Origin of the sequence: Bradyrhizobium sp. HKCCYLRH3097, assembly GCF_051167875.1 — a bacterium.
In the GTDB taxonomy this organism is placed as follows: Bacteria; Pseudomonadota; Alphaproteobacteria; order Rhizobiales; family Xanthobacteraceae; genus Bradyrhizobium.
The window spans coordinates 112,492-168,379 of sequence record NZ_JBNPTX010000011.1 but is presented as its reverse complement, the minus strand read 5'-3'; the positions used below and the strand labels follow the sequence as shown (position 1 = coordinate 168,379).

The window sequence follows — 55,888 nt, the reverse complement described above, 5'->3', positions numbered from 1 at the left end:
GTCTTCGCCGCCGGCTTCTTCCTTGTCGCTGTTTTCGCCATCGTGTTCCCCCCCAGTGTATCTCTCAAACGACCGACATGGTCAGCGGCGGCTCGACCTCGGCGGGCAGCGGGCTGACATAGGGCGTGCGCAGCGTCCGCTTCTTCAGGTCGGCCTTGGCGGCTGCGATCAGCGCCGGCTCATTGAGCGCCTTGATGCCGAGACCGGCCATCGCCTTGGCGGCCTGCACCATCGCCTTGTGCGCGGCCGGCGTCTTGCCTTGCGCAACGACCTGCCAGGTGTGGAACGGCGTGCCGATCGCCACCGTCGGCGCGTGCACCTGCACCGTTGGCACCACCCAGCTGACGTCGCCGACATCGGTCGAGCCGATCTGCGGATTGCGCTTGGCGTTCAGCGGCACCAGGAAGTCGGCCAGCGGCTTGTCGGTCGGGTCCATGCCGATGCTGTAGTAGACGGATTCGATGTCCTTGTCGGTCAGGGTCGCCTGGATCTGACCGGCGAAATCCTTGTCGCTCGCGTCGAAATGCGGCGGCCCGAGCTCCTCCATGATCCCGTGCAGCGCCTCTTCGAGCGGCGTGTTGGGCAGGATGTTGGAGACCGCCGAGATGATCTTCATCTCGACCCTGGTCTCGGTCATCATCGCGGCACCTTGCGCGATCTTGTGCACGCGCCCGACCAGCTCGTTCATGCCGGGCAGGTCGCGCGCGCGGATCGAGTAGCGGACGCGCGCATGCGCCTGCACGACGTTGGGCGCAATGCCGCCGGTGTCGAGCAGCGCGTAATGCACGCGGGCGTCGCTCGGCATGTGCTCGCGCATGTAGTTGACGCCGACATTCATCAGCTCCACCGCGTCGAGCGCGCTGCGGCCGAGATGCGGCGAGGCGGCCGCATGCGAGGTGCGTCCGGTGAAGATGAAGTCCGCGCGCGTGTTGGCGAGAGAGGGCGTCATCACCACTTCCCAGAAGCTCGACGGATGCCAGGTGATCGCGATGTCGGCATCCTCGAACGCGCCTGAGCGCACCATGAAGGCCTTTGCGGCGCCGCCTTCCTCGGCAGGGCAGCCGTAGTAGCGCACGCGTCCCGGAACCTTGTTGGCGGCGAGCCAGTCCTTCACGGCGGTTGCCGCGAGCAGCGCCGCCGAGCCCAGGAGATTGTGGCCGCAGCCATGGCCATGGCCGCCGGTCTCGATCGGACGATGTTCGGCGACGCCGGCCTCCTGGCTGAGGCCGGGCAGGGCGTCGTATTCGCCCATGAACGCGATGACCGGACCACCTTCGCCCCATTCGCCCATCAGCGCGGTCGGGATGCCCGCGACCTTTTCGATGATCCGAAAACCCTGGTGCTTCAACTCGGCGAGGTGTTCGGCGGACGAGCGGGCCTCGGTGTAGCAGACCTCGGGCATGCTCCACACCCGGTCGCTGAGCTCGATGAAACGGGTCTTGATCGCGTCGACGCCGCGCCAGATCTCGCTGCGGTTGTCCATCTCCGGTCCTTGTCCTCTGCTGCCGATAGGGAGCCGGTATGGTTATCAGCTAAGTTCCCTGACGCCTAGCGATCCGCCGCGAGAGCAGCCATGCGGCGCGCGGCAAGGCGCGGTGGAGCGCGCGTCATCCTTTGAGCAGATGATGCTGCGATTGGATGCAGCGCGATGCTTTCGGCGGCGCAGCGAGAAGGGTGGGGACGCCGTCCTCAAATTTCGGAACTGCCGCCGTGCGCCGTTACCGCACCCGTCCAGGAACGATCGTGGTCGCGTCCTGTTCTCGTGTCAGGAGTGCGACCGCCATGCGTGCAGGACCCATCACTATCATCGTCGCATTGCTGCTGATTCTCGCGGCCGCCGTCGTCTTCGCCTATCAGGGCATGACCTTGCCCGGCGATCCGATGCCGACCGAGGGCTGGATCGCGCTCACGCTCGGCGTGGTGTTTTCGCTCATCGTGGGGATCGGGCTGATGGTGCTGTTGTTCTACAGCAGCCGCAAGGGCTACGACGAGCCATCACAGTTCGGGGCTGATGATCATCGCGACTGAGACCGCTCAAGCCGGATGCGGCGGATGCTGTGTCCGCGGATGCCGGTCGTGAAGCAGCTTGGCGAGTTCGTGCCTCAGATCGTCGTGACCGCGCATCGCCGTCTCGAACAGCGCTTCCTGGATGTCGCGCGGCATGTCGCCCCAGACGCCGATGGCGGCGTTGCCGAGCAGCTCTGCGAACCGGTTGTCGTCCATGCGGCACCTCCGGACGATCTGACGCCCGAGGACGGCAAAGGTTCCAGGCCAGGTTATTGCGTGGTGAACAGGACAACCGCAATCGCAACGGAGAGCGCGATCGCGGACACGGTCCCCGTGGTCGACAGCACGCCCATGCGCCGCAGCGCCGCTGCAAACACGATGATGATCGGGGTAGCGGTGACGAGGCCGAGCTGCGCTTCGGTCATGGACATGCTCCTGATGTCGATCCGGTAGCGCATCCAGGCGCCGTGCTGTTTGTGCGCCGACAAAGAGCATGTCTGCCGCCCCGATTAGCTTTGCCGACATCTGATCGGAGGTGGCGGTGTCGGCACTCACATACGAACCGGAACCAACGGAGCGCTGGGGCGTGCTCGACGGGTTGCCGGGCGACCCCATGATGTGGGTCCTGATCCTCAGCGAGCTTGTCGCTTTCGGCCTGCTGCTCGGCGCCTTCGTCGTGGCGCGCGCAGTCAATCCAGTCGTGTTCGCAGCCGGGCAGGCCATGCTGGACGGACCTCTCGCCGCATTGAACACGATCGTGCTTGTGACGAGCGGGTGGGCTGCGGCGCGCGGGGCGGCGGCGGCGAGAGGCGGATCGCCGGCCACAGCACGGCGTTGGATCATGCTGGCGATCCTGCTCGGCACGGCCTTCATTGCCGTCAAGCTGACCGAGTATGGCAGGGAGATTGCCGCCGGCGCAGGCCTGGAGACGTCGCCGTTCTTCACGCTCTATTTTCTGCTCACGGGCTTCCATCTGCTTCACGTCGTACTCGGGATGGTCATCCTCGGAATCGTCGGTCGTCATGCCGCGCCCACCAGCGTCGAGACCGGGACGGCGTTCTGGCACATGGTCGATCTGGTCTGGATCGTGATGTTCCCGATCCTCTATCTGGTGGGATGAGTCATGGTCCGCGATCGCCTCACGCTCGCCTGGCTTCAATTGCTGAGCTTCGCCGTTGCCACGCTCGCGGCCTCGCTGCTGCTGCCGAATCGCTGGCTCGCCGATGCCCTCGTGCTCGCGCTCGCATTGGCAAAGGGCAGGGTGATCGTGCTGGATTTTCTCGGCCTGCGCCATGCGCCCGCGCTGTGGCGCGGCCTGCTCGCATCGTGGCTCCTAGGCCTGGTTGCGCTCGCCGGGCTGGCGGTGGCGCTCCGCGCGCTGGTCTGACGGGCCATCGCCGTGCTGCTTGCGCCGCGACAAAGAGACTCCCGGCAGTGCCGGTAGATTGCCTTCACCATCGACCTTCACCAAAACGGAAAGGACGTGTCATGGCGGAACGCCTGACCAAGTCGGCCGCACGGAACGTCTTCTACGGCGGTTCGGCCTTCTTCTTTGCGATCTTCCTCGGGCTCACAGCGCACAGCCACTACTACATGGTCACGACCTCGACCAATGCGTCGACGCTGTCCGACGGAGTCGCTCGCGGCAAGCACGTCTGGGAGAGAAACTCCTGCATCAACTGCCATACCCTGCTCGGCGAGGGCGCCTATTTCGCGCCAGAGGTCGGCAATGTCTGGGACCGCTGGGGCGGCAGGCAGGACCCGGCCGCCGCGCGCGAGATGCTGAAATCCTGGATGCAGTCGCAACCCTCCGGTGCGCCCGGCCGCAGGCAGATGCCGCAGTTCAATCTGTCCGACCAGGAGCTCAACGACCTCGCCGACTTCCTGCAATGGACCGACACGATCAAGCGCCAGGACTGGCCGCCGAACAAGGCCGGCTGAGCCGGCATCCCGTCCCCGTCATGAGAGAGATCCGCGATGAGATATGAGACCCAGAAGGTCGCGATGCTGTATTTCTACGGCGCGCTGACGCTCTTCCTCGCCCAGGTCATCTTCGGCCTGCTCGCCGGCACCATCTACGTGCTGCCGAACACGCTGTCGGTCCTGCTTCCCTTCAACATCGTCCGCATGATCCACACCAACGCGCTGATCGTGTGGTCGCTGATCGGCTTCATGGGCGCCACCTACTTCCTGCTGCCCGAGGAGACCGAGACCGAGCTCTACAGCCCGCTGCTCGCTAAGATCCAGTTCTGGATGTTCTTCGGCGCGGCCGGCACGGCCGTCGTCGGCTATCTCTTCCACTACCATGAGGGCCGTGAGTTCCTCGAGCAGCCCTTCATCATCAAGGTCGGCATCGTCGTCGTCTGCCTGATGTTCCTGTTCAACGTCACGATGACCGCCCTGAAGGGTCGCAAGACGACGGTGACCAACATCCTGCTGTTCGGTCTGTGGGGCGTCGCGATCTTCTTTTTGTTCGCCTTCTACAACCCAGCCAATCTCGCCGTCGACAAGATGTACTGGTGGTACATCGTCCATCTCTGGGTGGAGGGCGTCTGGGAGCTGATCATGGCCTCGATCCTGGCCTTCCTGATGATCAAGCTCAACGGCATCGACCGCGAGGTGGTGGAGAAGTGGCTCTACGTCATCATTGGCCTGGCGCTGTTCTCCGGCATCCTCGGCACCGGCCATCATTTCTACTGGATCGGCGCGCCCGGCTATTGGCAGTGGATCGGCTCGCTGTTCTCAACGCTCGAGGTCGCGCCGTTCTTCACCATGGTGATCTTCACGGTGCAGATGACGCTCAAGGCGGGACGCAAGCATCCGAATCGCGCCGCGCTGCTGTGGTCGGTCGGCTGCTCCGTCATGGCGTTCCTCGGCGCCGGCGTGTGGGGCTTCCTGCACACGCTGTCCAGCGTGAACTACTACACCCACGGCACCCAGGTGACCGCCGCGCACGGCCATCTCGCCTTCTTCGGCGCCTATGTGATGCTCAACCTCGCGGTCATGGCCTATGCGGTGCCGCAGCTGCGCCAGCGTGCGCCGTATAATCAGTGGCTCTCGATGGCGAGCTTCTGGATCATGTGCACGGCGATGATGACGATGACCTTTGCGCTGACCTTCGCCGGCATCATCCAGGTGCATCTGCAGCGCGTGCTCGGCCAGAGCTACATGGACGTGCAGGACCAGCTCGCGATGTTCTACTGGGTTCGGCTCGGCTCCGGTGTGTTCGTGGCGATCGCGGCGCTGATGTTCGTCTGGGCCGTGCTGGTGCCCGGCCGCGCCAAGCAGGCGATCATCCCCGGCGCCCTGCAGCCGGCGGAGTAAAACCCCGCAGGCGGCGGCTCCGATGCCGCCGCCTGCATCCCCCGATTCGGAGAGTGATCATGAAGCTCGTGCTGCACGCGATCGATACCGTCCTGTCGTTCCCCTCGTACACGCCGACCGGCAATGAATGCGCGCTGTTCGAGCATGCGTTCCGACATCGCTTACCGGTGCTGCTGAAGGGGCCGACCGGCTGCGGCAAGACCCGCTTCGTCGCGCACATGGCGGCGCGACTGGGCCTGCCGCTGCACACGGTCGCCTGTCACGACGACCTCACCGCCGCCGACCTCACCGGGCGATATCTGCTCAAGGGCGGTGACACCGTGTGGACCGACGGCCCGCTGACCCGCGCGGTGCGCGAGGGCGGCATCTGCTATCTCGACGAGGTCGTCGAGGCGCGGAAGGATGTGACCGTCGTGCTGCATCCTCTCACCGACGACCGCCGCATTCTTCCGCTGGAGCGCACCGGCGAGGAGCTGCTCGCGCCCGACGGCTTCATGCTGGTGGTGTCCTACAATCCGGGTTATCAGTCGCTGCACAAGGCGCTGAAGCCATCGACACGGCAGCGCTTCATCGCCATCGAATTCGGCTTCCTGCCCGCCGAGCAGGAGATCGCGGTGGTTGCCGCCGAGAGCGGGCTGGCGCCGGAGCGCGTTCGGCCGCTGGTGGCGCTCGCGCATCGGCTGCGAGCGCTGCAAGGCCATGACTTGGAGGAGGGCGTCTCGACGCGGCTCCTGGTCTATTGCGCGACGCTCGTCGCTGCCGGAGCATCCATCGCGGACGCCGTGCTCGCCGCGATGATCGAGCCGCTCACCGACGACGCCGACGTCAAGGCCGCGTTGCGCGAGGTCGCGCATGCCGTGATCGGGTGAGCCATGCTCGACTTCCTCGAACTGGAGGAGACCGTCGGCCGCGCCTGGCATCGCCTGGTCGGCACGACCTCGAGCTATCCGGTCCATCCGGATCAGGCCGTCGCCCTGAACGAGATCAGCGGCCGCATCGCCGTGATGTTCCGCGCGCTGGGCGGCGAGAGCGGCGTGCAGGTCGCCGGAGCCAAGGCGCGCAAATCGGGCCATCGGCTCGGCTGGCGCCAGCGCATTGGCCTCGGCGACGAATGCCTCGATCAGGCCGGGCGCGATGGCGCCACCGTGTTCCTGCCGGAGACCATCGCGCTGCTGCCGGGTCGCGCGCTCAATACGCAGCTCTATCACTGGCTCGCGGCGTGGTTCGCGACCATGGCGGTCGAGCCGATCGCGGAGCGCGATCCGCTGCGGCATGATCTGCTGGCGCTGCGCCGGGCCTGTGAGACGACCTCGCTGGTGCTGGCGCGCTTCCCTGGACTGGCGCGTCCGCATGCGCAACTCGCCGAAGCGCTGGCTGTGGCGCGTCCGCGGCGGCCGCTGCCTCGGCTCGAGCAGCAGGTCGAGCACATCGTCATGGCCCTGCTCGGCGCCGGCGCGCCGCCCAAGGGCGCGCTGTGGAATGCGGTCATCGCTGGCGGCGCGTTGCCGGAGGCCGCCCCGCCCGGCTATCGGCCGATGCTGCCGTGTCCGCTGTGGGGCGATTGCTGGAGCCGCGATGCCGTTGCCGCGGCGCGCGAGGACGACGAGACGCAGACGCCCGCAGAGCAGGAGGGTGCACCCGACACCCGCAAACGCTTCGCGCGGCGCGAGCGCGACGACACGGCCAAGCGCGATCCATTCATTCTCAACCGCTTCGAGAAGATCCTGGCGATGGCGGAGATGGTCAATGTCGATCGCCCTTCCGACGATACCGACGATGACGACGCCCGCAAGGCTGCCGACGATCTCGATGAGCTCGCGATCGCCAGGCGCAAGGGGCGTCCGGCGAGCAAGCTGAAGTTCGATCTCGACCTGCCGCCCGAGGCGGTGGACACGGCCCGGCTCGACAGCGGTCGGCTGTATCCCGAGTGGAATTATCGCAGCGGGGCCTATCTGCCGGACCATTGCCGCGTCGTGACCGGCGATGCCGCCGAGGCGGGCGAGGCGTGGTCTCCGGACGATGCGATGCGCCGGCGCATCCGCAGCGTGCGGCGCAGGTTCGAGACCTTGCGGCCGCGTCATGAGGTGATGCGCGCGCAGGCCGACGGCCACGACCTCGACATCGACGCGCTGGTGCGCGCGCGCAGCGATCTCAATGCCGGCCATGGCGGACTTGATCGCGTGCATCTGGCGATGCGCCCGCTCGCGCATGATCTCGCGGTGACTCTCCTGGTCGACGTGTCCCTATCGACCGATGCGTGGATCGACGGCGTGCGCGTTCTCGACGTCGAGAAGGAGGCGCTGCTGGTGCTGGCGCATGGGCTGTCGGCCTGCGGCGACAGCCACAGCATTCTCACCTTCACCTCGCGGCGCAACTCATGGGTCCGCCTGGAGACCGTGAAGGCATTCGACGAGCCGATGAGCGGGCGGGTCGAGCGCCGCATCGGCGCGCTCAGGCCCGGCTACTATACGCGTATCGGCACGGCGGTGCGTCATGCCGCCAGCCAGCTCGCCGAGCGATCCGAGCGCAAGCGCCTGCTGCTGGTGCTGACCGACGGCAAGCCGAACGACGTCGATCACTATGAGGGACGGTTCGCGATCGAGGACACGCGCAAGGCGGTGCAGGAAGCGCGGCGCGGCGGCGTCGCGGTGTTCGGCGTGACCATCGATGCGTCGGCGCAGTCGTATTTTCCCACCCTGTTCGGCCGCGGCGGCTACGCCATCGTCGGCAACATCAGGCGACTGCCCGCCGCGCTGCCGGCGCTGTACCGGCAGCTCGCGCATTGAAGGCGAGAGGCGCACTGCCGCCGTACCGACGACCGATACCGGCCAGCTGATCGAAGGGGTCCGGCCCTCAGGTCGCCGGCTCGCGCAGATTGCGCAGCGGCACCGGCAGGTGGCCCATCAGCTTGTCGAACTCGCCGGGATCGAGCTTCTCCCAGAGAATTTCGAAGATGCCGCGCGCAGCCGTGAGCGGATCGACCGGGAATTGCGGCGGCAGTTGGCGGAAGATGTCATCGACGAAATATTCGAGATGGCGGTCCTTGGTCGGGGTTGCCGCGTGGTGCCAGCCCTCGTAGTAGATCCCGCGAATGAGCATCGGCAACTGGGCGCCGAAATTCACGGCGACGGCCATCGGCATACGGTCGCGCAGCACATGCAGCACGGCACGCAGTGCGTTGTAGGCCTGCTGCCGGCTCGCCAGCGCGAGGCGTTGCTCGATGGCCTTCAGCCAGATGTTGGTTTCCTGGACGGTGTGATCCAGGGCGGTCACGCCGGTCTCGCTCATGTGGTTCTCCATGATGACAAGTGCACAGGACCGTTCGAGGGACGCCGAACGAGGTAACGGCAAGGCCTGATTCGCTTGAACGCCTTGTCAGTAGGTGGTGCGTTCGGGTCGGTCATGTTGACCTGCATCAAATCACGATGTCGTGGTTGGACCGTGAGGTAAATGGCGGGTCAACGTCCGGCGCAGTCGTTTACGATCCCTTGCTACCGCAGCGGCACCGGCGGTCGGCAAGCCCATCCGTCATCTTACGGGGATCGTCGTGGTCCCGTGCACGGCACGTGACAATGGTCAGCAGTTCACTCTGACAAACAGCCATCGACAAACAGCCATCGACAAACAGAACGTCTACAAATCAGCACGTCGCGATCTCGCGGCGCCTATCGCGCCCGAGTCTTGCTTGACGGAGCCCTCTTCAAGTGAGAGGGCGCAGGGAAGGCCGGGAGCTCGCCGCCCCCGTGGCCCCCGTGCGGAAAGAATGCACGGGGCAGGAACCACAGGTTCGGCTGAGACATCCCGGCCTTCCCTGCGCGATAGTGTTACGGCTTATACGCATTCTCCCCGGTGAACGGGCTGTCTTGCCACCGTCACCCGCGCGAGGCTGAAACCTCGTCACGAGCTTGACGCCAGCGTCGCGGCGCCAGGACCATGCGACTTCGCCGTCCGCGCCGTGCCGTTCGTCCGCAGGCATGACACCCGCTGCGACACGTCGCGTCCATCGCATCCCGCACTCCACGTCTCGTGACGTTCGCGACACGCCCCTCTTCATGAGGCGGGATGCGCGGAAATGTCGTCCTGATTTGCCCGACGAGGCTGGGCAAGAACTCAGTGTTCACGGTAAGATTTGGAGGCATGACGAATCGGCCGTTCAAGAGCGGCGAGAGCCGCGATCAAGAGAGCCTGCTTCCGCCTCGGATTGAGGATTATGTCGGGCCGGACAATCCGGTTCGTGCGATTGACAGCTACGTCAACGCCCTCGATCTTGCCAAGCTTGGCTTCCGCCACGCCAAGCGGAGGGGATTGGGTGTCGGGCAGCCGCCGTACGATCCGGCGGACCTGCTGAAGCTTTATCTCTATGGTTATCTGAACCAGATCAGATCGTCGCGCCGGCTCGAGCGTGAAGCCGGCCGCAATCTGGAGCTGATCTGGCTGTTGAGGAACCTGAAGCCCGGCTATCGGACGATTGCGAACTTCCGCAAGGAGAACTGGGCTGCCTTGAAGGCGGCGAACCGTAGCTTCGTCCTGTTGCTGCAGGAGATCGGGCTGATCGGCGGGACCCTGGTCGCGGTCGATGGCGCGCTGTTCCACGGCAATGCCAGCAAGGACAGCATCTTCACGCGCGGGAAGCTCGCCAAACAGATCGCCAAGCTCGATGAGGAGATCGAGGCGTACGGCAAGTCTCTCGACACCAACGACGCGACGGAAGCCCAGCGGCCCGGCGACGGCAAGGATGACAACAAGGATGGAGGCGATGTCGGGGACAAGATCAAGGAGCTGATGGCCAAGCGTGAACGCGCACAGTCCGATCTGGAGAACCTGGACAAAGGCGACAAGGGACAGGTGTCGAAGACCGATCCCGATGCGCGGCTGCTGAGCAAGGGCGACCAGACGATCGCAGGCTACAATGTCCAGAGCGTCGTCGACGACAAGCATAAGCTGATCATCGCCAGCGAGGTCGTCAATCGCAGCGATACAGGACACCTTCATATGATGGCGAAGGCGGCCAAGGAGGGCCTCCAGGTCGAGGCGCTGCAGATACTGGCGGATGTCGGCTATTACAACAGCGGGGATCTCAAGGCTTGCGAGGATGACGGCATCACCGCCTATGTCCCGCTGCATCACGGCAATGGCAAGAAGCACGGTCGCTTCACGCGAGGTGACTTCACCTACAATTCCGCAACCGACACCTATCAGTGTCCCGCAGGCCAAGCGCTGCATCCAACGAAGAAGCTCTGGAAGAATACGAGCGGCAGGATGGAACGCCGCTACCTGGCCTCCGTAGCGACTTGCGGCATCTGCCTCCTCAAGGCGTCTTGTCTCTCTGCGAAGGCAAAAAGCCGCAGCGTCTCTCGATGCGAGCACGAAGAGGTGCTGGATCGTCACCGCCAGAGGATGGCGAGCGAACAGGCCGGCCGATTGATGCGCCGCCGCTCAGCCATCGTCGAGCACCCGTTCGGCACGCTCAAGTGCCGCGCCGGCTATCAGCACTTCCTTGTCCGCGGCTTCGACAAGGTTCGCGGGGAATGGAGCCTCATGGCGCTCTCCTACAACCTCACCCGCGTCCTCAACATTCTCGGTTTCGACGACTTCCTCGCCCGCATCGCCGAATGGGCTCTTGCAGCTCTACATGCCACTTCTGGCAAGGCAAGGGGCGCATGGGAGGCGATTTCGTTTGCCCTCATCCGGTTCTGGACCATGATGCAGTCATGGCTCGAAATTGCACCGCGCCGAGCCCTCTCAGCCCCCTAATTCGGATTCTTGCCCAGCCTCGACGGTGCAAGCTGTTTATCTGCGGCAGACTGGCACGACGGGCAATTCGCGCATGGCGGTCATGCTGATTCGTTCGTCCGATGGCCCCGAGATTTTGCGTCTACCCGTGCTCAGTCGCAGAGCGCATCTCGAGTTGGAATCGGGCTGCTGCCTTGGGGGCGGCGCGAGGTGGGCGCTGAGAGACGCGCGACCACGGCGCTCCTCGTTCGCGGTGGCGAGCAGGATGCCGAGCGACCGGAACGTTCGCGTCGCAAGTCCGGAACTTGCGCGACTCGTTCGCGCTGAACATCCCGAGATCATCGCGGGCCGGCGCTGCGCCGTCAGGTTGAACCCGTAATCGCCCTGCTTGTGAAGAACACGTCTTCGCTTGCTCGTCGCGACAGACTCACCTTACATCGGAGTCGTCCGAGGCGGAGAGATCGCGCGCTCGACACCCCTTTCAACTCACGAATCGACGTCGGCTCGCAATGCTCAAGTCTGCCCAAGAGAAGTCTGTTCACAACAAGCCTGCTCAAGACAAATCCGGCAACGACCTTCCGCTGACCGGCTATGCCGTCGTGGTCGATGGTCAGATCAAGACCGAATTCAAGACCAAGGATGGCGCACACAATGGCGCGCATGACCTCAAGCGCCGGTTTCCGATGTTGCAGATCAGGGTGTACGACGCGGAGACGAAGCAGACCCACGACATCGAACTGACGCGGGCGTGAGACCGGCCTGCCGCGCGGGCCGTGGTGTTGTGAGGACGCAAGGCCGTTGCACCTTGTCGAGCCCGCAATCGCTGTCGATGTTTGAGTGCATGGAGAGCATGCTCCTGATGTAGCCGAGGGTGCGGTGTCGGTCGCCGCGTCCTCACCCCTGTGGGAGAGGGCGCACTATCGCGCAGGGGCGTGCGGTCTGAGGTGCAAGCAGGCGACTGTCGGCCTGCGCGCCCGATACGCCGGGATGGGCTGTTGCGGTGGCTGCGTGATATGAGCCGATCTGCCTCATCTCCGACCATGCGAGCAGCCATCATGACCGAAACCGCCTGGAACAGACTTTCCGCCGCAGCGCTTCGCGCGCTCGCGGCCCGAGACGCGATCGTGCTGTTGCCGGTGGCCTCGACCGAGCAGCACGGCCCGCATCTGCCGACGGGAGTTGACGACTTCCTGTGCAGCGAGGTCTGCCGTCGCACCGCGCTGGAGCTGACTCCAGACCATCCCATCGTGGTCGCGCCGACCGTTTGGTGCGGGCTCGCCGACCATCACGTTCCGTTCGGTGGCACCTTCACCCTCAGTCTCTCCACCTACCACGCCGTGCTCAGAGACCTGTGCCGCTCGATTCTGAATGCCGGCTTCCGCCGCATCGTGATCGTCAACGGTCATGGCGGCAACATCCAGGCGCTGGCCACCCTCACCGGCGAACTGACGCGCGAGCTCAATGCGCCGATCGCGACGACGACCTATTTCATGGAAGGGCGGGAGACCATGGCCAAGGTCCTCGAGGATCAGGAGGGCGTGATGCATGCCTGCGAAGCCGAGACCTCGATGATGATGGCGGCTCATCCCGGCCTCGTCGACGCGGCGAGGCTCGACGCTGCCTTTGGGCCGAGCTTCGACATCATGGGCTCGCTGGTCCCGTCGCTGAAAATGTTCAGATCGTTCGCCGACATCACCACCTCCGGCGTCGCAGGCGATGCGCGCAAGGCATCTGCTGCAAAGGGCGAGAAGCTGCTCGCCGGCTGCGCGACGGCCCTGGCGGCGCGATTGCGGGCGGGCGAGCCATGGTCGACTGCACCAATTCCGCCGCCAGCCGCAAGACGACAGTGACGCGGAGCACCATCCCGAGAAGCCCGTCGCAGGCGGGCGTTTCGGATGATGGGCCGCAAACGATACGTCCACGGGTTTGATGGACGCATGCCGATCGGCAAGCTCAGCCGCGCTGCGCGGAAGCGGCGAGGCTCGGAGCCCCGATCGCGTCGAGGCCGTCCGCAAGACTGCGGCTCGCGTTTCGCACCTCGCTGCGAAACGTCTTCGCCAGGTTCGACAGCGGCCGCGCCTCCGACCACAGCACATAGGCCGAGACTTTGGTGCTCGGCGTGAACGGCCGTACCACGAGATCATGCGCGCCCTGGCGCGGCGAGAATGGATCGACCACGGCGACGCCGACGCCGGTCGAAGCCAGCACGCAGGCCGTGTTGCAGTAACGCACTTCGACGGTCGGCTGGAAGTCGGCATCGGCTTGCCGGAAGCTCTCGCGCACGGCTTCGCCGAGGCGCGTGCCGCGTTCGAGGCCGATCAGCGGGAAGCCGGCGAGATCCCGCGCTGAAATCACGTCGCATTCGGCAAGCGGATGCCGGGCCGGCATCACGCACACCATCTCCCCGGTATGCACGACCTCATGGGCGATCCCGGGATGATCGGACAGTCCGAGCGCGAAGCCGAGCTCGGCGACGTTGCCGAGCACGCCCTCGATGATGCCTTCGTAGCGGCGCACGTCGAAGAACATCCGCGTCTGCGGCCGGCGCCGCAGGAAGCCTGACAAGGTCGGCGGGATGATGCTGTAGGCGAGCGGCGGCGTGGCGACGATCGACAGATGACCCGTCTTCTGCTCGCGCAGGTCACGCACGCGGTTTTCCAGCCGGGCGTGCAGGGTGAAGATCGCCTCGCTCTCCTCATAGAGCGTCATCGCCTCGGGTGTCGGGAACAGCCGGTTGTTGACGCGCTCGAACAGGGTGAAGCCGGCCTGCGCCTCCATCGCCTTCAGCGCATTGCTGATCGCAGGCTGCGACAGCGCGAGCTCCTCGGCGGCAGCGACCGTGGTGTGGTGGCGGATGACCGCCCGCAGGATCTCCAACTGGCGCAGGTTCATGGCATGGTCGCCCTATTAGCCCGGGTGATGGTCTCGGCCAAAATATCATAGACCGAGGTCGTCCCGACTGGTTGCAATTCCTGCGCCGGTTTCGCTTCATTGATGCTTCTCTTGCGCGTCGCAGAGGGCGGTGCTGCCGCCTGCTGGAAAGGCATGACGCACAGATCGGAGGCAGAGTTTTGAGCCGTATCTTCCGCGCCGCCGCCGCCCAGATGGGGCCGACCCAGCGCGCCGACAGCCGCGGGCACACGCTGTCGCGCATGATCGGGCTCCTGGAACAGGCGGCCGCCCAGGGCGCGAAGCTGGTGGTGTTTCCGGAACTCGCATTCACGACCTTCTTCCCGCGTTGGATCCTCGAAGGCGATGAGCTCGACAGCTATTTCGAGCGCGCGATGCCGAACCCGTCTGTTGCCGCGCTGTTCGACCGGGCGCGGGCGCTTCGCGTCGGCTTCTATGTCGGCTATGCCGAGCTGACACCGGACGGACGCCGCTTCAACAGCTCCATCCTGGTCGATCCCGACGGCGAGATCATCAGCAAATATCGCAAGGTGCATCTGCCCGGCTCCGTCGAGCCGCGCCCGAGTGCCAAGTATCAGCAGCTGGAGAAGCGCTATTTCAGCTATGGCGATCTCGGCTTTCCGGCCGTGCGCGCCGGCCGCGAGTGGGGCGGCGCCATCATGGGCATGATGATCTGCAACGACCGGCGCTGGCCGGAATCGTGGCGGGTGCTCGGGCTGCAGGGCGTCGAGCTGGTCTGCGTCGGCTACAATTCCGCAGCCTACGATCCGAATGGCGGCAACACCGAGGATGCCTCGCTGCGTACCTTCCATTCGACCCTGGTGGCGCAGGCCAACGCCTACATGAATGCGACGTGGGCGATCGCGGTCGCAAAGGCGGGCGACGAGGACGGCAGCGGGCTGATCGGCGGCTCCTGCATCGTCGATCCCAATGGCTGCATCGTGGCGCGGGCGAAGACGCTCGCCGACGAGGTCGTCGTAGCCGACATCGACCCCGATCTGTGCCGCCAGGGCAAGGACAAGATGTTCAACTTCGCGGCGCATCGCCGGCCGGATCAGTACAGGCTCATCACCGAGCGCGCCGGCGCCGTCGAGCCGGTCGTGGTCGATTAGCCGTTCACGTGGGGAGTTGCAGGATGCGCCGTTCGTTGTTCGCAGGTTTCGTCATCCTCGCCTCGCTTGCTCCGGCGGGGGCCGCGGAGCTGCCCGCTGAGATCAAGCAGGCTGGCGTGCTCAAGCTCACGGTCAACTCGACCTACGCGCCGATGGAATATCACGACCCCGCCACCAACGAGCTGAAGGGGCTCGACATCGATCTCGCCAACGAACTGGCGAAGCGGTTCGGCGTCAAGATCGTGTGGAGCGAGACGCCGTTCGCCGAACTCATTCCCTCGCTGCAGACCCGGCGCGCCGACTTCATCATCTCGGGCATCTCCGACCGTGCCTCGCGGCGCGAGACCGCCGACTTCGTCGACTATCTCGTCACCGGCCCGCAGTTCTTCGTGCTGGCGGAGAGCGATGCCAAGGTCGCGACCGATCTGTGCGGCCGGAAGATCGGCACCACGCGCTCGACGAGCTTCCCGCAGGAGATCGAGAAATGGAGCAAGACCAATTGCGAGGCCGCAGGCAAGCCTGCCGCGCAATATGTGCCGGGGGAGAACTCGATCGATGTCCGCAATCAGCTCAAGCAGAGCCGCATCGATGCCGCCGTGCAGGGCAGCGAGACCTTGCCCTATGCGCAGTCGCAGGAGGCCGGCAAGTATCGCATCGTCGGTGAGCCCATCGTCTTCGGCTACCAGGGCATCATGTTCCGCAAGGACGATGCAGGCTTTCGCGAGGTCGTGACCGAACAGCTCAAGGCGATGGTCGCCGACGGCAGCTACAAGGCCATTCTCGACAAATGGGGTCTCGGCGCCAATGCGGTGCGCGAGCCGATGCTCAACGCGGCGCCGCAATGAGCCGCGCCGACGTACTGGCCGATGGCTTTCCCGACCTGTCGGCGCACAGGATCGCGCGCAAGGCGCATTGGGGCCGCTGGCTTACGGCTGCCGTCATTGTCGTGATCCTGCTGGCGATCGGCCGCGCCTTCGCCAGAGGCCAGATCGAATGGTCTTACGTCGAACGCTTCGTGACCGCGCCGGTGATCCTGCGCGGCATCGTCAACACCATGGTCATGGCTGTCGCGGCGATGGCGCTGGGCATCGCGCTCGGCGTGGTCGTCGCGATCATGCGGCTGTCGCCCAATCCGGTGCTGCGGTCGGTCGCCGCCGGCTACACCTGGCTGTTTCGCGGTACGCCGCTGATCCTCCAGTTGTTGTTGTGGTTCAACCTCGCGCTGGTGTTTCCGACCATCGGCATTCCCGGCCTGTGGAGCGCGCGCGCCGTCGACGTGATGACGCCGTTCCTGGCCGCGCTGCTCGGGCTCGGCATCAACCAGGGCGCCTACACCTCGGAGGTGATGCGAGCCGGGCTGCTGTCGGTCGACATCGGGCAATACGAGGCGGCGCAGGCGATCGGCATGGGACGGCTGCAGGCGCTGCGCCGGATCATCCTGCCGCAGGCGATGCGCGTGGTGATCCCGCCGCTCGGCAACGAGTTCATTGGTCTGGTCAAGGCGACCTCGCTCGCCAGCGTGATCCAGTATCCGGAGGTGTTGCACTCGGCCGAGAACATCTACTACGCCAATTCGCGCGTCATCGAGCTCCTGATCGTCGCCGGCCTCTGGTATCTGCTCGTGGTCTCGGTCCTGACGCCGCTGCAGATGCTGCTCGAACATCGTTTTGCCCGTGGCATCGCGCGGGGGCGCTGATGACGCCGCTCGTCGCCATCCGTCAGGTCAGCAAGCGCTTCGGGGAATTCCAGGCGCTCAAGCAGGTCTCGCTCGATGTCTTCGAGGGCGAGGTGGTGTGCCTGATCGGGCAATCCGGCTCCGGCAAGACCACCTTGCTCCGTTGCGTCAACCAGCTGGCCACGGCGGACAGCGGCGGCATCTGGCTCGACGGCACGCTGCTCGGCTTCCACGAGACGGCCGGCCGGCTGCATCGGCTGTCGGAGCGCGAGATCGCGCGGCAACGCCTCGCCTGCGGCATGGTGTTCCAGCGCTTCAACCTGTTCCCGCACATGACGGCGCTGGAGAACGTGATCGAGGGGCCGGTGCAGGTGCAGAGGCGCAGGCTTGCCGAGGCGAAGGACGAGGCCTTGTCGCTGCTGCGCCGGGTCGGCCTTGCCGACAAGGCGCAGTCCTATCCGGCGCAACTGTCCGGCGGTCAGCAGCAGCGCGTGGCGATCGCACGCGCGCTCGCAATGAAGCCGCGGCTGGTGCTGTTCGACGAGCCGACCTCGGCGCTCGACCCGGAGCTGGTCGGCGAGGTGCTCGGTGTGATGAAGGAGCTGGCGAGGTCCGGCATGACCATGCTGGTCGTCACGCATGAGCTCGGCTTCGCGCGCGAGGTCGCCGACCGGGTCGTCTATATGGACCAGGGCGTGATCGTGGAGAGTGGTCCGGCCGGCGAGGTGCTGCGTGCGCCGCGCGAGGCGAGGACCAAGGCATTTCTGGCAGCTGAAGTGGGGTGAGGTGATGGAATTGAAGTCGATCGTGTTGGCTGGGCTCATGAGCGCGGCCGTGGCGGGCGCGGCTCTCGCCGCCGAGCTGCCGGCCGAGATCAAGCAGAACGGCCTGCGCATCGCGGTGGTGCCGAACTATCCGCCGATGGAGTTCAAGGATCCGGCCACCGCGACCCTGACCGGCTTCGACGTCGAGCTCGGCGAGGCGCTGGCCAAGAAGCTCGGCGTCAACGCGGTGTGGCAGGAGACCAGCTTCGACCAGCTGATGCCGGGCCTCGCCACGCAGCGTTTCGACATCATCCTGACCGGCATGACCGACTACAAGAGCCGGCAGGATACCGCGACCTTCATCGACTACCTGCGCAGCGGTCCGCGATTCTTCGTGCAGGCTTCGCGCGCCAGCGAGTTCAAGGAGCCGACGGCGCTGTGCGGCAAGAGGGTCGGCGCCTCCAGGCGCACGATGTTCCCGAAGGACATCGCCGCCTGGAGCGAGAAGAACTGCGGCGCGAGCGGAATCGAGTTCGTCGGCACCGAGGGCTCGGCCGACGCCCGCACGCAGCTCAAGCAGGGCCGCATCGACGCCGCCGTGCAGGGCAACGAGACCTTGCCCTACATCATGGATCTCGAGCCGAACACTTACGTGCCGGTCGGCACGCCCATCGCGTACCAATATACGGGGCTGGCGACGCCGGTGAAGGCGGACGAACTGCGCGAGGCGCTGCGCGCCGCGCTGGAGGGCCTGATTGCCGACGGCAGCTACAAGGCGCTGCTGGCGAAGTGGAAGCTGAGCGACAATGGAATCGAGAAGGTGCTGATCAATGCTGGACAGTAAGGCGCTCGCGGGAATCCCGGTCGTTCCCGCCAACACCGCGCCGCCGGCGCCGGACTATCCATGGCCTGCGCCGCACAGAGCGGCGATGTTCCTTTCGTTCGACATCGACGCCGAGAGCGCCTGGACCTCGAAGGATCCCGCGCATGCGGCGCGTCTGGTCACGATGAGCTTCGGCGGCTTCGAGGCGCGCGTCGGCACGCCGAAGCTTCTCGAGCTGCTCGCCGAGCTCGATCTCAAGGCGACGTTCTTCATCACGGGATGGGCGGTCGATGCGCATCCGGCGATGGCGGAAGCGGTGCTGAAGGCGGGCCACGAGATCGGCCATCACGGCTATCACCATCTGCTGCCGGATCCCGGCGATCCCTTCATCGTCGAGGAGATCGAGCGCGGCTTCGAGGCGATCCAGCGCCGGCTCGGAATCCGGCCGATCGGCTACCGCGCGCCGTTCGGCGAGTTCTGCGAGGAGCTGCTGACAGCGCTGGTGCGCCAGGGCATCGTCTACACCTCCTCGTTCCGCGATGACGTCAGGCCCTATCGCCATCGCTTGGCCTCCGGCTCGCCGGGCACGATCGAAATCCCGGTGACCGCGAGCTATGACGACTGGATGCACGGCCTGTCGGCGCGGTTCTCGCCGCGCTCGATCTTTCCGAAAGAGCACGTGCTGTCGATGTGGAAGGATGAGCTGGACGAAGTCCGCGATTGGGGCGCGATGGTGACGACCGTGCTGCATCCGCAGGTCTCGGGCCGGCCGATGCGCTTCCGGCTGCTGCGCGAGTTCCTGACCTACGCCAAATCGTGCCGGGACGTGTGGATCACGACCGGAGCCGAGATCGCGGCGAACTACCAGCGCCATGAGGCGGCGGAAGCGAAGGACGCATGAGTACGACGGCGATCTTCGGCAGCTACGTGCTGACGCGCAAGGACGGCGCGCAGGACGTCCTGCGCGATCACTGGGTGCTGGTCGAGGGCAGGCGCATCGCGGCCGTGACGCGTGATCGGCCGGCGGCGGACGAGATGTTCGATCGTCCGGGTCGCTTCGTGCTGCCGGGCCTGTTGAACCTGCACAACCACATCTTCAGCGAGGCGATCGCACGCACGCTCACCGAGGACGGCAACGGCCGGCGCAACAACAAGAGCATCGTCTACACCGTGCTGCTGCCGCTGTCCAAGCGCGGGGCCGAGATCCTTTCGGTGGAGGAGCGGCTGGCGATCGGCCGCATGGGGGTGTTGCAGCTCCTGAAGGGCGGCGCCACCACGGTGATGGAGCCGTTCCGCAACACGATCCTGGAGCTGTTCGATGCGGCTCTCGAGATGGGCCTGCGCTTCTATGGCGCGCCCTATCTGTTCTCGACCGGCGATGCCAAGGCGGATGCCTCCGGCGTCGTGACTTACGCCGGCGATGACGGCGAGGCCGACATGGCGGTCTGGAATGCGCTCCATCAGCGCTGGCACGGCCAGGGCGACGGCCGCATTCGTCTTGCGATGAGCCCGCACGCGACCGATACCTGCGGACCGGATCTGTTGCGCGCGGCTGCCAGCCGGGCGCGCGAGCTCGGCGTTCCCATCACCACGCACATGGCGCAGAGCGCGGGCGAGGTCGCGACGATCGCGCAGCGCCATGGCGGCCGCACCCCGGCCGAATATCTCGACTGGCTCGGCCTGCTCGGACCCGATCTGCTGGCGGCGCATTGCCACGCGTCGACCGATGCGGACCTTGCGCTGATGGCGGCGCGTGGTGCCGGCGTGCTGAACTGCCCGCGGGTGTTCGCGCGCGCCGGAGTCACCGCCGCCTTCGGCCGCTTCGCCGCGCATGGCGTCCGCACCGCGGTCGGCACCGACGGCTACAACATGGATCTGCTCGGCGAGCTCAACGCGGCGTCGATGATCTCGAAGATCGCGCTGGGAAGCGCCGAGACGGCGAGCGCGCCGGAACTGATCGACGCCGTCACCACGACGGCCGCCGCCATGATCAAGCGCGACGATCTCGGCGTCATCGCGCCCGGCGCGACCGCCGACCTCACCGTCGTCGACATGACGCATCCACATCTTCAGCCGCTACACGACCCGCGCCGCGGCCTGATCGCGCTCGCGAACCGCGCCAACATCGACCAGGTGATGATCGACGGCCGGCTGCTGATCCACGACGGCCGCTATCTCCACGGTGACGAGGCTGCCATCACCGCCGCAGGGACTGCCGCGATCGAGAGGATCTGGGCGCTGCCGGAGGCGGAGGCCGCATTCGCCGGCTGAATGCTGCTACCGCGTGCCGTAGGCGCGGTCGCCGGCGTCGCCGAGGCCGGGGACGATGAAGGCGTCGTCGTCGAGGCCGTCGTCGATCGCGGCGGTCCACAGTGCGACATCGGGATGCAGGCCGCGGACGCGCTCGACGCCCTCGGGCGCCGCGATCATGCAGACCATGCGGATATCCTTGGCGCCGCGCTCCTTGAGCCGGTCGACCGCGGCGACTGCGCTGTTGCCGGTCGCGAGCACCGGCGTGACCACGACGGCGAGGCGCTCGTGCAGGTCGGACGGCGCCTTGAAGAAATACTCGACGGCGGTGAAGGTCTGCGGCTCGCGATACAGGCCGATATGGGCGACGCGGGCGGTCGGCACCAGATCGAGCATGCCGTCGACGAAGGTGACGCCGGCGCGCAGCACCGGCACGAACACCAGCTTCTTGCCGGCGATCTTGGCCGACTGCATTCGCGCCAGCGGCGTCTCGATCTCGACCTCCGTGAGCGGCAGGTCGCGCGTGACCTCGTAGCACAGGAGCATGCCGATCTCCTTCAAGAGCTCGCGGAACGACTTGGTCGAGATCGACTTGTCGCGGATCAAGGTCAGCTTGTGCTGCACCAGCGGATGATCGACGACCGTGACGCCTTCCATGGCTTTCATCTCCGAAGCGTAGGGTGGGCAAAGGCGCGAAGCGCCGTGCCCACCTGATACTAGCTCAGCTTGGAATGGTGGGCACGCTGCGCTTTGCCCACCCTACGCGCAACTTATGAATTGCGTCATTGCGAGGAGCGAAGCGACGAAGCAATCCAGACTTTCTTCCGGGCTCTGGATTGCTTCCGCCGTCGCCCTTCGGGCTATGGCGGACAAGTCGCTTCGCTCGCAATGACGTCGGCTGTTATGAAGCAAGGCTGCCAAACACCTCTTAAAACACCGTGCCGTCGCTGAGGATGGTCAGCGGCGGCGAGCCGTCCGGGCGGCGGGCGAAGGCGAGCTTGCGGCCGGCGGCCCAGCTGCCGCCTTCGAGGATGCGCGCCAAGGGCAGCTGTTCCGCCGTCTGGCCGGTGCGCTGGCGGATCAGCGCGGCCAGGCGATCGAGCAGGGCGACGGTCAGCGCGCGCCATTCCACCACCAGCAGGGAATCAACGGCATGCGCCCGCGCGGCATCGGCGGGATCGCGCAGCACCAGCACGCCGCCGTCGACGAACAGGCCGCCATTGCGGTATTCGGCGAGTCCCGTAAGGCCGTCGATGTTCTCGACCACGAGGCCGGCGCGCTTCAGCGGTTCGATCAGCGAATAGCTCAGCCATTGCGACAGCTTGTGCAATGGGACGAGACCGCTGGTCGCGTCATCGGTGACCAGGGAAGCATGGCGCCAGCAGTCGCCGAGCGCGATGCCTTGCAGCGTCAGCCGCGACGGCCAGATCGGGCCGAGCTGCAGCAGCACCTGCTGCAGAATGTCGGCGGCCTGGAGGTGGCCGCCGGTCGCACCGGCGGCGAGCTGATCGAACAGACCGCCGGGACGTGGGGTATCCTTCCGACCGAAGATATCCGGCTTTGCAGCCGTGACCTCGCCTAGCCGGCGCAGCAGCGCAACGCGGCCTTCGAGTCCGACCAGCGGATTGTCGGCGCTCACCTGGAAGCCGCGTTCGAGATCGGCGACGATGGTGTGCTGCAGCTTCGCGGCGTCGGCCCGCAGCGGATGGCTTGCATCGGCCGAGAACGCACCGCGTGCGAACATGTCGAGGCTCGCCAGTGCCAACCCTTCGGAGCGGCCGATGCGCGCGCCGGTCACGGCATCCCGATAGCGCCACGCCGCGCCGGCGCCGGCGTCGAGCAGCACGCTGGTGATGGCGAGATCGAACTCGGCGCGCGCCCGTGAAGCCGCATCCGGCCAATTCACATTGTCGGCGATCGCGGCCCAGCGATCGACACCGCCGACCACGAAATGCCGCCAGCGCGAGTGGAACGGCACCTCGCCACCGGGATAGGCCCTGCGGGTCACGTCGAGCACGAGGTCGGCAATCGCATCGAGCTTTGCGAGGTCGATGCGGAAGTGCGGCAGCTTGTCGGCGAGACCGAGCGCAAGCAGCTGATGCGCCCGCTCGCGCACTGCGCGGGCGGACAGGAGATATGAAACGTCGGTCATGATCAGCCGCTGCGCTAGTACTTTTCGAGCGGTCGGCCGACGGTGTCGCCGAGCGCCTCGGGCTTCTGCGGCTCCAGCGAGAAATAGCCGGCGGCCTTCTTGGCCGCGATCTCGACATGGGCATCCGCCGGGATCAGCTCGTCGGGGATCGGCACGCGCTCGACGATGTCGACACCCTGGCCCACCAGCGCGTCATGCTTCATGTCGCTCATCGAGATGAAGCGGTCGATGCGTTTGACGCCGAGCCAGTGGATGACGTCGGGCATCAACTGCTGGAAGCGCGCATCCTGCACGCCGGCGACGCATTCGGTGCGCTCGAAATAGGCCGCCGCGGCGTCGCCGTCCTCCTGGCGCTTGCGCGCATTGTAGACCAGGAACTTCGTCACTTCGCCGAGCGCGCGGCCTTCCTTGCGGTTGTAGACGATGATGCCGAGGCCGCCGTTCTGCCCGGCCGCGACGCATTCTTCGATACCGTGGATCAGATACGGGCGACAGGTGCAGATGTCGGAGCCGAACACGTCGGAGCCGTTGCACTCGTCATGCACGCGACATGTGATCTTCGTCCGGCTGTCATTGAGCTTGTCGACGTCGCCGAACAGATAGACCGTGGTGCCGCCGATCGGCGGCAGGAATACCTGCAGGTCGGGCCGGGTCACCAGCTCCGGATACATGCCGCCGGTCTGCTCGAACAGGCCGCGGCGTAGACTGGTCTCGCTGGTGCCGAAGCGCGCGGCCACGCCGGGCAGGTACCACACCGGGTCGATCGCGATCTTCACCACGGAGACGCTGCCATTGGCATGCACGACGTCGCCGTCATGAACGAGGCGCTTGGCCGCGAGCGCCGCATGCAACTCAGGAAGCTCGATCCGCGCCTTGGTCACGGCGATCGTCGGCCGGATATCGATTCCTTCCGCGATCTCGCCGCCGAAATTCTCGGCCACCAGATGACCCCAGGGATCGAGCGCGACGATCTTCGCCGGATCTCGCCACTGCGCGAACGGGCCGATCGTGGCGGCGGGATGGGTGTTGGTGAGATCGGGGCGGCGGATCGGATCGAGCGCACCGGATGATACCGCGAGCGCGCGGTAGACCGTGTAGGAACCGCCATGGCTGCCGATCACGTTGCGGTCCTGCGGACGTGATACCGTGCCGATCACGGGTCCGCGCTCGCGTGCGCTTTCGGCGCCCCAGTGGAGCGGGAAATTATGCTTGGCGCCTGGCACCGGGTGCGAGGTCAGGCGGATGTGATCCGTACGGTTGGAGCGAGTCATCGGACAGCCACCCCCAAAACGGCAACGGCCCGCCTTGACGACGGGCCTGAGCAGAACGCGTTCACGTTTTCCATGCACCAATATAGCAGTTTTTCCCCGCCAAACAAGTGGTCCCGGGTGGCCGGTTATTTGTAAACGAATGGTTTCGGATCCCGGTCGGCGGTCCCGCGGCGTCAGGCCCTGGCATGGCGCTTGCCTTTTGCAGGCGACGCCGCCAGCTTGGCGCGCATCTGGAATTCTCGACGGCAACGGCGGCATGGACCTGATCATTCGCAATGCGGTGCTGGCGCAGCACAGTGAGCTGCGCCGGGCCGATATCGGGATTTCCGACGGCACCATCGTGGCGATCGCGCCGTCATTGCAGGCCGACGGCGAACAGCGCGATGCCGAGAACTGCCTCGTCGTGCCCGGCTTCATCGAGACGCACATCCATCTCGACAAGACCTGCATCCTCGACCGCTGCACGATCAGGGAAGGGACTGTGGCAGAGGCGGTGCGCGAGACTGCGGCCGCCAAGCGCAACTTCACGGCCGACGATGTCTATGACAGGGCGAAGCGGACCGTTGAACGCTGCGTCAGCCACGGCACGATGCGGATGCGCACCCATGTCGAGCTCGATCCCGGCATCGGTTTCATCGGCTTCGAGGCGATCCAGCAGCTCGCGCGCGACTATGCCTGGGCGCTCGACCTCGAGATCTGCGTGTTTCCGCAGGAAGGGCTCACCAACTATCCGGGCACCGAGGAGCTCTTGATCGAGGGCCTGCGCCGCGGCGCACGCACCATCGGCGCCGCCCCGTATTTCGACACCGACCCGCCGGCGCAGATCGACCGCATCTTCGCGATCGCGCGTGACCACGACGTCGACATCGACATGCATCTCGATCTTGCCGAGACGCTCGATCACATGCAGATCGAATATGTCTGCCGCAAGACGGAGGAATACAGCTGGGGCGGACGCGTCGCGGTCGGCCATGTCACGCAGCTGTCGCTGCTGCCGCCGGAGCGTTTCGACGCGATCGCAGCGCAGCTCGCCAATGCCGGCGTCGCAGTCACCGTGCTGCCCTCGACCGACCTGCATCTGATGGGGCGCCGGCACGATCATGCGATCCCGCGCGGCGTGGTCCCGCTGGAGCCGCTGCGCGCGCGAGGGGTGACCTGCTCGCTCTCGACCAACAACGTGCTGAACCCGTTCACGCCCTATGGCGACGGCTCGCTGATCCGGATGGCGAACCTCTACGCCAACGTCTGCCACGTCTCGCGGCCGGATCATCTTGCGGGGTGTCTCGACATGGTCACGCACGACGCGGCGCGGCTGATGCGGCTCGATGACTACGGCATCGAGGTCGGCGCGCCGGCCGATCTCGTCTGCATCGATGCGGCGACGCCGACCGAGGCCGTGGCGACCCTGGCGCAGCCGCTCTGGGGCCTCAAGCGCGGCCGGCCGTCGTTCTCGCGGATGCGGCCGGTGCTGTACCGGCCGGGGTGAAACGATGAGGGGTGTTGCATGACGCTGTCGCCACATTCGTCATTGCGGGAAGCGAAGCGACGAAGCAATCCAGAGTCCTCGTGTAGCCCTGGATTGCTTCGCTTCGCTCGCAATGACGTCGGAGTCCGGATAGGAGTTCTGCAATGCGCGTGATCAACGTCGCCGCCGCCCAGATGGGACCGATTCAGCGCGCTGACAGCCACGAGGCGGTCGTCGCGCGCATGATCGCACTGATGGACGAGGCCAAGCGCAAGGACGCCGACCTGATCGTCTATCCGGAGCTGGCGCTGACCACGTTTTTTCCACGCTGGTACATGGAGGATCAGGCCGAAGTCGACAGCTGGTTCGAGCGCGAGATGCCCAATGCGGCCGTGCAGCCGCTGTTCGATCGCGCCGCGCTGCATCAGATGGCCATGTATCTCGGCTATGCCGAGCTGACACCGGACGGGCACCACTACAACACGGCAGTTCTCACCGACCGCGCCGGCAACATCGTCGGCAAGTATCGCAAGGTGCATCTGCCCGGCCACGAGGAGTTCGAGCCGGAGCGCAGCCACCAGCATCTGGAGAAGCGCTATTTTGAGCCGGGCGATCTCGGCTTTCCCGTCTGGCGCAGTCTCGATGGCATTATCGGCATGGCGATCTGCAACGATCGCCGTTGGCCGGAGACCTATCGCGTCATGGGGCTGCAGGACGTCGAGCTGGTGCTGATTGGCTATAACACGCCGTCGGTGAACTCATTGAAATCGGCCGAGGGACTGCAGCAGCGCCTGTTCCACAACCGGCTCTCCGCGCAGGCCGGCGCCTATCACAACTCGTGTTGGGTCGTCGCGGTCGCGAAGGCCGGCGTCGAGGACGGTCATCACCTGATCGGCGGCAGCCTGATCGTCAATCCCGACGGCGAGATCGTCGCGGAGGCGGTGACGGAAGGCGACGAGGTGCTGGTCGCACCCTGCGATCTCGATGCGACGAGGTTCGGCAAGCAGACGATCTTCGATTTCGCAAGGCATCGGCGGATCGAGCATTACGGGCTGATCACCAGCCGCACGGGCGCAGTGCCGCCGGAGTGAACAACGAGTTTTTGGCTACCGGAGCTAAGCAGATCGCAGTTGTTGTGCTCGACTCCAGCAACGACAACGGTGTCGTCCCGGCCGGGACCCATACCGCGGAAGCCACCGAGGAACGTGACTGTTAGTTGCCTGCCTCACCGCAGCCGGTGGCTATAGGTCCCGGCTCAAGGCCCGGACGACAGCCGTGTGTGAGGCGACCAGTCGGGCAGATCAGCGAATGCCGAGCGCAAGGCTCAGCGCCACTCACCCGGCGAACGCCACCGCGCCCAGCGCCATGGTCACCGCGGCCTGTGTCGGATCGATCACCGGAATTCCCAGCGCGTCCTCCAGGTTCTTGCGATGCCGTGCCATGCCGGCGCAGCCCATGACGATGGCACCGGCGCCGTCCTCCTCCTTCAGCGCGCGGCCGACCGCAATCATCTTCGCCAAAGTGCCTTCACCTGACGCCGTCTCCGCCACGGTCATGTCCAGCGGGCGCTCCGCGGCCAACCGATCCATCAAGCCCATCTGGCGGAGATAGCGGATGTGGCGGCGGATCGAGCGCTGCGCGATGGCGAGCACGCCGAACGTATCGGCGCGGGTCAGCGCGGTGAGCACGCCGCATTCGGCGATGCCGAGCACCGGCCGTGCCGTGGCCTCGCGGCAGACATGCAGGCCAGGGTCGCTGTAGCAGGCGATCACGAACGCGCTGGATGCGTTGTCGCCCTCGACGAAACGCCGCAGCGGCAGGGTGACGCTGTCGGCATCCTTCTGGCTCTCGATGCCGTAGGGACCTTCCTTCAAGGTCTCGCAGACGATCTCCGGCCCGTCGGCGAACATCAGCGGCTTGAGCGCCGCCGCCAAGCCGTCGGTGACCACCTGGTTGGAGTTCGGATTGATCACGGTGATGCGCGGGCGGGACATGGGAGCTACCTGCTTCTTCAGTGTTGACGGCGCGTGACAGGCAACCACTATGCCACGGCTGACGCAATGGGGCCGATGCGGTCACCTCGCGTCCACGGCGTTCCATCTGGCAGAACTAGGAGATCGCGATGACCGAGCCGGCCTATGACCTGATCATCCGAGGCGGGCGCGTCGCCACCACCACCGATACGTTCGAGGCTGATGTCGCCATCACAGGCGAGACCATCGCGGCGATCGGCCGCGGGCTCGGAACGGCGAAGCGCGAGATCGACGCGCGCGGCAAATATGTGCTGCCCGGCGGCGTCGACAGCCATTGCCATATCGAGCAGCTCTCGGCGGCAGGGATCGTCAATGCCGACACCTTCGAGAGCGCCACCACGTCGGCCGCCTTCGGTGGCACCACGTCCGTGATCTCCTTCGCGGCCCAGCATGTCGGCATGCAGTTGCCCCAGGTGGTCGAGGACTATCACGCGCTGGCGCGCAAGGGTGCCGTGATCGACTACGCGTTCCACATGATCGTCGCCGATCCGACCAGGGAGACGCTGGAGCGCGACCTGCCGGCGCTGATCCGTCAGGGCCACGGCTCGATCAAGATCTTCATGACCTACGACCGGCTCAAGATCGACGACGAGCCGCTGCTCGACATTCTCGTCGCCGCGCGCGAGGGCGGCGCCATGCTGTGCGCGCACGCCGAGAACCATGGCATCATCTCCTGGATGGTGAAGCGGCTGCTGTCGCGCGGCTACACCGCGCCGAAATACCACGCCATCAGCCACGCGCGCTTCTCCGAGGCCGAGGCGTTCAACCGCCTGATCGGCATGGCCGCCCTCGTCGATCAGCCGATCATGATCTTCCACGTCTCGACCGCGGAAGGCGCCAAGGTGATCCGCGATGCGCGCGGGCAGGGGCTGAAGGTGTTCGCGGAGACCTGTCCGCAATACCTGTTCATGACGGCCGAGGATCTCGACAAGCCCGGCATCGAGGGCGCGAAGTGGATGTGCAGCCCGCCGCCGCGCCGCGCGCCCGACCAGGAGGCGCTGTGGCAGGCGCTGTCGCTCGGCGATCTGCAGACGATCTCCTCCGATCACGCGCCGTATCGCTTCGACGAGACCGGCAAGCTGCGCGCCGGCCCCAACCCCAACTTCAAGCAGATTGCCAACGGCCTGCCGGGCCTGGAGCTGCGGCTGCCGCTGCTGTTCGATGCGATGGTGTCGAAGGGCCGGCTCGGCCTCAACAAGTTCGTCGAGCTCACGGCGACGGCGCCGGCCAAGATCTACAATCTGCATCCGAGGAAGGGCGCGATCGCGATCGGCGCCGATGCCGACATCGCGCTGTGGGATCCGGACAAGCACGTCACGATCAGCGGTGCCGCCATGCACGACCTCGCCGGCTACACGCCGTTTGCGGGGCGCAGCGTGCGGGGCTGGCCGATGACCGTGCTGTCGCGCGGCCGCGTCATCATTGACAACGGCAGACTGTCGGCCGCGCCCGGCTCCGGCCAGTTCTTCGCCCGCAGCGGCGGCGAGGCTGCGAAGCCGACGGGGCGCCTGGTCGCGGATATGGACCCGGAGCAGAATTTTGGGGCGAAGCTGCTCTAGACGCGAAGAGCTGTTGGAGTAGCTGATCATGTTGACGCGGTCGCTCCGCTCTCCGCCGTCATGCCCGGGCTCGACCCGGGCATCCACGTGCTTCCCGGGATGCCGCCGGACGTGGATGGCCGGGGCGCCAGGCCATGACGTGGGGAGAGAGCTGAATGCCCTTCGTCGATCGCTGTCCAGGCGAGGACCTCCTTGATGCATGTCCTGATCTTCGGCGGCGCCGGCTTCGTCGGGCTCAACATCGCGCAAGGGCTGCTCGAGCGCGGCCATGCCGCGACGATCTTTGACGCAGCGGCTCTGCCGAACGCGGCGGAGCGCGCCTTTGCGCCGTATTGCGAGCGTCTGCACCTCGTGCAGGGCGACGTCACCGATGCGAGCGCTGTTGCGGCCGCGATCGCCAGCGGCTGCGATGCCGTTGTCATGAGCGCCGCGATCACCGCCGGTCCGGAGCGTGACGCATCCGACCCCGAGCGCATCCTCGCGGTCAATCTGCTGGCGCAGGTGCCGATCCTGCAGGCGGCGCGGCGCAGCGGCATCCGCCGCGTCATCAACCTGTCCTCGGCGGCGTCCTACGGCGCCAGCGGTCAGCGCTTTGCCGTGCTGGAGGAGAGCACGCCGTGCGAGCCGGTGTCGCTCTATGCGATCAGCAAGTTCGCCTCTGAGCGCGTCGCGGCGCGGCTGTCGGACCTGTGGCAAACCGACGTGATCAGCGTGCGTCTGTCGGCCGTGTTCGGCCCGTTCGAGCGCGGCGGCGGCGTGCGCGACACGCCATCGCCGCAGGCGCTGATCGCGGCCTGTTGCGCGCGCAATGCGCCGGCGCTGCTGAACGAGCCGGGCGACAAGGACTGGGTCTATGCGGTCGACGTCGCCGACGCCGTCTGCCGGTTGCTGGAAGCCGAGAGGCCGCAGCACACGCTCTACAACATCTCCGGCGCAGCCACGTTTACAGCCGAGGCCTGGGGCCGCGCCTTCGCGCAAGGCCGCCCCGGCTTCGTCTGCCGGCTCGCGGAACAGGGCGAGGCGCCGACGGTGCCGGTGTTCGCGCCGAACCGCGGCCGGCTGTCGACGACGCGACTGGCCGAGGAGTTCGGCTGGCGCGCGCGCTTCGACTGCGCGGCATCGGCCGAGCATTTCGGCCGCTGGTTCGATCAGTACGGGAGAGACTGAGATGAGGCTCAAGGCGAAGGTCGCGGTCATCACCGGCGGCGGCTCCGGCATCGGCCGCGCCAGCGCCGTCATGTTCGCGCGCGAGGGCGCTTATGTTGCGCTGGTCGACCGCGACGCGGCAGGCGCGGAGGAAACCCTGTTGCTCCTGGCCAAGGCCGGAGGCCAGGGCCGCGTGTATGTCGGCGATGTCGGTGATGCGGATTTTGCAAAGGCGACGGTCGAGAGCGTGGCAGCCGCGCGCGGCCGGCTGGATGTGCTGATGACCGCTGCCGGCTTCTCCTGCGGCGGCACCGTGGTCACGACCGATCCCATGGATTGGGACGCGGTGTTCCGCGCCAATGTCGGAGGCACCTGGCTGTGGGCCAAGGTCGCGGTGCCGCTCATGCAGGCGCAGAAGGCGGGGTCGATCATCACCGTGGCATCGCAGCTTGCGGTCGCCGGCGGCAAAGGCAATAGCGCCTATATCGCCGCCAAGGGCGCGATCATCAGCCTGACCCGCACCATGGCGGTCGACTTCGCTACCGACGGCATCCGCGTCAACGCGCTGGCGCCGGGTGCGATCGACACGCCGCTGCTGCGCCGGAGCTTTGCGCGCCACGTCGATCCGGAGCCGGTGCGCGAGGCCTCGCGCCAGCGCCACGCGATGAAGCGCTTTGGCGCGGCCGACGAGGTCGCGGCCGCCGCGCTGTTCCTGGCCAGCGACGAGGCGTCGTTCACGACCGGCATCGTGCTGCCGGTGGATGGCGGCTGGCTCGCGGCGTAGCTCAACGCCTGGCCGTGCCGGACTTCCGATCGCGCCCGCGCAAAATGTCCGCAAGCGCGGCCGCGTTGCGAGACAGCGGCTCGAAGCGAGGCGTCAGGAGATACGCGCGCATCGGAATCTTCGGTGCGAGTGGCCGTGCCGCGAGGTCGGGCCAGGCGCGGCCGCGCAGCACGAATTGGTCGACCACGGCAAGGCCCGCGCCGGCGCGGGCCATGGCGCAGGCGTCGGGCGTGTAGCGCACGATCGTGGTCGGCTCCGGGCCGCCGGCCAGGGCCGACGTGACGATGTGACCATAAGGCGTCTGCGGGCCGAAGCCGACCAGCGGATAGGGCAGCATGTCCTTCGGCCTGATGCTGCGCAGCCTCGTCAGGGCATGGTCGGCCGGCATGATCACGTGCAGCGCGCCCTCCGCGATCGTCTCGACCGCGACTGTCGGCTCGTCGACCGGCAGCACAGTGATGCCGAGATCGGCGCGGGCTGTGCCGACGCGGCTGACGATCTCCAGCAGGGTCAACGATTCGAACTCGACGCGCAGATCTGGAAAGCGGCCGCGCAGCCGCGCCAGCGCCTCCGGCACCATGCTGTGGGCCGCGCTCGGGCTCGCCACCACGCGGATGGTGCCCGTGCCGCCGGCGCGCAGCTCGTCGGCGAGGTCGTTGATGCGCGCGACGCCGCGATGGACGTGCTCGACCTCCGCGAACAACCGCTTGGCCTCCGGCGTCGGCTGCACCCGGCCGCTGATGCGCTCGAACAGCTTGAGCTTGAGGCCATCCTCGGTATAGGCCAGCAGCCGGCTGATCGCGGGCTGCGACACCGAGAGCAGCCGCGCAGCGCCGCTGATCGAGCCCGTCATCATAATCGCGCGGAACACCTCGATCTGGCGCAGATTGAGCGGCATGCGACCTCTTGTCTCGCTGTGGATGGCTGTTGACTCTAGCCGCCGCTGCCGTCCCATAACAAGCTGTTATGGGCGGCGGACAAATCGGTATGGTCGGTGCCGGACCTGCTTTGCTAAGCTTCGCGTGCCGGGTGACATGACTGATGGAGAGAGCGTGAGCGACAGCGAGCGTTTCGATCGCGATTGCGCGTGTCAATTCCGGTGCCCGGCATGAGCGATGGCCTCGCCGCGCTGACGGCCCAGGTCCGTGGCGATCTTGCCAGGATCGCCCATCCCAGCATGCCATGGCTGACGCCCGTCGTCGGTCCCGATGGCCGGCCTGCGCGCGATGTGCTGATCGTCGGCGGCGGCCAATCGGGTCTTGCCACCGCCTTCGCGCTGCTGCGCTCGCGCGTCAGCAACATTCTCGTGCTCGACAAAGCCGAGGCAGGCCGCGAAGGACCGTGGCTCAGCTATGCGCGCATGCCGACCCTGCGCAGCCCGAAGGACTTCACCGGACCCGATCTCGACGTCCCCTGTCTGACCTATCAGGCGTGGCACGAGGCGAAGTTTGGCGGCGAGAGCTGGCGCAATCTTGACCTGATCCCGCGCGAATATTGGGCAGACTATCTCGCCTGGTATCGCGAGGTGCTCGACCTTCCCGTACGCAACGGCTGCGAAGTCGTCGATATCGCACCGGCCGCTGACGGACTGCTGCAGGCGACAGTGCGCAGCAAGGATGGTGAGACGACGATCTATGCCCGCAAGATCGTGCTGGCGACCGGGCAGGAGGGGATGGGCGATTGGAGCATTCCGGAGCCGCTGCGCCATTTGCCCGCAACGCGCTGCGCCCATTCCGGCGCCGAGATCGATTTCGACAGCTTGCGCGGCCGCCGCGTCGCCGTGATCGGGGCCGGTGCCTCGGCGTTCGACAATGCGGCGGCTGCGCTCGAAGCCGGTGCGAACAGCGTCGATCTGCTATGCCGCCGCACGGAAATCCAACTGATCCAACCCTATCGCTGGCTGACGTTCCGTGGTTTCCTGCGGCATTTCTCCGAACTCGACGACGTCTGGCGCTGGCGTTTCATGCGCGCGGTCCTCGAGTTGCGCGAGGGCTTTCCGCAGCACACCTATGATCGCTGCGCCCGTCATGCTGCGTTCCACCTGCATGAGGGCGCGCCTGTGCTGATCGCGTGCGAAACGTCAGAGGGAGTCGTGCTGCGGACACCGCAAGGCGAAGTCACAGTCGATTTCGTGGTCAGCGCGACGGGCATCTCGATGGACTTCGCAAAGCGTCCGGAGCTGCAGCGCTTTGCCGCCAACATCGCGCGTTGGTGCGATCGCTACACGCCCGATGCCGGCGAGCGCAACGACCGGCTCGGCGCCTTTCCCTATCTCACCGACGACTATGCGCTGTGCGAGCGTGTGGCTGGCCGGACGCCGTGGATCCGCGACGTCCATGTGTTTGCCATTGCCTCGACGATGAGCTTCGGCGCGTCGGGATCTTCCATCAATGCAATGACCACGGCGGTGCCGAAGCTCGTGCATGGGCTGACGCGCGGGCTGTTCAAGGCCGACATCGACAAGCATTGGGCCAACTTCCAGGCCTACGATGTGAAGCAGGCCGAGGTGCGCCGTGGCACGTGATTTGCTGCTGAACTCCCATCTGATGCGCTCCCATCTGATGCACTCCCATCTGATGCGCTTGCGTCGCCGGTGACCGCTGGCAGGCTATTTCAGTCCCGGATTTTGAGACCAATGAGGGAACAAGGGCGATGAGTTTCGAGATGTCCAAACGTTCGTTGTTCGCTGCGACCGCCTTGCTCGCGGTGATGCTGGCTGCGCCATCGGCGCATGCGCAGAGCCGCGCCGAGACTCTGCGCTATGTCACCGGTGCCACCGTCAACACGCTCGATCCGAACATTCCGGGCTCGACGCGCGAGGCCTTCGCGCTGTCGATGTCGAGCTACGACCGGCTGGTGTCGTTCGGTCGCAAGCAGCTCAATGGTAAGTGGGTGTTCGATCTCGACACGATCACCGGCGAGCTCGCTGAATCCTATCAGGTCAGCTCTGACGGTTTGAAGATCACCTTCAAGCTGCGCCCCGACGCCAAGTTCCAGGACGGCTCGCCGGTGACGGCCGAGGACGTCAAATGGTCGCTCGACCGCTGCGTCACCGCGCCAATCCTCGGCAAGGCGCAACTGCTGACGGGCTCGCTGACGTCGGCCGATCAGTTCAAGGTCATTGATCCCCTGACGTTCGAAGTGACCTTGCCGAAGCCGGACAAGCTGGCGCTGCCGAATCTCGCGACCGTCTATCCGATCATCATCAACTCCAAGCTCGCCAAGGCGCATGCGACGGCCGAAGACCCATGGGCGCTGAACTGGACCAAGGAGAACGCGGCCGGCAGCGGCGCCTACATCGTCGAGACCTTCAAGCCCGGCGAGCAGGTGATCGCCAAGCGCAACGAGGCCTGGAATCGCGGCACGCCGGACAAGCCGGCGGCGTTCAAGCGCCTGATCATCCAGTCGGTGCCTGAACCGGCGACGCGCGCCAACCTCGTGGAGCGCGGCGACGCCGACCTCGTCATCGACCTGCAGGCGAGCGACGTGCAGTCGCTCGAAGGCAAGGGCAAGCTGAAGGTGATCTCGACGCCGCAATACAACGCGGTGACCTTCATCTCGATGAACAACGCCATCCCGCCGTTCGACAACGTCAATGTGCGCCGCGCCATCGCTTACGCGTTGCCCTATGACGACATGTTCAAGGCGGCCTTGTTCGGCCGCGGCGCGCCGCTCTACGGCGCGACGTGGGCCGACGGCAAGCCGCCGAGCGGCGGCTATCCGATCCCGCAGCCGATCAAGCTCGATCTGGAGAAGGCCAAGGCCTATCTGAAGGACGCCGGCATGGCGGACGGCTTCTCCACCACCTTCAGCTTCAATGTCGGCCAGGCGGCGACCGCCGAGCCGATGGCCGCGCTGGTCAAGGAATCGCTCGCCAAGATCGGCATCAAGGTGGACATCCAGAAGCTGCCGGATGCGCAGATGTCGACCGCGATCAACGAGAAGAAGCTGCCGTTCTTCACCGAAGGCATCGTCGCCTGGCTGCCCTCGTCCGACTATTTCTATCGCAACTTCTACACGGGCAAGCAGCGCTGGAATTATTCCTCGACTGACAATGCCGAGCTGGAGAAGATCGCGCAGGAGGCGCGCTTTGAGGCCGACAAGGCGAAATATGAGGAGCAGGGCAAGGCGCTCAACGCCATCCATTTCGACCAGATGTTCCAGATCCCGATCTGGCAGGCGGCGCAGGACGCGGTGATGCAGCCCACGGTGGACGGCTACGTCTACCAGTTCACGCGGCAGGTCGACTATCGTAACCTGAGTCGCAAGTAACGGGGACGGCTGATAACCATGGGCACGATCGGCGCAACCTTGGCTCGGGCGGGACGACGCTTCGTCTCGTCGCTGCCGGCGCTGTTCGGGGTCCTGGTCTTCACCTTCCTGCTGATGCGCGTGCTGCCGGGGGATCCGGCCGTGTTCTTTGCCTCCGGCCCCAATGCCGGCCAGGAGGAGATCGAGGTCATCCGCCGGCAGCTCGGGCTCGACAAGCCGCTGCCGAACCAGCTCGCGATCTATCTCTACGACGTCGGCCGCGGCAATCTCGGCCGCTCGATGATGACCGGGCAGGCGGTCGCCAAGGATCTCAAGGAGCGGCTGCCGGCCTCGCTCGAATTGACCCTGACGGCGCTGCTGATCGCGCTGGTGTCGGCGGTGCCGCTCGGCGTGCTGGCTGCGCTGCGGCCGGGCTCGCTGGTCGATCACGGCGTGCGGCTGTTCTGCTCGCTCGGCGTCTGCGTTCCGACCTTCGTCTCCGGTCTGCTGCTGATCTACGTGTTCTATTATCTGCTCGGCCTGGCGCCGGACCCCACGGGCCGCATCGATATCTTCGCCACGCTGCCGCCGTCGCGGACCGGCTTCCTGATCATCGACTTCCTGCTCGCCGGCGATGTCGAGGGCTGGTGGGCGGCGGCCCGGCAGCTGATGCTGCCGGCACTGACCATGGCGCTGTTCGTGATCGCGCCGCTGGCGCGGATCACCCGCGCCTCGATGCTGGTGTCGCTCGGCAGCGACTTCGTGCGTACGGCGCGCTCGGTCGGGCTGTCGTGGTGGCGCATCGTCGTCACCTATGCGCTGAGGAACGCGATCCTGCCGGTCATCACCATCGCCGGGATCGTGTTCTCGACCATGCTCGGCGCCAATGTGCTGGTGGAGAAGGTGTTCTCCTGGCCCGGCGTCGCCTCCTACGCGCTCGATGCGCTGCTGGTCTCCGACTACGCGCCGGTGCAGGGCTTCGTGCTGCTGATGGCGACGATCTTCGTGATCGTCAATCTGCTGGTCGATGTACTCTATGGCATCGCCGATCCCAGGGCGACGGTGGCGTGAGCATGAGCACGATCGAGGCCTCGTCGACCCTGCGCCACACTGCCTTCGTGCTGCGCGGCAATCCGGTCACCGCCGTCGCGGCTGGCGGTGCGCTGCTGCTGGCGCTGATCGCGATCTTTGCGCCGTGGCTCGCGCCCTATGATCCGGTCGTCTCCGACGTACCGCAGGCGCTGCAGCCGCCGAGCGCGGCGCACTGGTTCGGCACCGACCAGCTCGGTCGCGATGTGCTCAGCCGCCTGATCGTCGCGAGCCGGCTCGACCTCACGATCGCGGTGACGGCGGTTGCTGTGTCCTTCGCGCTCGGCTCGGTGATCGGTGCACTCTGCGGCTATGCCGGCGGCCGGCTCGACAAGGCGGTCGGCCGCTTCATCGACGTCCTGATGGCGTTCCCGCTGTTCGTGCTGGCGATGGCGATGGTCGCCGCGCTCGGCAACCGCGTCGAGAACATCGTGATCGCGACCGCGATCATCAATCTGCCGTTCTACATCCGCTTCGCCCGCGCCGAAGTGAACATCCGCCGCAATCTCGGCTGGGTCGAGGCCGCGCGGGCCTGCGGCGAGAGCCATGTCGCGGTCGTGCTGCGCTTCCTGTTGCCGAACGTGCTGCCGGCGATGGCGGTGCAGATGTCGCTCAATCTCGGCTGGGCGATCCTCAATGCCGCGGGCCTCTCCTTCATCGGCCTCGGCGTCAAGCCGCCGACGCCGGAATGGGGCATCATGGTCGCCGAGGGCGCCCGCTTCATCTCCACGGGGCGCTGGTGGCTGGTGGCGTTTCCCGGACTTGCGCTGATGAGCGCGGTGCTGTGCTTCAATCTGCTCGGCGACGGCCTGCGCGATATCCTCGATCCCCGGATGCGCACATGACGGGCGAATTGAAGATGATCAGCGTGGCGCATCCGAGGATGAGAACGTGAGCGCACCGCTGCTCGAGGTCGAGAACCTCAAGGTCTCCTTCTCCACCCGTCGTGGTATCGTCGAGGCCGTGCGCGGCGTGTCTCTGTTGCTGGCACCGGGTGAGATGCTTGGCCTCGTCGGCGAGAGCGGCTCCGGCAAGTCGGTGACCGGCTTTGCCATCACCCATCTGCTCGACAAGGCCGGCCGCATCACCGGCGGCCGGATCCGCTTCAAGGGCCAGGACATCACCCGCGCCGGCGGCGCCGATCTGCGCAGCCTGCATGGTGCTGCGATGGCGATGATCTTCCAGAACCCGCGCGCGGCCCTCAATCCTATCCGTACCGTCGGCCAGCAGATTGCGGATGCGATCCTCGCGCATAGACGGCTGTCGCGGCAGGAGGCGCAGGCCGAGGCGCTGCAACTCTTGAAGGCCGTGCAGATCCGCGATCCCGAGCGGCGCATGAGCGCCTATCCGCATGAGCTCTCCGGCGGCATGTGCCAGCGGGTGATGATCGCGATCGCGATCTCCTGCAGCCCGCAGCTGCTGATCGCGGACGAGCCGACCACCGGCCTCGACGTCACCACGCAGAAGGTGGTGATGGACCTGCTCGCTCATATCGCCGCCGACCGCGGCATGGCGACGATCCTGATCACGCATGATCTCGGGCTGGCCGCGCGCTACTGCGCGCGCGTCGTGGTGATGGAGCAGGGCAGGCTGGTCGAGGAGGCCGAGCCGCTCACGCTGTTCCATCGGCCGCAGCACCCCTACACCAAACGGCTGGTCGCGGCGTCGCCGACGGCGACCTCGCGCATTGAGGATCTGGTGCCGGACGGCGAGCGCATTCCGTTGGTCGCGGTGACGGAGCTGCCGCCTCCGCCGCACGGCACGCCGCTGCTGCTCGACGTCAGGACTGTCAGCAAGCGTTTCGACGACGGCACCGTGGGCGTCGCGGACTTCTCGATGACCATGCGCGGCGGCGAGAGCGTCGGCCTGGTCGGCGAGAGTGGTTCCGGCAAGAGCACGACGTCGCGCATGATCTGCCGGCTGATCGATGCCAGCGCCGGCGAGATCCTGTTCGACGGCCAGTCGATCGGCCAGATCCCGGCGCGCGACTTCCACCGTTCCGAGCTGCGCAAGGACATCCAGATCGTCTTCCAGGATCCGAACGACAGCCTCAATCCGCGCTACACGGCATTCGACTGCATCGCCCATCCGCTGCTGCGACTGATGAACATGCGCTCAGGCGACAGACTGCGCCGGCGGGTCGAGGAATGCGCCGAGCGTGTCGGCCTGCCGCGCGAGCTGCTGTCGCGCTTTCCGCATCAGCTCTCTGGCGGGCAGAAGGCGCGCGTCGGAATCGCCCGCGCCATCGCCTGCCGGCCGCGTCTGCTGGTGCTGGACGAGCCGACCGCGGCGCTCGACGTCTCCGTGCAGGCCGTGGTGCTGCAGCTCCTGAACAGGCTTCGGCGCGAGGATAACCTCGCCTTTCTGTTCGTCAGCCACGATCTCAATGTCGTGCGCATGATGTGCGACCGCACCATCGTGCTGCGCACAGGCCTCATCATCGAGCAGGGCGAGAGCCGGGCGCTGTTCGCCAATCCGCAGACCGACTACACGCGCGAGCTGGTCGATGCCGTTCCGCATATCGACCCGCCGATGGCGCTGGCACCGGCCTGATCCTCACCCATAACAATCGATTATGGATGGCGGACAACTTGGTATTGGGGCCGCGATCGGCGGAGCTGTTAGTTTGTGCGCATCGCCATCTCAGGTCATCAAAGGGTTGGATCGCGCGTCATGACGGTGCTGATCGAAAGGCTGCAGAGCGCCGTCGGCGCAGCGCATGTTCTCGTCGCAGCCGAAGATCAGGCGCCGTATCTGCGCGACTGGCTGGGCAAGTATCGTGGCGCTGCCATCGCCGTCGTGCGTCCTGCGTCGACGGCAGAGGTCGCCGCGGTCATGGCGGCCTGCGCCGAGGCCCGCGTCGCCGTGGTGCCGCAGGGCGGCCACACGAGCCTGTCCGGCGGCGCGACACCCGATGCGAGCGGCGGAGCGATCGTGCTGTCGCTGGCGCGGATGAACCGCGTCCGCGCGCTCGATCCCATCGGCCAGACCATGGTGGTCGATGCCGGCGTCGTGCTGGCGAAGGTGCAGGAGGCCGCCGGCGCGGCCGGCCTGCTGTTTCCACTCAGCCTCGGGTCCGAGGGGAGCTGCACCGTCGGCGGCAATCTCGCGGCCAACGCCGGCGGCGTCGCCGTGTTAAGGTATGGCGTGATGCGCGAGCTGACTCTCGGGCTCGAAGTGGTGCTGCCGGATGGCCGCATCTGGGACGGCCTGCGCGCCTTGCGCAAGGACAACACCGGCTATGCGCTGCGCGATCTCTTCATCGGCTCGGAAGGCACGATCGGCATCATCACCGGTGCCGTGCTCAAGCTGTTCCCGCAGCCGACGGCGCGCGCGACGGCGTTCGTCGCAGTCCCCGATGCGGCTGCCGCGCTGAAGCTTCTTCAGTTGTCGCGCGCTCATTGCGGCGATCGTCTCACTGCATTCGAATTCCTGACCTCGGCGACGCTCGACATGATCCTGCGCCAGATCCCGGATGCGCGGCTGCCGTTCACGGCGCTGCCCGACGCAGCGGTGCTGATCGAGCTCAGCGACATCAGCGACGAGCCTGCGCTGACGGCGCGTCTCGAAACCGCGCTGGCTCAGGCGATGGCGGAAGGACTTGCCTCCGACGCCGTCGTGGCCCAGGACGGCATCCAGGCCAAGGCGTTCTGGCGCGTACGCGAGAGCGTGTCCGAGGCGCTGGTGCGGGAAGGCAAGGCGCTGAAGCACGACGTCGCGGTGCCCGTGGCCGAGATCGCCGATTTCGTCGGTGTCATGGATGCGGCGGTCGACGCCGCGCTGCCCGGCATCCGTCCCATGGTGTTCGGCCATCTCGGCGACGGCAATCTGCACTACAATCTGATGCGGCCGCTCGACATCAGCGAGGACGAGTTTGACGGGCACGGTCCGCGGATCACTCGCCTCGTCCATGACGAGATCACCCGTCGCCGCGGCTCGATCAGCGCCGAGCATGGCATCGGCCAGCTCCGCACCGCGGAGATGCCGCTGTGCAAGCCAGCGCTCGAGCTCGAGCTGATGCGTCAGCTCAAGCGCGCGCTCGATCCGCATGGTCTGATGAACCCGGGCAAGCTGCTGCCGAATGTGTAGTCGGTGCTGACGTCGCGTTCGCCCAATCAGGACCGGTGTGACGTCAGCCTGGGTTCTGCAGGGTCTGCGCGACAGTCGCACGGGTTCCGTTCAGGAAGAGGCTGTCGAGTGCTGCCTCAACGGCGCCCGTGAAGCGAGGATCGTTCGGCAGCTCGGTGCCGAACACCGATGTGACCGACAACAATGCGGGCGCAAGCCGGCCCGCAACCGGGCCGGCGTCATCCGCCAGGGCCCGCAGTCTGGCCGCCAGCGGGTCGCGCAGCGCGATCGGCTGGCGGTGTTCGTCGGTGCCGCTGACGTAGCGCATCCACCCGGCGACGGCGAGCGCGAGGCGGGTGATCGGCTGGCCGCGGGCGAGCCGGTCGCTGATGGTGCCGAGCAGGCGCTGCGGCAGCTTCTGCGAGCCGTCCATCGCGATCTGCGCTGTCAGATGCTTCAGCGCCGGATTGCGGAAGCGTTGCAGCAGTGCGGCGCGATAGGCTGTCACGTCGAAGCCGCCGAGCGCGGGCAGAGTCGGCGTGACCTCGTCGCACATCATGTCCTCGACGAGGCCGGCGAGGTCGGGCTCGGCCATGGCCGCGGCAACCGTCTCGCAGCCCATGAGATAGCCGAGATAGGCGATGGTGGAGTGTGCGCCGTTGAGCAACCGGAGCTTCATCAGCTCGAACGGCGCGACGTCGCGGACGAACTGGGCGCCGCTGACGTCCCAGGCCGGGCGCTCGCCGCCGAAATCGTCCTCGATCACCCATTGGCTGAACGGCTCGGTCACGACAGGCCAGGCATCGTCGAGCCCGAGCGCGGCGCCGATCTCGGCGCGGTCGGCATCGGTGGTCGCCGGCACGATGCGGTCGACCATGGTCGAGGGGAAACACACCTCGTCCGCGATCCACTTGGCGAGATTGCGGTCGACCAGCTCGGCGAAGGCGATGGCGAGGCCGCGCAGGGTGTGGCCGTTGGCGGGAAGGTTGTCGCAGGCGAGCACCGTGTAGGGCGGCAGGCCCTGCTGCCGCCGCAGCCGCAGGCCGCTGACGATGAATCCGAGCGTGCTGCGAGGATGCGCGAGGTTGATGCTGTCGTGGCGGATGTCGGGATCGTCAGCGCGCAGTGCGCCGGTGGCCGGATCGTGGCTGTAGCCCTTCTCGGTCACAGTGGTGGAGATGATACGGACAGCGGGATCGGCGAGGCGCTTGAGTAGGTCAGCCGGATCATCCGGCGCGACCGCAAGCCCGGTGAGTGCGCCGATGACCTGCCGCTGCTGTCCGGCACCGTCGCTCGCCGTCACGCTGTAGAGCCCGCCTTGCGGCTGCAGCGCGTCGCGTGTGTCTGGCGAGCGCAGGGAGACGCCGAGGATGCCCCAGCGCGGATCGTCCTTGAGCAGCGCATCCGTGTAGACCGCCTGATGGCCCCGATGAAACGCGCCGAGCCCGAGATGGACGATGCCGGTCGCGACCGCCGCGCGGTCGTAATCCGGCGCGAGGACGCCGGCGGGCAGGCGGCGGAGCGTGGCGGGGCTGAGGCGGTCCATGCCGGGAGCTCTCAGAAGATCAGCTGCACTTTGCAGCATTCGGTCTGGTTGTGCTCGAACGTGTCGAACGCGGTCGCGTAGGCGTCGAGCCCGAAGCGGTGGGTGATCAGACGCTCGGGTTGCAGCGTGCCGCGCGCGAACCAGTCGACGACCTTGGCGAACTTGCCGCTGTTGAGCCTGGAAGCGTGGATCGCGAGCTCCTTGGCGGTCACCTTCTGCTGCACGATGGTCGACGGCTCGGCCGAAAAGCCGAGCAGGCCGATGCGTGCGGCAGGCGAGGCGATCTCGATGGCCTCGGCGAGAATGGCGGGATGGCAGGCGGCATCGATGATCAAGGTCGGCGTCACATCGGCCGCGGCGAGGGCCTCGGGCAGGGCGGTGCTGGCGGTGTTGATGACGCGGTCGGCGCCGTTGTACCGCGCCGCTTCGAGCCGGGCATCGATGCGATCGGTGACGATCAGCTGCTTCACGCCGTAGACGTGCTTGAGCACCTGGATCACGGTCAGTCCGATCGGGCCCGCGCCATAGACCAGCGCGACGTCAGAGGCGAACACGCGGGTGTGGTCGGTGATGTTGGCGGCGATCGAGAACGGCTCGACCAGCGGCGCCTGGTCGTCGTCGACGCTGTCCGGCAGCAGATGCGCGTTGGCCGCCGGCACGCAGGCATATTCGGAAAAGCCGCCGTCGCGGTGGACGCCGAGCACGGCGAGATGGGCGCAGACGTTGGGGCGGCCGACCGAGCAGGGATAGCATTGGCCGCAGGCCACCACGGGATCGACCACCACGCGGGCGCCGAGCCGTGCGCTGACACCGGCGCCGAGCTTGTCGATGCGGCCGAAGAATTCATGGCCGATCACGCGCGGATAGCGCGCGAACGGGTTGCTGCCGTGGAGGATGTGGATGTCGGAGCCGCAGATTCCGGCGCGCTCGACCTTGATGCGGACCTCGCCTGCCGAAGGCTCGGGAACCGGGCGCGTTTCGATCGACAGGCGGCCGGGCCGCTCCGCCACGAGGCTCTTCACGCGTTCCTCCATCCCTTCTCGCCCATTTCGACCGCGAGCTGCCGTCGTATAGCAATCCCAGTTCTTGGATACAAGTTTATGATTGAAAGCCTAGTTGGTATCCCTTATAGCCTTGGAATATAGGAATGACATACAAAGGCTCCGCAGCGGGCCGGCAGGGGAGGTTTGCCAGTGTCTTTGCCCACATCCATGTCTCGTCGCAGTTTCGTCGGCACCGCGCTCGCGGGAGTCTCGGCCTTGGCGTTCACGCCCGCCCGGGCGCAGTCGGCGAAGTATCGCCTGCGCTACGGCACGGCGTTTCCCGCCACCCATCCCGGCGTCGTCCGGATCATCGAGGCGTCGGAGGTCATCAAGAAGCAGACCAATGGTCTGGTCGACCTGCAGGTCTATCCGAACAGCCAGCTCGGCAGCGAGCCCGACATGTTCTCGCAGGTGCGCAGCGGCGCGCTCGACTTCATGTCGACGTCAGGTGTGAACCAGACGGTGGTGCCGATCGGCGGCATCAATGCGGTGGCGTTCGCGTTCGAGAGTTACGACCAGGTGTGGTCGGCGATGGACGGCGATCTCGGCAACCATGTGCGCGGCGAGTTCGCCAAGGTCGGCCTGCACGTGCTCCCGAAATGCCTCGACAATGGCTATCGCAACATCACCTCCGGCGCCAAGCCGATCGCCTCGCCCGACGATCTCAAGGGCTTCAAGATCCGCGTGCCCGGCAATCCGTTGTGGGTGACGCTGTTCAAGACGCTCGGCGCGGCGCCGACGCCGATCAATTTCGGCGAGCTCTATGCGGCCCTGCAGACCCGCATCGTCGACGGCCAGGAGAATCCGCTGGCGCTGATCCAGAGCGCCAAGCTCTACGAGGTGCAGAAGTACATCGCGCTATCAGGCCATATCTGGGACGGCCACTACATCTTCGCCAATGCAGCGCGCTGGAATGTCATGCCTGCCGACGTCCGCGACGCCATCACTGCGGCGCTGTCGGAGGCCGCCGTCAAGGAGCGCCAGGACATCCAGAGCTTCAACGAGAAGGCGCAGGCGGACATGCAGGCGGCCGGCGTGACCTTCAACAAGGTCGACACCAAGCCGTTCCGCGACGCGCTGCGCACCGCCGGCTTCTACACCGAGTGGAAGACCAAGTTCGGCGCCGAGGCGTGGGGCCTGCTGGAGAAATCGGTCGGCCAGCTCTGAGCGAGCTGCCGTTGCATCCCTGATGCATGTCCGCATGCGCGGACATCAGCAGGATCTTGCGGGGAGGGTGGAATGGCCGTTGACATGACCGCGACGACCTCGGTGCCGTCGCATGGCGCCTTTGCGCGTTTCGATCATCTGCTAGGCCGCGCCGTCGAGGCGCTGGCCGCCGCGATCGTGGTCGCCGAATTGGTCCTGCTCGGTGCGGCCACGGCCGCGCGCTACGTGTTCAATGCTCCGCTGATCTGGTCCGACGAACTCGCCACCGTGCTGTTCGTGTGGCTGGCGATGCTCGGCGCCGTCGTCGCATTGCGACGCGCCGAGCACATGCGGCTCACCGCCTTCGTCCGCAATCTGTCGCCGGCGTGGCGGGCGCGCACCGACGCGCTCGGCCTGATGCTGGTCTGCACCGTGCTGGTCGCGCTGGTGATGCCGTCCTGGCACCACCTCGAAAGCCACCTGATCAGCCAGATGCCCGTGCTCGAGATCAGCGAAGGCTATCGCGAGGCCGCGATGCTGGTCGGCGTGCTGCTGATGCTGCTCACCGCGGTCGACCGGCTGATCCAGCAGGCGAGCCTCATGCAGATCGTCGGCGCTCTGGCTCTGGTGCTCGCCGGTGCAGGGGCGCTCTATGCGGCCGCACCTGTGCTGGAGGATCTCGGCAACTACAATCTGTTGATCTTCTTCTTTGTGCTCGTCGCCAGCGCCATGGTGATCGGCACGCCGATCGCCTTCACCTTCCTGCTCGCCACCGTGGCCTATCTACATTTCAGCACCACCGTCCCGGTCCTGATCGTTCCCGGCCGGGTCAGCGAGGGCATGTCGCACATGGTGCTGCTGGCGGTGCCGATGTTCGTGCTGCTGGGTGCGCTGATCGAGATCGCCGGGCTGGCGCGGGCGATGATCCTTTTTCTCGTGTCGCTGATCGGCCACCTCCGCGGCGGCCTGCAATACGTGCTGCTCGGCGCGATGTACCTGGTCTCCGGCATCTCCGGCGCCAAGGCGGCCGACATGGCAGCGGTTGCGCCGGCGCTGTTTCCCGAGATGAAGCAGCGCGGCAGCTCGGAAGGTGACCTGGTGTCGCTGCTGTCGGCCTCGGCCGTTATGTCGGAAACGATCCCGCCCTCGATCGTGCTGATCACGGTCGGATCGGTGACGGGCGTGTCGATCGCGGCGCTGTTCACCGGCGGGCTGCTGCCGGCGGTGGTCGGCCTGATCGCACTCTCCGTCGTCGTCTTCCTGCAGACGCGCAAGGAGGACATGAGCGGCGCGCAGCGTTTCGATGCCAAGACGCGGCTGCGGCTGTTTGCGATCTCTATTCCCGGTCTCGGTCTGCCGATCGTGATCCGTTCGGCTGTGGTCGAGGGCGTCGCCACCGCGACCGAGGTCGCGGCGATCGGCGTCATCTACACCGTGCTGGTCGGCATCTTCGTCTATCGCCAGTTCGACTGGAAGCGGGTGTATCCCATCCTGGTCGATACGGCGTCGCTGTCCGGCGCGATCCTGCTGGTGGTGGGGGCTGCGACCGGCATGGCCTGGGCGCTGACCCAGTCCGGCTTCTCGCAGCAGCTCGTGGACCTCATGGTGGCTGTGCCTGGCGGCCGCTGGGGCTTCCTGCTGATTTCGGCGCTCGCCTTCGTCGTGCTCGGCAGCGTGCTCGAGGGCGTGCCGGCGGTGGTGCTGTTCGGGCCGCTGCTGTTCCCGATCGCGCGCATGATGGGCGTGCACGAGGTGCACTACGCCATCATCGCGGTGTTCGCGATGGGTCTCGGCCTGTTCACGCCGCCTTTCGGCGTCGGCTTCTATCTCGCTTGCGCCATCGGCCGCGCCCCGCCGGACGAGGTCATCCGCCACGTCTGGCCGCATCTCGCCGCACTCGTCGTTGCGCTGCTCTTGATCGTGTTCCTGCCATGGATCTCGATCGGCTTCCTGTGAATCGGGTAGACTGCCGTCATGGATGACGATCTGACACCGCTGACACGACTGGACGGCAAGGCCGGCCGGCGGCTCGCCGACCAGGTCTACGAGCGGCTGCTCGAGGACATCGTCTCCGGCGCGCTGCCGCCGGGCACGCCGATGGCCGAACTCGATCTGTGCGAGCGGCTCGGCGTCAGCCGCACGCCGGTGCGCGAGGCGCTGATCAAGCTCGCCGATGTAGACCTCGTGCGCATCTATCCGCAAAGCGGCAGCGTGGTGGCGCCGGTGTCGCGCGAGGCGTTCGGCGAGGCGCAGTTCATCCGCGAGCATCTCGAATGTGCGCTGGTTGCCGAGGCCGTCCGCTACATCGATGCGACGGCGCTGCGCGAGCTGACCGAGCTGATCGACAAGCAGAAGGCGGCGGCGACGCCGGCGGAGTTCTACGTCCATGACGAGGCGTTCCATCAGACGATTGCCCGCACCAGCCGGCATCCCCATGTCTGGCAGGTGATCCGTCAGACCAAGATCCATTTCGACCGCGTCCGCCATCTGACCTTGATCGAGGATGCCGGCCATATTCCGCTCCTGATCGCGCAGCATCAGGAGATCCTGGACGGGCTGGCCGCCTGCAACGAGGCCCAGGCGGTCGCGGCGATGCGCCGGCATCTGCGCGAGGTGTTTCGCCGCGCTGACGGCATTTTTGCCCGGCAGGAGGAGACGTCGCAGGCCGAACCGCGCACGCGGGCACGGCGGCGGCGCTGATCGCGCGCTTGATTCATTCTGGAAGGTGACGACATGGAACAGACGTGGCGCTGGTTCGGACCCGATGATCCCATCACCTTGCCGCAGGTTCGCCAGACCGGCGCGACCGGCATCGTGACGGCGCTGCATCACATTCCCTACGGCGTGGTGTGGAGCACCGATGAGATCATCAGGCGCATCGGCTTGATCGAAGGCGATTCATCGCTGCGGCTGCGCTGGAGCGTGGTCGAGAGCCTGCCGGTCTCCGAGGCCATCAAGCTGGGCGAGGGCGATCTGACGTCCTTGTTCGACAACTACCGCCAGTCGCTGCGCAACCTCGCCGCCTGCGGCGTCACCACCGTCTGCTACAATTTCATGGCGGTGCTGGACTGGACCCGCACCGAGCTCGCCTTCCGCCTGCCGGGCGGCGCCACCGCGCTCCGCTTCGACATGGACCGCCTGGCGGCGTTCGACTGCTACATCCTGCAGCGGCCCGGCGCCGAGGCGGAGTTCTCCTCCGACGTGCTCGACCGCGCCAAGGCGTGGGTGGCGCAGGCCTCCGAAGCCGACAAGGACCGGCTGCTCGCGACCATCATGGCCGGGTTGCCCGGCGCCTATGACCGCTATGACGTGCCCGGGCTGCGCCGTATGCTGGAGAAATATCGCGGCGTCGGCCACGCCGAGCTGCGCGCCAACTACGCGCGCTTCCTGCGCGAGGTGGTGCCGACGGCGGAGGAGTGCGGTGTCAGCCTGTGCGTCCATCCCGACGATCCGCCGCGCGACCTGTTCGGCCTGCCGCGCGTGGTGTCGTCAGCCGAGGATCTGCAGTTCATCGTCGAGGCCGTCCCGTCGAAGGCCAATGGCATCACGTTCTGCACCGGCGCGCTCGGCGCCGGCGGCCACAACAACGTGCCGCGGCTTGCCGAGCGGTTCGCCCCGCACATCCGCTTCGTCCATCTGCGCAACGTCACCAAGATGCTCGACGGCTCGTTCATGGAGGCCGAGCATCTGCGCGGCGATGTCGACATGGTTGCGATCGTGACGACGCTGCTCAAGGAGCAGGCGCGCCGCAAGGCCGAGGGCGATCCGGACTGGCGGATCCCATTCCGCCCCGATCACGGTCATGAGCTGGTCGACGACATCGGCCGCGGCACGCATCCCGGCTATCCGCTGGTCGGCCGGCTCAAGGGCCTCGCCGAGATCCGCGGGGTGATGACCGCCGTCGCGGCCATTAACCGTCTGCCGGTTTGATCGGCAGGGCCGGATAACGCGCTTGTCAGCGCGCTGTCCGTCAACGAGGATGCCAGCCGGAACGTCGTCCACGAGTTGAACAGATGTCGACCTCGCTCTTCGATCTCTCCGGCAAGACCGCGCTGGTGACCGGCTCCTCCCGCGGCCTCGGCCGCGCTATTGCCGAAGGCTTTGCCAAGGCCGGGGCGCGGCTGGTCATCAACGGCACCGACCCGGCGCGCACGCTGGCGGCGGCGGAAGAATTCCGCGCCGCGGGCCATCAGGCCGAGGCCTGCCCGTTCGACGTGACCGATGAGCAGGCCGTGGTCAGCGCCTTCGCGCGTTTCGATGACCAGGGGATCGCGATCGACATCCTCGTCAACAATGCCGGCATCCAGCACCGCAAGCCGCTGGTCGAGTTCACCACCGACGAGTGGCGCCGCGTCATCGAGACCAACCTCACCAGCGCGTTCGTGATCGGGCGCGAGGCCGCCAAGCGGATGATTCCGCGCAACAGCGGCAAGATCATCAACATCGGCTCGCTCGGCAGCGAGCTGGCAAGGCCGACGATCGGGCCCTACACCACGGCCAAGGGCGGCATCCGCAACCTGACCCGCGCGATGGCCGTCGAATGGGCCGCGCACGGCATCCAGGCCAATGCGATCGGTCCCGGCTACATGCTGACCGACATGAACCAGGCGCTGATGAGCAACCCCGACTTCAACAACTGGCTGATGTCGCGTGTCCCGGCGAAGCGCTGGGGTCGTCCCGACGAACTGGTCGGCACCGCGATCTTCCTGGCCTCCGACGCGTCGACCTATGTCAACGGCCAGACCATCTATGTCGATGGCGGCATGCTGGCGGCGATGTAGGATCGCGGAAGACACGAGACAGGGAGGCCGGCCATGCGTGCGGTCGTCATTCACGCGCCGAAAGATCTGCGCATCGACAGCTTTCCCGATCCGGCGCCGGGACCCGGCGAGGTCCGGGTCAAGATCGAGGCCGGCGGCATCTGCGGCTCGGATCTGCATTACTACCATCACGGCGGCTTCGGCACGGTCCGCATCAAGCAGCCGATGGCGCTGGGTCATGAGATCGCAGGCCACGTCGCCGCGGTCGGTGCCGGCGTGACCGGCCTCGCCGAGGGCACGCGCGTCGCCGTCAATCCGAGCCTGCCGTGCGGCAAATGCGCCTATTGCCGCGAGGGGCGGCGCAACCAGTGCCTGGACATGCGCTTCATGGGCAGCGCGATGCGCGATCCCCACGTGCAGGGCGGCTTCCGCGAGTTCGTCACCGTGGATGCCTCACAGGCGGTGCCGATCGCGCCGTCGTTGTCGCTGGGAGAGGCCGCGATGGCCGAGCCGCTGTCGGTCTGCCTGCATGCCGCGCACCAGGCCGGTTCGCTGCTCGGCAAGCGCGTGCTGGTGACCGGCTGCGGCCCGATCGGAGCGCTGTCGATCCTGGTCGCGCGTTACGGCGGCGCAGCCGAGATCGTGGCGACCGACGTCGCCGACGCGCCGCTTGCGATGGCGCGCACGCTCGGCGCCAGCCATGCGTTCAATGTCGGGGCGGAGCCGTCGGCGCTCGATCCGTGGCGGAGCGGGAAGGGCACGTTCGACGTGTTGTTCGAGGCCTCCGGCAACCAGGCCGCCCTGCGGGCGGCGCTCGACGTCATGAGGCCCGGCGGCGTCATCGTCCAGCTTGGGCTCGGCGGCGAGATGACCTTGCCGGTCAACACGCTGGTCACGAAGGAGCTGCAATTGCGCGGCACGTTCCGGTTCGACCGCGAATTCGAGCTGGCGCTGCGGCTGATGGGCGAGGGGCTGCTGGACGTCAAGCCGCTGATCTCGGCTGCGCTGCCATTCGAGCAGGCGGTCGCCGCCTTCGAGCTCGCCAGCGATCGAAGCCGGTCGATGAAGGTTCATTTGACGTTTTGATGGATGGATTGACGCCGATGAAAGTCGCCTGCATCGGAGAGTGCATGGTGGAGTTTGCGCAGGAGGACGGCTCGCTGTTCCGGCGCGGCTTCGGCGGCGACACGCTCAACACGGCGCTCTATCTGGCCCGGCTCGGCGTGCCCACCTCCTACGTCACGGCGCTCGGCGATGATCCCTTGAGCGCTATGATGCTGGCGGCCTGGCAGGCCGAGGGCATCGACACCTCGGAGGTGCTGCAGGTCGAGGGCCGCGTGCCCGGCCTGTACATGATCGAGCGCGATGCCCGGGGCGAGCGCAGCTTCCTCTATTGGCGCGACCGCGCGCCGGCGCGCGAGCTGTTCGATCGCGCCGACCGCGACATGCTCGACAGGCTCTCCCGCTTCGACTGGATCTATCTCTCCGGCATCAGCCTCTCGCTCTATGGCGAGACCGGCAAGGCCAAGCTGCGTGAGCTCTTGACGGTGGCGCGCAAGCGCGGCGCGCGTGTGGTCTTCGACGGCAACTACCGGCCGCGCGGCTGGGCCAGCCGCGAGGTGGCGCAGCGCGCGTTCCGCGCGATCCTGCCGCTGGTCGACGTTGCGCTGCCGACGCTCGAGGATGAGCAGATGCTGTTCGGCGATGCCGACGCCTCCGTCAGCCTGCGCCGCTTCAAGGAAGCCGGGGTCGGCGAGGTCGTCGTCAAGCGCGGCGCACGCGGCTGCCTGATCCATGCCGATGGTGTGCTGGTCGACATCGCGCCGCCTGCGGTGCTCAAGCCGATCGACACCACGGCGGCCGGCGATTCCTTCAATGCGGGTTATCTCGCCGCGCGCATCAAGGGCGCGCCGCCCCGCAAGGCGGCGTTGGCCGGCCACCGGCTTGCCGGCGCCGTGATCATGGCGCCGGGAGCCGTGATCCCGGCCACCGCGATGCCGCGGGACATTCTGACGATGAGCGAGGCATGATCAACAATTTGGACAAGCGCACGAAGCTCGATGCGGTGTTCGCTCTGGCGCCGGTGATTCCGGTGATCACGATCGAGGACGCCGCGCATGCCGTGCCGCTTGCGCGCGCGCTCGTTAGCGGCGGTCTCCGCGTCATCGAGATCACCTTGCGGACGCAGGCGGGGCTCGATGCCGCACGCGCGATCATCGATGAGGTGCCGGACGCCGTTGTCGGCATCGGCACGGTGCTGACGCCGGCGGACTACGAGCGCGCCGTCGGGCTCGGTGCAGCCTTCGCGATCAGCCCGGGCCTGTCGATCGGCCTGCTCGATGCCGCGAATGCGGGCGAAATGCCGTTCGCGCCGGGCATTCAGACCGCCTCTGATCTCATCGCCTGCGTGACGCGCGGCTATGAGCTGGTGAAGTTCTTTCCTGCGGTGCCGGCCGGTGGGCTCGCCGCGCTGGATGCGCTGGCCGGGCCGTTCCCCAACGTACGGTTCTGCCCGACGGGCGGCATCAATGCCGGCAACGCTGCGCAATGGCTGGCGCATAAGAAGGTCGTTGCGATCGGCGGCTCCTGGGTCGCCCCCGCGGCCGACATCAAGGCCGGTGCCTGGGCTGCGATCGAGCAGCGCGCCCGCGAGGCGACGAAGCTGCGCTGATCTGGCCTGTCCACAACTTAAAATTTTGTTTGTGTCCGACGTTCATCTTCGGCAGCGTAGGCCTCCGTCGGCGCTTGTCATTCTCAAAAAGTATTACAGTCAAATAATATGACTAGTCATCCCAAGTGTTCCGTGGAATAACGGACGTCACCGGCCGTCGAGGCGGGTGAATAGGTGCGTCGGCACCGCTGTTCGCGGCGGCGCATCAAAAAACAGTACCTTTTTGGGAGAGAACGTCTGATGACCCTGAAAGCCCTCTTTGCGGCCTCGGCAACGGCCGCCTTGTTGCTTGCCACGTCTGCTGGCGCCGCTGAGCTGACCGTCGGCTTCTCGCAGATCGGATCGGAGTCCGGTTGGCGCGCCGCCGAGACCTCGGTCTCGAAATCTGAAGCCGCCAAGCGCAAGATCAACCTGAAGATCGCCGACGCCCAGCAGAAGCAGGAGAACCAGATCAAGGCGATCCGCTCCTTCATCGCCCAGGGCGTGGACGCGATCTTCCTCGCACCGGTCGTGGCCTCCGGCTGGGACGCGGTGCTGAAGGAAGCCAAGGAAGCCAAGATCCCGGTCGTGCTGCTCGACCGCGACATCGATCCCTCCGGCAAGGACCTCTATCTGACCGCCGTCACCTCCGACAGCGTGCACGAGGGCGAGGTGGCAGGCGAGTGGCTCGCCAAGACGGTCGGCGGCAAGGCCTGCAACGTCGTCGAGCTGCAGGGCACGGTCGGCGCCAGCGTCGCCACCAACCGCAAGAAGGGCTTTGACGCCGTCGTCGCCAAGAACGCCAACCTGAAGGTCGTTCGCAGCCAGACCGGCGACTTCACCCGTGCCAAGGGCAAGGAGGTGATGGAAAGCTTCATCAAGGCCGAGAATGGCGGCAAGTCGATCTGCGCCGTCTACGCCCACAACGACGACATGATGGTCGGCGCCATCCAGGCGATGAAGGAAGCCGGGCTCAAGCCGGGCAAGGACATCCTGACCGTCTCGATCGACGCCGTGCCGGACATCTTCAAGGCGATCGCCGCCGGCGAAGCCAACGCCACCGTCGAGCTGACGCCGAACATGGCGGGCCCGGCGTTCGACGCAATCGTGGCTTTCAAGGAGAAGGGCACCGTTCCGCCGAAGTGGATCCAGACGGAATCGAAGCTCTACACCGCGACTGACGATCCGCAGAAGGTCTACGACAGCAAGAAGGGGCTCGGCTACTGAGCCGAAGATCTCGCCGTCGTCCTGGCTGTTGCCGGGACGACGGAAATCAATCGTGGCGCCCGCATCGCGTGCGGGCGTCGACTTTCCGGTCTTGCCCAAGTAGTTCGTCATGTCTGATCCTTCAGCTCCGCCGGCGATGCGTCCGTCTCTTCTGGAGATCCGCGGCCTCACCAAGAGCTTCGGTGCGCTCAAGGCGCTGCAGGATGTCGACTTCATGCTGGGTGAGGGCGAGATCCACGCGCTGCTCGGCGAGAATGGCGCCGGCAAGTCGACGCTGATCAAGGTCGTCACCGGCGTTTTCGCGCGGGACGCCGGCACCGTGCGGCTGGCCGATCGGGAGATCGCGCCGCGCTCGGCCAAGGACGCGGTCGATGCCGGCATCGCCACCGTCTATCAGGAAGTCAATCTGCTGCCGAACCTCTCGGTGGCGCAAAATCTGTATCTCGGCCGGCAGCCGACGCGGTTCGGCGTCGTGCGCGAGGCCGAGATGCGGCGGCGCGCGCATGCGCTGCTGCTGGATTATGGGCTGGACATCGACGTCGGCGCACCGCTTTCGAGCTACTCGGTCGCGGTCCAGCATATCACGGCGATCGCGCGCGCCGTCGATCTGTCGGCGCGCGTCCTCATTCTCGACGAGCCCACGGCGAGCCTCGACCGCCACGAGGTCGAGATCCTGTTCAAGGTGATGCGAAAGCTCGCGGCTGATGGCATCGGCATCATCTTCGTCAGCCACTTCCTCGATCAGGTCTATGAGATCTGCGACCGCGTCACGGTGCTGCGCAACGGCCGGCTGATCGGCACGCGCGAGATTGCCGATCTGCCGCGGCTCGACCTGATCCGCATGATGCTCGGGCGGGAGCTGGCCGAGACCACCCACGAACGCGCAGCGAGCCAGCCGGACAAGGCGCGCGAGGTCTGCATCAGTTTCAAGGGCTATGGCAAGCAGGGCTACCTTGCGCCGTTCGATCTCGAGCTGCGCCGCGGCGAGGTGGTCGGGCTCGCCGGCCTGCTCGGCTCCGGACGCACCGAAACGGCACGGCTCGTGTTCGGCGCCGAGCGCGCCGACAGCGGCGCGGCCACCGTCAACGGTGAGACCGTCCGGCTGAATTCGCCGCGCGATGCCGCCGGGCTCGGCTTCGGCCATTGTCCGGAAGAGCGCAAGACGGAGGGCATCGTTGCCGACCTCACCGTGCGCGAGAACATCGTGCTGGCGCTACAGGCGCGGCGCGGCCTGCACCGGCCACTGTCGCGGCGCGAGCAGGACGAGATCGCGATGCGTTACATCCGCATGCTCGACATCCGGCCGCCGGATCCGGAACGTCCGATCGGGCTGCTGTCGGGCGGCAACCAGCAGAAGGCGCTGCTGGCGCGCTGGCTCGCCACGTCGCCGAAGCTCCTCGTTCTGGACGAGCCGACGCGCGGCATCGACGTCGGGGCCCATGCCGAGATCATCCGGCTGGTGCGCGAGCTGTGCGAGCAGGGGCTGGCGCTGCTTGTGATCTCCTCCGAGCTCGACGAGATCGTGACCTATTCGAACCGCGTCATCGTGCTGCGCGACCGCGCCCATGTCGAGGAGCTGAAGGGCGACGCCGTCGAGGTCTCCAGCATTCTTGCGGCGATCGCTGCGGATACCGAGTCCGTGCGCGAGGCCGCATCATGACGCTTCGCATTCCCCGCCGTGGCCTGGCACAAGCGCTCGCACTGATCTTGATCCTGATCATCGATCGCGCGGTGTCGCCGCAGTTCTTCAATCTCCATCTGCAGGACGGCCGGCTGTTCGGCAGCGTCATCGACGTCCTGAACCGCGGCACGCCGGTGGCGCTGCTGTCGCTGGGCATGGTGCTCGTCATCGCGACCGGAGGCATCGACCTTTCGGTCGGTGCCGTGATGGCGATCGCGGGCGCTACTGCGGCGAGCCTCGCCGATACGCATTCGCTGCCGGTGGTCATCGGCTCCGCGCTCGCTGTCGGTCTGGTGTGCGGGCTCTGGAACGGCATCCTCGTTGCCTTCTTGCGTATCCAGCCGATCGTCGCCACGCTCATTCTGATGGTCGCAGGACGCGGCATCGCGCAGCTCATCACGGAAGGTCGGATCGTCACCTTCACCTCGCCCGATCTGGTCTGGATGGGCAACGGCGCCGTGCTCGGCCTGCCGACGCCGGTCGTGATCGCGATCGGCATGCTGCTGGTGACGGGGGCGGTCGTGCGCGGCACCGCGCTCGGGCTCTTGATCGAGGCGACCGGCGGCAACGCGCGCGCCAGCGAGCTGTCGGGCGTCGGCACCCGCGCCATGATCCTGTCGGTCTATGTCTGGTGCGGCCTCTGCGCGGCGCTCGCCGGCGTCATCGCCGCAGCCGACATCATGGGGGCGGATGCCAACAATGCCGGGCTGTGGCTCGAGCTCGATGCGATCCTCGCCGTCGTGATCGGCGGCACCTCGCTGTTTGGCGGCCGCTTCAGCCTGGTGCTGGCGGTGGCCGGCGCGCTGATCATCCAGGCCATGAACACCGGCATTTTGCTGTCGGGGTATCCGCCGGAGCTCAATCTGCTGGTCAAGGCCGTCGTCGTGCTTGCCGTGCTGCTGGCGCAATCGCCGCGGCTCGGCGATCTCTCGCGCTTCACCGCGCGCTGGCGGAGGACCAAGCCATGAAGGCCTCGACCTCGGTTGCGATCACGGCCTTCGTGCTGGTCGCCGGCTTCGCGTTGTGCGCGCTGCAGTTCCCGAACATCGCCTCGACCCGCGTCGTCGCCAACCTGCTCACCGACAACGCCTTCCTCGGCATCGTCGCGGCCGGCATGACCTTCGTCATCATCTCCGGCGGCATCGATCTGTCGGTCGGCTCGGTGATCGGCTTCACGACGGTGTTCGTGGCTCTGGCGGTCGAGCGCTGGGGCATTCCGCCGTTTGCCGCGTTCGCAATGGTGCTCGTGCTGTGCGCGCTGTTCGGCGCCGCGATGGGGGCGGTCATTCACGTATTTGAGCTGCCGCCCTTCATCGTGACGCTCGCGGGCATGTTCCTGGCGCGCGGCGTCAGCTTCCTGCTGTCGACCGAGTCGATTCCGATCACCGCTCCGATCTACAGTGCCGTCTCCGACTTTGC

The 55,888-nt window shown here is 66.6% G+C and carries 53 protein-coding genes (2 of these 53 running past the window's edge); 40 read left to right on the top strand and 13 right to left on the bottom strand.

All coding sequences use genetic code 11. The features are described from left to right. Together ACQR0U_RS24650 and ACQR0U_RS24645 are read right to left on the bottom strand one after the other, a co-directional pair. On the bottom strand, nt 1-41 hold the start of the coding sequence (locus tag ACQR0U_RS24650) for an amidase family protein (RefSeq protein WP_434842876.1). Its footprint begins 1,525 nt before the window's first position; the window shows 41 of its 1,566 coding nt (coding positions 1-41); its start codon is at nt 39-41; its stop codon lies beyond the left edge, outside the window. Nucleotides 42-64: 23 nt separating this feature from the next. Continuing rightward, nucleotides 65-1,483 carry a M20 family metallopeptidase gene (locus tag ACQR0U_RS24645; RefSeq protein WP_316193123.1) on the bottom strand — a complete coding sequence of 473 codons (1,419 nt, stop codon included), beginning with the start codon at nt 1,481-1,483 and terminating at the stop codon, nt 65-67. Nucleotides 1,484-1,782: 299 nt separating this feature from the next. Between ACQR0U_RS24645 and ACQR0U_RS24640 the strand changes: the two genes are divergently transcribed. Beyond that, nucleotides 1,783-2,028 (top strand): hypothetical protein, encoded by a 246-nt coding sequence (locus ACQR0U_RS24640; protein ID WP_315717765.1) that lies wholly within the window; start codon nt 1,783-1,785, stop codon nt 2,026-2,028. Nucleotides 2,029-2,034: 6 nt separating this feature from the next. On the opposite strand, the gene ACQR0U_RS24635 is transcribed toward ACQR0U_RS24640, so the two are convergent. Together ACQR0U_RS24635 and ACQR0U_RS24630 are read right to left on the bottom strand one after the other, a co-directional pair. Then, complete coding sequence (locus ACQR0U_RS24635) at nt 2,035-2,223, bottom strand: hypothetical protein (protein WP_172112235.1); 189 nt, start codon at nt 2,221-2,223, stop codon at nt 2,035-2,037. A gap of 53 nt (nt 2,224-2,276) precedes the next feature. Continuing rightward, a complete protein-coding gene (locus tag ACQR0U_RS24630) occupies nt 2,277-2,432 on the bottom strand; it encodes a hypothetical protein (RefSeq protein WP_315717764.1) in 156 nt (51 codons plus the stop codon). Between the two features lie 116 nt (nt 2,433-2,548). On the opposite strand from ACQR0U_RS24630, the gene ACQR0U_RS24625 reads away from it, so the two are divergent. From ACQR0U_RS24625 to ACQR0U_RS24600, 6 genes are all read left to right on the top strand, one after another. Continuing rightward, nucleotides 2,549-3,127 (top strand): cytochrome c oxidase subunit 3 family protein, encoded by a 579-nt coding sequence (locus ACQR0U_RS24625; protein WP_315750296.1) that lies wholly within the window; start codon nt 2,549-2,551, stop codon nt 3,125-3,127. A gap of 3 nt (nt 3,128-3,130) precedes the next feature. Next, nucleotides 3,131-3,394, top strand: a complete 264-nt coding sequence (locus ACQR0U_RS24620; protein WP_315717762.1) for a cytochrome C oxidase subunit IV family protein — start codon at nt 3,131-3,133, stop codon at nt 3,392-3,394. Nucleotides 3,395-3,495: 101 nt separating this feature from the next. Beyond that, entirely contained in the window at nt 3,496-3,948 is a 453-nt protein-coding gene (locus ACQR0U_RS24615; protein WP_315717761.1) for a c-type cytochrome, read from the top strand. A gap of 36 nt (nt 3,949-3,984) precedes the next feature. Further along, the gene (locus ACQR0U_RS24610; RefSeq protein WP_316167625.1) at nt 3,985-5,331 is read left to right on the top strand and encodes a cbb3-type cytochrome c oxidase subunit I; all 1,347 of its coding nucleotides are present in this window, start codon (nt 3,985-3,987) and stop codon (nt 5,329-5,331) included. A 59-nt stretch (nt 5,332-5,390) separates the two neighbouring features. Further along, nucleotides 5,391-6,200: a CbbQ/NirQ/NorQ/GpvN family protein gene (locus ACQR0U_RS24605; RefSeq protein ID WP_316167627.1), complete on the top strand. Its 810-nt coding sequence runs from the start codon at nt 5,391-5,393 to the stop codon at nt 6,198-6,200. A gap of 3 nt (nt 6,201-6,203) precedes the next feature. After that, nucleotides 6,204-8,117, top strand: a complete 1,914-nt coding sequence (locus ACQR0U_RS24600) for a nitric oxide reductase activation protein NorD (RefSeq protein WP_315717758.1) — start codon at nt 6,204-6,206, stop codon at nt 8,115-8,117. 67 nt (nt 8,118-8,184) lie between these two features. Here the strand turns inward: ACQR0U_RS24600 and ACQR0U_RS24595 are convergent, their stop codons facing one another. After that, the gene (locus ACQR0U_RS24595) at nt 8,185-8,619 is read right to left on the bottom strand and encodes a DUF2267 domain-containing protein (RefSeq protein ID WP_315750299.1); all 435 of its coding nucleotides are present in this window, start codon (nt 8,617-8,619) and stop codon (nt 8,185-8,187) included. A 774-nt stretch (nt 8,620-9,393) separates the two neighbouring features. Here ACQR0U_RS24595 and ACQR0U_RS24590 point away from each other — a divergent pair. From ACQR0U_RS24590 to ACQR0U_RS24580, 3 genes are all read left to right on the top strand, one after another. Continuing rightward, the gene (locus ACQR0U_RS24590) at nt 9,394-11,085 is read left to right on the top strand and encodes an IS1182 family transposase (RefSeq protein ID WP_434842877.1); all 1,692 of its coding nucleotides are present in this window, start codon (nt 9,394-9,396) and stop codon (nt 11,083-11,085) included. Nucleotides 11,086-11,573: 488 nt separating this feature from the next. Next, entirely contained in the window at nt 11,574-11,816 is a 243-nt protein-coding gene (locus tag ACQR0U_RS24585) for a hypothetical protein (protein ID WP_315717756.1), read from the top strand. A gap of 303 nt (nt 11,817-12,119) precedes the next feature. Continuing rightward, nucleotides 12,120-12,914, top strand: coding sequence for a creatininase family protein (locus tag ACQR0U_RS24580; protein WP_434842878.1), 795 nt, complete (start codon nt 12,120-12,122; stop codon nt 12,912-12,914). A 103-nt stretch (nt 12,915-13,017) separates the two neighbouring features. Here ACQR0U_RS24580 and ACQR0U_RS24575 read toward each other — a convergent pair whose 3' ends face one another. After that, the gene (locus ACQR0U_RS24575; RefSeq protein ID WP_434842879.1) at nt 13,018-13,956 is read right to left on the bottom strand and encodes a LysR family transcriptional regulator; all 939 of its coding nucleotides are present in this window, start codon (nt 13,954-13,956) and stop codon (nt 13,018-13,020) included. A gap of 179 nt (nt 13,957-14,135) precedes the next feature. Here ACQR0U_RS24575 and ACQR0U_RS24570 point away from each other — a divergent pair, with 179 nt between their 5' ends. From ACQR0U_RS24570 to ACQR0U_RS24540, 7 genes are read left to right on the top strand one after another with little or no spacing between them, the layout of a single operon-like run. Beyond that, on the top strand, nt 14,136-15,086 hold the full coding sequence (locus tag ACQR0U_RS24570; protein WP_434842880.1) for an N-carbamoyl-D-amino-acid hydrolase: 951 nt from the start codon (nt 14,136-14,138) through the stop codon (nt 15,084-15,086). A 23-nt stretch (nt 15,087-15,109) separates the two neighbouring features. Further along, on the top strand, nt 15,110-15,931 hold the full coding sequence (locus ACQR0U_RS24565; protein ID WP_434842881.1) for an ABC transporter substrate-binding protein: 822 nt from the start codon (nt 15,110-15,112) through the stop codon (nt 15,929-15,931). Further along, nucleotides 15,928-16,782, top strand: a complete 855-nt coding sequence (locus tag ACQR0U_RS24560) for an amino acid ABC transporter permease (protein ID WP_315717751.1) — start codon at nt 15,928-15,930, stop codon at nt 16,780-16,782. Before ACQR0U_RS24565 ends, ACQR0U_RS24560 begins: the two co-directional genes overlap by 4 nt. Continuing rightward, nucleotides 16,779-17,546: an amino acid ABC transporter ATP-binding protein gene (locus ACQR0U_RS24555; RefSeq protein ID WP_316167722.1), complete on the top strand. Its 768-nt coding sequence runs from the start codon at nt 16,779-16,781 to the stop codon at nt 17,544-17,546. Before ACQR0U_RS24560 ends, ACQR0U_RS24555 begins: the two co-directional genes overlap by 4 nt. A gap of 4 nt (nt 17,547-17,550) precedes the next feature. Beyond that, complete coding sequence (locus tag ACQR0U_RS24550) at nt 17,551-18,369, top strand: ABC transporter substrate-binding protein (RefSeq protein WP_315717750.1); 819 nt, start codon at nt 17,551-17,553, stop codon at nt 18,367-18,369. After that, nucleotides 18,356-19,249, top strand: a complete 894-nt coding sequence (locus ACQR0U_RS24545) for a polysaccharide deacetylase family protein (protein WP_315750305.1) — start codon at nt 18,356-18,358, stop codon at nt 19,247-19,249. Before ACQR0U_RS24550 ends, ACQR0U_RS24545 begins: the two co-directional genes overlap by 14 nt. Continuing rightward, the gene (locus ACQR0U_RS24540) at nt 19,246-20,619 is read left to right on the top strand and encodes an amidohydrolase family protein (RefSeq protein WP_434842882.1); all 1,374 of its coding nucleotides are present in this window, start codon (nt 19,246-19,248) and stop codon (nt 20,617-20,619) included. Before ACQR0U_RS24545 ends, ACQR0U_RS24540 begins: the two co-directional genes overlap by 4 nt. A gap of 6 nt (nt 20,620-20,625) precedes the next feature. Here ACQR0U_RS24540 and upp read toward each other — a convergent pair whose 3' ends face one another. From upp to ACQR0U_RS24525, 3 genes are all read right to left on the bottom strand, one after another. After that, nucleotides 20,626-21,255: a uracil phosphoribosyltransferase gene (upp, locus tag ACQR0U_RS24535; RefSeq protein ID WP_231327004.1), complete on the bottom strand. Its 630-nt coding sequence runs from the start codon at nt 21,253-21,255 to the stop codon at nt 20,626-20,628. Nucleotides 21,256-21,526: 271 nt separating this feature from the next. After that, nucleotides 21,527-22,750 (bottom strand): URC4/urg3 family protein, encoded by a 1,224-nt coding sequence (locus ACQR0U_RS24530; protein ID WP_316226398.1) that lies wholly within the window; start codon nt 22,748-22,750, stop codon nt 21,527-21,529. 14 nt (nt 22,751-22,764) lie between these two features. After that, the gene (locus ACQR0U_RS24525) at nt 22,765-24,021 is read right to left on the bottom strand and encodes a GTP cyclohydrolase II (RefSeq protein WP_315827063.1); all 1,257 of its coding nucleotides are present in this window, start codon (nt 24,019-24,021) and stop codon (nt 22,765-22,767) included. A gap of 256 nt (nt 24,022-24,277) precedes the next feature. On the opposite strand from ACQR0U_RS24525, the gene ACQR0U_RS24520 reads away from it, so the two are divergent. Both ACQR0U_RS24520 and ACQR0U_RS24515 read left to right on the top strand, forming a co-directional pair. After that, complete coding sequence (locus ACQR0U_RS24520; RefSeq protein WP_434842883.1) at nt 24,278-25,507, top strand: amidohydrolase family protein; 1,230 nt, start codon at nt 24,278-24,280, stop codon at nt 25,505-25,507. Nucleotides 25,508-25,650: 143 nt separating this feature from the next. Then, the gene (locus ACQR0U_RS24515; RefSeq protein ID WP_434842884.1) at nt 25,651-26,577 is read left to right on the top strand and encodes an N-carbamoyl-D-amino-acid hydrolase; all 927 of its coding nucleotides are present in this window, start codon (nt 25,651-25,653) and stop codon (nt 26,575-26,577) included. A gap of 243 nt (nt 26,578-26,820) precedes the next feature. Here ACQR0U_RS24515 and ACQR0U_RS24510 read toward each other — a convergent pair whose 3' ends face one another. Further along, nucleotides 26,821-27,480, bottom strand: a complete 660-nt coding sequence (locus ACQR0U_RS24510) for an aspartate/glutamate racemase family protein (protein WP_316193118.1) — start codon at nt 27,478-27,480, stop codon at nt 26,821-26,823. Nucleotides 27,481-27,608: 128 nt separating this feature from the next. On the opposite strand from ACQR0U_RS24510, the gene hydA reads away from it, so the two are divergent. The 3 genes from hydA to ACQR0U_RS24495 all read left to right on the top strand — a co-directional run bounded on the left by hydA (nt 27,609) and on the right by ACQR0U_RS24495 (nt 31,008). Further along, nucleotides 27,609-29,078, top strand: coding sequence for a dihydropyrimidinase (gene hydA, locus ACQR0U_RS24505; RefSeq protein WP_434842885.1), 1,470 nt, complete (start codon nt 27,609-27,611; stop codon nt 29,076-29,078). Nucleotides 29,079-29,273: 195 nt separating this feature from the next. Next, nucleotides 29,274-30,245: an NAD-dependent epimerase/dehydratase family protein gene (locus tag ACQR0U_RS24500; protein ID WP_434842886.1), complete on the top strand. Its 972-nt coding sequence runs from the start codon at nt 29,274-29,276 to the stop codon at nt 30,243-30,245. A gap of 1 nt (nt 30,246) precedes the next feature. Next, entirely contained in the window at nt 30,247-31,008 is a 762-nt protein-coding gene (locus tag ACQR0U_RS24495) for an SDR family oxidoreductase (protein ID WP_434842887.1), read from the top strand. Between the two features lies 1 nt (nt 31,009). Here ACQR0U_RS24495 and ACQR0U_RS24490 read toward each other — a convergent pair whose 3' ends face one another. Next, complete coding sequence (locus ACQR0U_RS24490; protein WP_316167649.1) at nt 31,010-31,906, bottom strand: LysR substrate-binding domain-containing protein; 897 nt, start codon at nt 31,904-31,906, stop codon at nt 31,010-31,012. A gap of 210 nt (nt 31,907-32,116) precedes the next feature. Between ACQR0U_RS24490 and ACQR0U_RS24485 the strand changes: the two genes are divergently transcribed. The 6 genes from ACQR0U_RS24485 to ACQR0U_RS24460 all read left to right on the top strand — a co-directional run bounded on the left by ACQR0U_RS24485 (nt 32,117) and on the right by ACQR0U_RS24460 (nt 40,437). Then, entirely contained in the window at nt 32,117-33,532 is a 1,416-nt protein-coding gene (locus ACQR0U_RS24485; RefSeq protein ID WP_434842888.1) for an NAD(P)-binding domain-containing protein, read from the top strand. A 128-nt stretch (nt 33,533-33,660) separates the two neighbouring features. After that, nucleotides 33,661-35,280: an ABC transporter substrate-binding protein gene (locus tag ACQR0U_RS24480; RefSeq protein ID WP_434842889.1), complete on the top strand. Its 1,620-nt coding sequence runs from the start codon at nt 33,661-33,663 to the stop codon at nt 35,278-35,280. Nucleotides 35,281-35,298: 18 nt separating this feature from the next. Further along, nucleotides 35,299-36,330 (top strand): ABC transporter permease, encoded by a 1,032-nt coding sequence (locus tag ACQR0U_RS24475; RefSeq protein ID WP_315718176.1) that lies wholly within the window; start codon nt 35,299-35,301, stop codon nt 36,328-36,330. Nucleotides 36,331-36,332: 2 nt separating this feature from the next. Beyond that, nucleotides 36,333-37,193 carry an ABC transporter permease gene (locus ACQR0U_RS24470; protein WP_315750319.1) on the top strand — a complete coding sequence of 287 codons (861 nt, stop codon included), beginning with the start codon at nt 36,333-36,335 and terminating at the stop codon, nt 37,191-37,193. Between the two features lie 46 nt (nt 37,194-37,239). Continuing rightward, nucleotides 37,240-38,901: an ABC transporter ATP-binding protein gene (locus ACQR0U_RS24465; protein ID WP_316200708.1), complete on the top strand. Its 1,662-nt coding sequence runs from the start codon at nt 37,240-37,242 to the stop codon at nt 38,899-38,901. A 120-nt stretch (nt 38,902-39,021) separates the two neighbouring features. After that, nucleotides 39,022-40,437, top strand: a complete 1,416-nt coding sequence (locus ACQR0U_RS24460) for an FAD-binding oxidoreductase (protein WP_316192172.1) — start codon at nt 39,022-39,024, stop codon at nt 40,435-40,437. 43 nt (nt 40,438-40,480) lie between these two features. Here ACQR0U_RS24460 and ACQR0U_RS24455 read toward each other — a convergent pair whose 3' ends face one another. Beyond that, entirely contained in the window at nt 40,481-41,962 is a 1,482-nt protein-coding gene (locus ACQR0U_RS24455; protein WP_434842890.1) for a mannitol dehydrogenase family protein, read from the bottom strand. A gap of 11 nt (nt 41,963-41,973) precedes the next feature. Then, nucleotides 41,974-42,984: a Zn-dependent oxidoreductase gene (locus ACQR0U_RS24450; protein ID WP_434872300.1), complete on the bottom strand. Its 1,011-nt coding sequence runs from the start codon at nt 42,982-42,984 to the stop codon at nt 41,974-41,976. Nucleotides 42,985-43,155: 171 nt separating this feature from the next. Here ACQR0U_RS24450 and ACQR0U_RS24445 point away from each other — a divergent pair, with 171 nt between their 5' ends. From ACQR0U_RS24445 to yjfF, 12 genes are all read left to right on the top strand, one after another. After that, nucleotides 43,156-44,172, top strand: coding sequence for a TRAP transporter substrate-binding protein (locus tag ACQR0U_RS24445; protein ID WP_434872299.1), 1,017 nt, complete (start codon nt 43,156-43,158; stop codon nt 44,170-44,172). Nucleotides 44,173-44,244: 72 nt separating this feature from the next. Beyond that, complete coding sequence (locus tag ACQR0U_RS24440; protein ID WP_316203221.1) at nt 44,245-46,107, top strand: TRAP transporter large permease; 1,863 nt, start codon at nt 44,245-44,247, stop codon at nt 46,105-46,107. Between the two features lie 18 nt (nt 46,108-46,125). Further along, nucleotides 46,126-46,851: a GntR family transcriptional regulator gene (locus ACQR0U_RS24435; protein ID WP_315827048.1), complete on the top strand. Its 726-nt coding sequence runs from the start codon at nt 46,126-46,128 to the stop codon at nt 46,849-46,851. 33 nt (nt 46,852-46,884) lie between these two features. Then, the gene (gene uxuA, locus ACQR0U_RS24430) at nt 46,885-48,081 is read left to right on the top strand and encodes a mannonate dehydratase (protein ID WP_315827047.1); all 1,197 of its coding nucleotides are present in this window, start codon (nt 46,885-46,887) and stop codon (nt 48,079-48,081) included. An 83-nt stretch (nt 48,082-48,164) separates the two neighbouring features. Next, nucleotides 48,165-48,932 (top strand): glucose 1-dehydrogenase, encoded by a 768-nt coding sequence (locus ACQR0U_RS24425; protein WP_315750327.1) that lies wholly within the window; start codon nt 48,165-48,167, stop codon nt 48,930-48,932. A 33-nt stretch (nt 48,933-48,965) separates the two neighbouring features. Beyond that, nucleotides 48,966-49,997 (top strand): L-idonate 5-dehydrogenase, encoded by a 1,032-nt coding sequence (locus ACQR0U_RS24420; protein ID WP_316226324.1) that lies wholly within the window; start codon nt 48,966-48,968, stop codon nt 49,995-49,997. Nucleotides 49,998-50,044: 47 nt separating this feature from the next. Next, entirely contained in the window at nt 50,045-50,941 is an 897-nt protein-coding gene (locus ACQR0U_RS24415) for a sugar kinase (protein ID WP_409977992.1), read from the top strand. Continuing rightward, nucleotides 50,938-51,582, top strand: coding sequence for a bifunctional 4-hydroxy-2-oxoglutarate aldolase/2-dehydro-3-deoxy-phosphogluconate aldolase (gene eda / locus ACQR0U_RS24410; protein WP_434872298.1), 645 nt, complete (start codon nt 50,938-50,940; stop codon nt 51,580-51,582). Before ACQR0U_RS24415 ends, eda begins: the two co-directional genes overlap by 4 nt. 240 nt (nt 51,583-51,822) lie before the next feature. Beyond that, a complete protein-coding gene (gene ytfQ, locus ACQR0U_RS24405; RefSeq protein WP_315718196.1) occupies nt 51,823-52,788 on the top strand; it encodes a galactofuranose ABC transporter, galactofuranose-binding protein YtfQ in 966 nt (321 codons plus the stop codon). 109 nt (nt 52,789-52,897) lie between these two features. Continuing rightward, a complete protein-coding gene (locus ACQR0U_RS24400) occupies nt 52,898-54,448 on the top strand; it encodes a sugar ABC transporter ATP-binding protein (RefSeq protein ID WP_434872297.1) in 1,551 nt (516 codons plus the stop codon). Further along, a complete protein-coding gene (locus tag ACQR0U_RS24395; RefSeq protein ID WP_315718199.1) occupies nt 54,445-55,437 on the top strand; it encodes an ABC transporter permease in 993 nt (330 codons plus the stop codon). The genes ACQR0U_RS24400 and ACQR0U_RS24395 overlap by 4 nt, the downstream gene beginning before the upstream one ends. Next, nucleotides 55,434-55,888, top strand: partial view of a galactofuranose ABC transporter, permease protein YjfF gene (gene yjfF / locus ACQR0U_RS24390; protein ID WP_316171572.1) — the 5' end (the start) only. It continues 541 nt past the right edge of the window; the window shows 455 of its 996 coding nt (coding positions 1-455); its start codon is at nt 55,434-55,436; its stop codon lies off the right edge, out of view. Before ACQR0U_RS24395 ends, yjfF begins: the two co-directional genes overlap by 4 nt.

Excerpts from the sequence above, each read along its gene's own strand:
- ACQR0U_RS24480 (WP_434842889.1), top strand. The coding sequence starts at position 33,661 with ATGAGTTTCGAGATGTCCAAACGTTCGTTGTTCGCTGCGACCGCCTTG.
- ACQR0U_RS24575 (WP_434842879.1), bottom strand. The coding sequence starts at position 13,956 with ATGAACCTGCGCCAGTTGGAGATCCTGCGGGCGGTCATCCGCCACCAC.
- ACQR0U_RS24515 (WP_434842884.1), top strand. The coding sequence starts at position 25,651 with ATGCGCGTGATCAACGTCGCCGCCGCCCAGATGGGACCGATTCAGCGC.
- ACQR0U_RS24630 (WP_315717764.1), bottom strand. The coding sequence starts at position 2,432 with ATGACCGAAGCGCAGCTCGGCCTCGTCACCGCTACCCCGATCATCATC.
- ACQR0U_RS24495 (WP_434842887.1), top strand. The coding sequence starts at position 30,247 with ATGAGGCTCAAGGCGAAGGTCGCGGTCATCACCGGCGGCGGCTCCGGC.
- ACQR0U_RS24525 (WP_315827063.1), bottom strand. The coding sequence starts at position 24,021 with ATGACTCGCTCCAACCGTACGGATCACATCCGCCTGACCTCGCACCCG.
- ACQR0U_RS24545 (WP_315750305.1), top strand. The coding sequence starts at position 18,356 with ATGCTGGACAGTAAGGCGCTCGCGGGAATCCCGGTCGTTCCCGCCAAC.
- ACQR0U_RS24435 (WP_315827048.1), top strand. The coding sequence starts at position 46,126 with ATGGATGACGATCTGACACCGCTGACACGACTGGACGGCAAGGCCGGC.
- ACQR0U_RS24540 (WP_434842882.1), top strand. The coding sequence starts at position 19,246 with ATGAGTACGACGGCGATCTTCGGCAGCTACGTGCTGACGCGCAAGGAC.
- ACQR0U_RS24510 (WP_316193118.1), bottom strand. The coding sequence starts at position 27,480 with ATGTCCCGCCCGCGCATCACCGTGATCAATCCGAACTCCAACCAGGTG.
- ACQR0U_RS24645 (WP_316193123.1), bottom strand. The coding sequence starts at position 1,483 with ATGGACAACCGCAGCGAGATCTGGCGCGGCGTCGACGCGATCAAGACC.
- ACQR0U_RS24500 (WP_434842886.1), top strand. The coding sequence starts at position 29,274 with ATGCATGTCCTGATCTTCGGCGGCGCCGGCTTCGTCGGGCTCAACATC.
- ACQR0U_RS24590 (WP_434842877.1), top strand. The coding sequence starts at position 9,394 with ATGCGCGGAAATGTCGTCCTGATTTGCCCGACGAGGCTGGGCAAGAAC.
- ACQR0U_RS24395 (WP_315718199.1), top strand. The coding sequence starts at position 54,445 with ATGACGCTTCGCATTCCCCGCCGTGGCCTGGCACAAGCGCTCGCACTG.
- ACQR0U_RS24580 (WP_434842878.1), top strand. The coding sequence starts at position 12,120 with ATGACCGAAACCGCCTGGAACAGACTTTCCGCCGCAGCGCTTCGCGCG.
- ytfQ (WP_315718196.1), top strand. The coding sequence starts at position 51,823 with ATGACCCTGAAAGCCCTCTTTGCGGCCTCGGCAACGGCCGCCTTGTTG.
- ACQR0U_RS24635 (WP_172112235.1), bottom strand. The coding sequence starts at position 2,223 with ATGGACGACAACCGGTTCGCAGAGCTGCTCGGCAACGCCGCCATCGGC.
- ACQR0U_RS24470 (WP_315750319.1), top strand. The coding sequence starts at position 36,333 with ATGAGCACGATCGAGGCCTCGTCGACCCTGCGCCACACTGCCTTCGTG.
- ACQR0U_RS24485 (WP_434842888.1), top strand. The coding sequence starts at position 32,117 with ATGAGCGATGGCCTCGCCGCGCTGACGGCCCAGGTCCGTGGCGATCTT.
- ACQR0U_RS24440 (WP_316203221.1), top strand. The coding sequence starts at position 44,245 with ATGGCCGTTGACATGACCGCGACGACCTCGGTGCCGTCGCATGGCGCC.
- eda (WP_434872298.1), top strand. The coding sequence starts at position 50,938 with ATGATCAACAATTTGGACAAGCGCACGAAGCTCGATGCGGTGTTCGCT.
- ACQR0U_RS24425 (WP_315750327.1), top strand. The coding sequence starts at position 48,165 with ATGTCGACCTCGCTCTTCGATCTCTCCGGCAAGACCGCGCTGGTGACC.
- ACQR0U_RS24610 (WP_316167625.1), top strand. The coding sequence starts at position 3,985 with ATGAGATATGAGACCCAGAAGGTCGCGATGCTGTATTTCTACGGCGCG.
- ACQR0U_RS24475 (WP_315718176.1), top strand. The coding sequence starts at position 35,299 with ATGGGCACGATCGGCGCAACCTTGGCTCGGGCGGGACGACGCTTCGTC.
- ACQR0U_RS24565 (WP_434842881.1), top strand. The coding sequence starts at position 15,110 with ATGCGCCGTTCGTTGTTCGCAGGTTTCGTCATCCTCGCCTCGCTTGCT.
- ACQR0U_RS24595 (WP_315750299.1), bottom strand. The coding sequence starts at position 8,619 with ATGAGCGAGACCGGCGTGACCGCCCTGGATCACACCGTCCAGGAAACC.
- ACQR0U_RS24605 (WP_316167627.1), top strand. The coding sequence starts at position 5,391 with ATGAAGCTCGTGCTGCACGCGATCGATACCGTCCTGTCGTTCCCCTCG.
- ACQR0U_RS24585 (WP_315717756.1), top strand. The coding sequence starts at position 11,574 with ATGCTCAAGTCTGCCCAAGAGAAGTCTGTTCACAACAAGCCTGCTCAA.
- ACQR0U_RS24490 (WP_316167649.1), bottom strand. The coding sequence starts at position 31,906 with ATGCCGCTCAATCTGCGCCAGATCGAGGTGTTCCGCGCGATTATGATG.
- upp (WP_231327004.1), bottom strand. The coding sequence starts at position 21,255 with ATGGAAGGCGTCACGGTCGTCGATCATCCGCTGGTGCAGCACAAGCTG.
- ACQR0U_RS24600 (WP_315717758.1), top strand. The coding sequence starts at position 6,204 with ATGCTCGACTTCCTCGAACTGGAGGAGACCGTCGGCCGCGCCTGGCAT.
- ACQR0U_RS24560 (WP_315717751.1), top strand. The coding sequence starts at position 15,928 with ATGAGCCGCGCCGACGTACTGGCCGATGGCTTTCCCGACCTGTCGGCG.
- ACQR0U_RS24620 (WP_315717762.1), top strand. The coding sequence starts at position 3,131 with ATGGTCCGCGATCGCCTCACGCTCGCCTGGCTTCAATTGCTGAGCTTC.
- ACQR0U_RS24455 (WP_434842890.1), bottom strand. The coding sequence starts at position 41,962 with ATGGACCGCCTCAGCCCCGCCACGCTCCGCCGCCTGCCCGCCGGCGTC.
- ACQR0U_RS24420 (WP_316226324.1), top strand. The coding sequence starts at position 48,966 with ATGCGTGCGGTCGTCATTCACGCGCCGAAAGATCTGCGCATCGACAGC.
- ACQR0U_RS24400 (WP_434872297.1), top strand. The coding sequence starts at position 52,898 with ATGTCTGATCCTTCAGCTCCGCCGGCGATGCGTCCGTCTCTTCTGGAG.
- uxuA (WP_315827047.1), top strand. The coding sequence starts at position 46,885 with ATGGAACAGACGTGGCGCTGGTTCGGACCCGATGATCCCATCACCTTG.
- ACQR0U_RS24550 (WP_315717750.1), top strand. The coding sequence starts at position 17,551 with ATGGAATTGAAGTCGATCGTGTTGGCTGGGCTCATGAGCGCGGCCGTG.
- ACQR0U_RS24530 (WP_316226398.1), bottom strand. The coding sequence starts at position 22,750 with ATGACCGACGTTTCATATCTCCTGTCCGCCCGCGCAGTGCGCGAGCGG.
- ACQR0U_RS24640 (WP_315717765.1), top strand. The coding sequence starts at position 1,783 with ATGCGTGCAGGACCCATCACTATCATCGTCGCATTGCTGCTGATTCTC.
- hydA (WP_434842885.1), top strand. The coding sequence starts at position 27,609 with ATGACCGAGCCGGCCTATGACCTGATCATCCGAGGCGGGCGCGTCGCC.
- ACQR0U_RS24520 (WP_434842883.1), top strand. The coding sequence starts at position 24,278 with ATGGACCTGATCATTCGCAATGCGGTGCTGGCGCAGCACAGTGAGCTG.
- ACQR0U_RS24460 (WP_316192172.1), top strand. The coding sequence starts at position 39,022 with ATGACGGTGCTGATCGAAAGGCTGCAGAGCGCCGTCGGCGCAGCGCAT.
- ACQR0U_RS24615 (WP_315717761.1), top strand. The coding sequence starts at position 3,496 with ATGGCGGAACGCCTGACCAAGTCGGCCGCACGGAACGTCTTCTACGGC.